Source organism: Coprobacillus cateniformis, from assembly GCF_009767585.1.
Taxonomy (GTDB): Bacteria; Bacillota_I; Bacilli_A; order Erysipelotrichales; family Coprobacillaceae; genus Coprobacillus; species Coprobacillus cateniformis.
This window is the reverse complement of record NZ_WSNW01000001.1, coordinates 1874174-1931844: the sequence shown is the minus strand read 5'-3', so window position 1 is coordinate 1931844 and position 57671 is coordinate 1874174. Positions and strand designations below refer to the sequence as shown.

58 protein-coding genes and 3 rRNA genes (2 of these 61 running past the window's edge) are annotated in these 57671 nt (G+C 32.2%); 13 read left to right on the top strand and 48 right to left on the bottom strand.

The genetic code is table 11. From position 1 onward, the window contains the following. The 13 genes from GQF29_RS09655 to murQ form a co-directional block, all read right to left on the bottom strand. Positions 1–140, bottom strand: partial view of a hypothetical protein gene (locus tag GQF29_RS09655; RefSeq protein ID WP_008790839.1) — the beginning only. The gene continues 766 nt to the left of window position 1, outside the view; only the first 140 of its 906 coding nucleotides appear in the window; it begins with the start codon at positions 138–140; the stop codon falls past the left edge of the window. Positions 141–209: 69 nt separating this feature from the next. Continuing rightward, positions 210–2030 carry a translational GTPase TypA gene (gene typA / locus GQF29_RS09650; RefSeq protein WP_008790838.1) on the bottom strand — a complete coding sequence of 607 codons (1821 nt, stop codon included), beginning with the start codon at positions 2028–2030 and terminating at the stop codon, positions 210–212. A 149-nt stretch (positions 2031–2179) separates the two neighbouring features. Further along, positions 2180–2917, bottom strand: a complete 738-nt coding sequence (locus GQF29_RS09645) for an alpha/beta hydrolase (RefSeq protein ID WP_008790837.1) — start codon at positions 2915–2917, stop codon at positions 2180–2182. A gap of 12 nt (positions 2918–2929) precedes the next feature. After that, positions 2930–3487 (bottom strand): hypothetical protein, encoded by a 558-nt coding sequence (locus tag GQF29_RS09640; protein WP_008790836.1) that lies wholly within the window; start codon positions 3485–3487, stop codon positions 2930–2932. Next, positions 3484–4122, bottom strand: coding sequence for a GDSL-type esterase/lipase family protein (locus tag GQF29_RS09635; protein WP_236916413.1), 639 nt, complete (start codon positions 4120–4122; stop codon positions 3484–3486). Before GQF29_RS09635 ends, GQF29_RS09640 begins: the two co-directional genes overlap by 4 nt. A gap of 65 nt (positions 4123–4187) precedes the next feature. Then, on the bottom strand, positions 4188–4502 hold the full coding sequence (locus tag GQF29_RS09630) for a branched-chain amino acid transporter permease (protein WP_008790834.1): 315 nt from the start codon (positions 4500–4502) through the stop codon (positions 4188–4190). Further along, positions 4495–5184 (bottom strand): AzlC family ABC transporter permease, encoded by a 690-nt coding sequence (locus tag GQF29_RS09625; protein WP_008790833.1) that lies wholly within the window; start codon positions 5182–5184, stop codon positions 4495–4497. The genes GQF29_RS09630 and GQF29_RS09625 overlap by 8 nt, the downstream gene beginning before the upstream one ends. After that, entirely contained in the window at positions 5177–5821 is a 645-nt protein-coding gene (locus GQF29_RS09620) for an HAD family hydrolase (protein WP_008790832.1), read from the bottom strand. Before GQF29_RS09620 ends, GQF29_RS09625 begins: the two co-directional genes overlap by 8 nt. Positions 5822–5899: 78 nt before the next feature. Continuing rightward, entirely contained in the window at positions 5900–6787 is an 888-nt protein-coding gene (locus tag GQF29_RS09615; RefSeq protein ID WP_160340799.1) for an N-acetylglucosamine kinase, read from the bottom strand. Beyond that, complete coding sequence (locus tag GQF29_RS09610; protein WP_117598969.1) at positions 6788–7882, bottom strand: DUF871 domain-containing protein; 1095 nt, start codon at positions 7880–7882, stop codon at positions 6788–6790. A gap of 610 nt (positions 7883–8492) precedes the next feature. Then, positions 8493–9791, bottom strand: coding sequence for a PTS sugar transporter subunit IIC (locus GQF29_RS09605; protein ID WP_008790829.1), 1299 nt, complete (start codon positions 9789–9791; stop codon positions 8493–8495). 19 nt (positions 9792–9810) lie between these two features. Then, positions 9811–10164: a hypothetical protein gene (locus GQF29_RS09600; RefSeq protein ID WP_008790828.1), complete on the bottom strand. Its 354-nt coding sequence runs from the start codon at positions 10162–10164 to the stop codon at positions 9811–9813. Positions 10165–10180: 16 nt separating this feature from the next. After that, positions 10181–11089, bottom strand: a complete 909-nt coding sequence (murQ, locus tag GQF29_RS09595) for an N-acetylmuramic acid 6-phosphate etherase (protein ID WP_008790827.1) — start codon at positions 11087–11089, stop codon at positions 10181–10183. Positions 11090–11306: 217 nt separating this feature from the next. Between murQ and anmK the strand changes: the two genes are divergently transcribed. After that, positions 11307–12449 (top strand): anhydro-N-acetylmuramic acid kinase AnmK, encoded by a 1143-nt coding sequence (gene anmK, locus GQF29_RS09590; protein ID WP_054688941.1) that lies wholly within the window; start codon positions 11307–11309, stop codon positions 12447–12449. Positions 12450–12487: 38 nt separating this feature from the next. Here the strand turns inward: anmK and GQF29_RS09585 are convergent, their stop codons facing one another. The 3 genes from GQF29_RS09585 to GQF29_RS09575 all read right to left on the bottom strand — a co-directional run bounded on the left by GQF29_RS09585 (position 12488) and on the right by GQF29_RS09575 (position 14720). Further along, entirely contained in the window at positions 12488–13327 is an 840-nt protein-coding gene (locus GQF29_RS09585; protein WP_008790825.1) for a MurR/RpiR family transcriptional regulator, read from the bottom strand. A gap of 239 nt (positions 13328–13566) precedes the next feature. Continuing rightward, positions 13567–13947, bottom strand: a complete 381-nt coding sequence (locus tag GQF29_RS09580) for a TIGR02328 family protein (RefSeq protein WP_054688943.1) — start codon at positions 13945–13947, stop codon at positions 13567–13569. Between the two features lie 182 nt (positions 13948–14129). Beyond that, the gene (locus GQF29_RS09575; RefSeq protein ID WP_008790823.1) at positions 14130–14720 is read right to left on the bottom strand and encodes a thymidine kinase; all 591 of its coding nucleotides are present in this window, start codon (positions 14718–14720) and stop codon (positions 14130–14132) included. 102 nt (positions 14721–14822) lie between these two features. Here GQF29_RS09575 and GQF29_RS09570 point away from each other — a divergent pair, with 102 nt between their 5' ends. Further along, positions 14823–15209, top strand: a complete 387-nt coding sequence (locus GQF29_RS09570) for a 6TM ABC transporter family protein (protein ID WP_008790822.1) — start codon at positions 14823–14825, stop codon at positions 15207–15209. Positions 15210–15369: 160 nt separating this feature from the next. Here the strand turns inward: GQF29_RS09570 and abc-f are convergent, their stop codons facing one another. From abc-f to GQF29_RS09500, 14 genes are all read right to left on the bottom strand, one after another. Further along, entirely contained in the window at positions 15370–16953 is a 1584-nt protein-coding gene (gene abc-f / locus GQF29_RS09565) for a ribosomal protection-like ABC-F family protein (RefSeq protein ID WP_008790821.1), read from the bottom strand. A 307-nt stretch (positions 16954–17260) separates the two neighbouring features. Then, a 5S ribosomal RNA gene (rrf, locus tag GQF29_RS09560) occupies positions 17261–17369 on the bottom strand. Positions 17370–17443: 74 nt separating this feature from the next. Further along, positions 17444–20355, bottom strand: a 23S ribosomal RNA gene (locus tag GQF29_RS09555). A gap of 261 nt (positions 20356–20616) precedes the next feature. After that, positions 20617–22141: ribosomal RNA gene (locus GQF29_RS09550) — 16S ribosomal RNA — on the bottom strand. Together the 16S, 23S and 5S rRNA genes form the textbook arrangement of a ribosomal RNA operon. A gap of 329 nt (positions 22142–22470) precedes the next feature. Then, positions 22471–22881: an ester cyclase gene (locus GQF29_RS09545; protein WP_008790635.1), complete on the bottom strand. Its 411-nt coding sequence runs from the start codon at positions 22879–22881 to the stop codon at positions 22471–22473. A gap of 93 nt (positions 22882–22974) precedes the next feature. Then, positions 22975–23181 carry a YbaK/EbsC family protein gene (locus GQF29_RS09540; protein ID WP_017143970.1) on the bottom strand — a complete coding sequence of 69 codons (207 nt, stop codon included), beginning with the start codon at positions 23179–23181 and terminating at the stop codon, positions 22975–22977. A gap of 93 nt (positions 23182–23274) precedes the next feature. After that, positions 23275–24645, bottom strand: a complete 1371-nt coding sequence (gene dnaB / locus GQF29_RS09535) for a replicative DNA helicase (RefSeq protein ID WP_008790636.1) — start codon at positions 24643–24645, stop codon at positions 23275–23277. A 12-nt stretch (positions 24646–24657) separates the two neighbouring features. After that, on the bottom strand, positions 24658–25104 hold the full coding sequence (gene rplI / locus GQF29_RS09530; protein ID WP_008790637.1) for a 50S ribosomal protein L9: 447 nt from the start codon (positions 25102–25104) through the stop codon (positions 24658–24660). After that, complete coding sequence (locus GQF29_RS09525) at positions 25104–27065, bottom strand: GGDEF domain-containing protein (RefSeq protein WP_117598958.1); 1962 nt, start codon at positions 27063–27065, stop codon at positions 25104–25106. Before GQF29_RS09525 ends, rplI begins: the two co-directional genes overlap by 1 nt. 12 nt (positions 27066–27077) lie before the next feature. Next, positions 27078–27989: a DUF2232 domain-containing protein gene (locus tag GQF29_RS09520; RefSeq protein ID WP_008790639.1), complete on the bottom strand. Its 912-nt coding sequence runs from the start codon at positions 27987–27989 to the stop codon at positions 27078–27080. Between the two features lie 151 nt (positions 27990–28140). Beyond that, positions 28141–28371: a 30S ribosomal protein S18 gene (gene rpsR, locus GQF29_RS09515; RefSeq protein ID WP_008790640.1), complete on the bottom strand. Its 231-nt coding sequence runs from the start codon at positions 28369–28371 to the stop codon at positions 28141–28143. Between the two features lie 14 nt (positions 28372–28385). Beyond that, a complete protein-coding gene (ssb, locus tag GQF29_RS09510) occupies positions 28386–28841 on the bottom strand; it encodes a single-stranded DNA-binding protein (RefSeq protein WP_008790641.1) in 456 nt (151 codons plus the stop codon). 13 nt (positions 28842–28854) lie between these two features. Continuing rightward, positions 28855–29139: a 30S ribosomal protein S6 gene (gene rpsF / locus GQF29_RS09505; protein ID WP_008790642.1), complete on the bottom strand. Its 285-nt coding sequence runs from the start codon at positions 29137–29139 to the stop codon at positions 28855–28857. Positions 29140–29286: 147 nt separating this feature from the next. Further along, a complete protein-coding gene (locus GQF29_RS09500; RefSeq protein WP_008790643.1) occupies positions 29287–29712 on the bottom strand; it encodes a metallophosphoesterase family protein in 426 nt (141 codons plus the stop codon). A gap of 63 nt (positions 29713–29775) precedes the next feature. Here GQF29_RS09500 and GQF29_RS09495 point away from each other — a divergent pair, with 63 nt between their 5' ends. Together GQF29_RS09495 and GQF29_RS09490 are read left to right on the top strand one after the other, a co-directional pair. Beyond that, the gene (locus GQF29_RS09495; protein WP_008790644.1) at positions 29776–30345 is read left to right on the top strand and encodes a DUF305 domain-containing protein; all 570 of its coding nucleotides are present in this window, start codon (positions 29776–29778) and stop codon (positions 30343–30345) included. A 113-nt stretch (positions 30346–30458) separates the two neighbouring features. Then, the gene (locus GQF29_RS09490; protein ID WP_008790645.1) at positions 30459–31067 is read left to right on the top strand and encodes a peptidoglycan recognition protein family protein; all 609 of its coding nucleotides are present in this window, start codon (positions 30459–30461) and stop codon (positions 31065–31067) included. Positions 31068–31190: 123 nt separating this feature from the next. On the opposite strand, the gene GQF29_RS09485 is transcribed toward GQF29_RS09490, so the two are convergent. The 4 genes from GQF29_RS09485 to GQF29_RS09470 all read right to left on the bottom strand — a co-directional run bounded on the left by GQF29_RS09485 (position 31191) and on the right by GQF29_RS09470 (position 35106). After that, on the bottom strand, positions 31191–32327 hold the full coding sequence (locus GQF29_RS09485) for a glycoside hydrolase family 10-like protein (RefSeq protein ID WP_117598960.1): 1137 nt from the start codon (positions 32325–32327) through the stop codon (positions 31191–31193). A 25-nt stretch (positions 32328–32352) separates the two neighbouring features. Then, positions 32353–32994, bottom strand: coding sequence for a 2-C-methyl-D-erythritol 4-phosphate cytidylyltransferase (gene ispD, locus GQF29_RS09480; RefSeq protein WP_008790647.1), 642 nt, complete (start codon positions 32992–32994; stop codon positions 32353–32355). Positions 32995–33077: 83 nt separating this feature from the next. Continuing rightward, positions 33078–34334 carry an FtsX-like permease family protein gene (locus GQF29_RS09475; RefSeq protein WP_054690351.1) on the bottom strand — a complete coding sequence of 419 codons (1257 nt, stop codon included), beginning with the start codon at positions 34332–34334 and terminating at the stop codon, positions 33078–33080. Then, positions 34327–35106, bottom strand: a complete 780-nt coding sequence (locus tag GQF29_RS09470; protein ID WP_017143972.1) for an ABC transporter ATP-binding protein — start codon at positions 35104–35106, stop codon at positions 34327–34329. The genes GQF29_RS09475 and GQF29_RS09470 overlap by 8 nt, the downstream gene beginning before the upstream one ends. Before the next feature lie 142 nt (positions 35107–35248). Here GQF29_RS09470 and GQF29_RS09465 point away from each other — a divergent pair, with 142 nt between their 5' ends. Then, positions 35249–35869 carry a helix-turn-helix domain-containing protein gene (locus GQF29_RS09465; RefSeq protein WP_008790650.1) on the top strand — a complete coding sequence of 207 codons (621 nt, stop codon included), beginning with the start codon at positions 35249–35251 and terminating at the stop codon, positions 35867–35869. Here the strand turns inward: GQF29_RS09465 and GQF29_RS09460 are convergent. Further along, entirely contained in the window at positions 35855–37858 is a 2004-nt protein-coding gene (locus GQF29_RS09460) for an AAA family ATPase (RefSeq protein WP_054690356.1), read from the bottom strand. The genes GQF29_RS09465 and GQF29_RS09460 overlap by 15 nt on opposite strands. 1542 nt (positions 37859–39400) lie before the next feature. On the opposite strand from GQF29_RS09460, the gene GQF29_RS09455 reads away from it, so the two are divergent. The 5 genes from GQF29_RS09455 (at position 39401) to GQF29_RS09435 (ending at position 42301) form a co-directional block, all read left to right on the top strand. Then, positions 39401–40075: a hypothetical protein gene (locus GQF29_RS09455; RefSeq protein WP_008790654.1), complete on the top strand. Its 675-nt coding sequence runs from the start codon at positions 39401–39403 to the stop codon at positions 40073–40075. A gap of 8 nt (positions 40076–40083) precedes the next feature. After that, on the top strand, positions 40084–40386 hold the full coding sequence (locus tag GQF29_RS09450) for a transcriptional regulator (RefSeq protein WP_008790655.1): 303 nt from the start codon (positions 40084–40086) through the stop codon (positions 40384–40386). Beyond that, entirely contained in the window at positions 40383–40985 is a 603-nt protein-coding gene (locus GQF29_RS09445) for a hypothetical protein (RefSeq protein WP_008790656.1), read from the top strand. The genes GQF29_RS09450 and GQF29_RS09445 overlap by 4 nt, the downstream gene beginning before the upstream one ends. A 215-nt stretch (positions 40986–41200) precedes the next feature. After that, positions 41201–42106 carry a hypothetical protein gene (locus GQF29_RS09440; protein ID WP_008790657.1) on the top strand — a complete coding sequence of 302 codons (906 nt, stop codon included), beginning with the start codon at positions 41201–41203 and terminating at the stop codon, positions 42104–42106. A 3-nt stretch (positions 42107–42109) separates the two neighbouring features. Further along, entirely contained in the window at positions 42110–42301 is a 192-nt protein-coding gene (locus GQF29_RS09435; protein ID WP_017143975.1) for a hypothetical protein, read from the top strand. A gap of 536 nt (positions 42302–42837) precedes the next feature. On the opposite strand, the gene GQF29_RS09430 is transcribed toward GQF29_RS09435, so the two are convergent. The 4 genes from GQF29_RS09430 to ychF all read right to left on the bottom strand — a co-directional run bounded on the left by GQF29_RS09430 (position 42838) and on the right by ychF (position 46358). Beyond that, positions 42838–43332: an ATP-binding protein gene (locus tag GQF29_RS09430; protein ID WP_008790658.1), complete on the bottom strand. Its 495-nt coding sequence runs from the start codon at positions 43330–43332 to the stop codon at positions 42838–42840. A 52-nt stretch (positions 43333–43384) separates the two neighbouring features. Continuing rightward, positions 43385–44371, bottom strand: coding sequence for an ISL3 family transposase (locus tag GQF29_RS09425; protein ID WP_017143977.1), 987 nt, complete (start codon positions 44369–44371; stop codon positions 43385–43387). A 134-nt stretch (positions 44372–44505) separates the two neighbouring features. Beyond that, positions 44506–45258, bottom strand: a complete 753-nt coding sequence (srtB, locus tag GQF29_RS09420) for a class B sortase (protein WP_008790660.1) — start codon at positions 45256–45258, stop codon at positions 44506–44508. Then, the gene (gene ychF / locus GQF29_RS09415) at positions 45258–46358 is read right to left on the bottom strand and encodes a redox-regulated ATPase YchF (protein WP_008790661.1); all 1101 of its coding nucleotides are present in this window, start codon (positions 46356–46358) and stop codon (positions 45258–45260) included. Before ychF ends, srtB begins: the two co-directional genes overlap by 1 nt. A 116-nt stretch (positions 46359–46474) precedes the next feature. Here ychF and GQF29_RS09410 point away from each other — a divergent pair, with 116 nt between their 5' ends. The 3 genes from GQF29_RS09410 (at position 46475) to GQF29_RS09400 (ending at position 48299) form a co-directional block, all read left to right on the top strand. Further along, positions 46475–46948, top strand: coding sequence for a phosphatase PAP2 family protein (locus tag GQF29_RS09410; protein ID WP_054690067.1), 474 nt, complete (start codon positions 46475–46477; stop codon positions 46946–46948). A 90-nt stretch (positions 46949–47038) separates the two neighbouring features. Beyond that, positions 47039–47458, top strand: a complete 420-nt coding sequence (locus tag GQF29_RS09405; RefSeq protein ID WP_008790663.1) for a MarR family transcriptional regulator — start codon at positions 47039–47041, stop codon at positions 47456–47458. A 1-nt stretch (position 47459) separates the two neighbouring features. Further along, the gene (locus tag GQF29_RS09400) at positions 47460–48299 is read left to right on the top strand and encodes a DegV family protein (RefSeq protein WP_008790664.1); all 840 of its coding nucleotides are present in this window, start codon (positions 47460–47462) and stop codon (positions 48297–48299) included. Between the two features lie 430 nt (positions 48300–48729). Here GQF29_RS09400 and fsa read toward each other — a convergent pair whose 3' ends face one another. The 9 genes from fsa to GQF29_RS09355 form a co-directional block, all read right to left on the bottom strand. Further along, a complete protein-coding gene (fsa, locus tag GQF29_RS09395; RefSeq protein ID WP_008790665.1) occupies positions 48730–49383 on the bottom strand; it encodes a fructose-6-phosphate aldolase in 654 nt (217 codons plus the stop codon). A gap of 86 nt (positions 49384–49469) precedes the next feature. Then, positions 49470–49769 (bottom strand): PTS sugar transporter subunit IIB, encoded by a 300-nt coding sequence (locus GQF29_RS09390; protein WP_008790666.1) that lies wholly within the window; start codon positions 49767–49769, stop codon positions 49470–49472. Beyond that, a complete protein-coding gene (locus GQF29_RS09385; protein ID WP_008790667.1) occupies positions 49769–51049 on the bottom strand; it encodes a glycoside hydrolase family 140 protein in 1281 nt (426 codons plus the stop codon). The genes GQF29_RS09390 and GQF29_RS09385 overlap by 1 nt, the downstream gene beginning before the upstream one ends. Before the next feature lies 1 nt (position 51050). Beyond that, positions 51051–52463 (bottom strand): L-fucose/L-arabinose isomerase family protein, encoded by a 1413-nt coding sequence (locus tag GQF29_RS09380; RefSeq protein ID WP_008790668.1) that lies wholly within the window; start codon positions 52461–52463, stop codon positions 51051–51053. A 4-nt stretch (positions 52464–52467) separates the two neighbouring features. Beyond that, positions 52468–53919 carry an FGGY-family carbohydrate kinase gene (locus GQF29_RS09375; protein WP_008790669.1) on the bottom strand — a complete coding sequence of 484 codons (1452 nt, stop codon included), beginning with the start codon at positions 53917–53919 and terminating at the stop codon, positions 52468–52470. A gap of 3 nt (positions 53920–53922) precedes the next feature. After that, on the bottom strand, positions 53923–54858 hold the full coding sequence (locus GQF29_RS09370; RefSeq protein WP_008790670.1) for a transketolase family protein: 936 nt from the start codon (positions 54856–54858) through the stop codon (positions 53923–53925). Beyond that, positions 54842–55672, bottom strand: coding sequence for a transketolase (locus tag GQF29_RS09365; RefSeq protein ID WP_008790671.1), 831 nt, complete (start codon positions 55670–55672; stop codon positions 54842–54844). The genes GQF29_RS09370 and GQF29_RS09365 overlap by 17 nt, the downstream gene beginning before the upstream one ends. Positions 55673–55733: 61 nt before the next feature. After that, positions 55734–56588 carry an alpha/beta hydrolase gene (locus tag GQF29_RS09360; RefSeq protein WP_008790672.1) on the bottom strand — a complete coding sequence of 285 codons (855 nt, stop codon included), beginning with the start codon at positions 56586–56588 and terminating at the stop codon, positions 55734–55736. Positions 56589–56590: 2 nt separating this feature from the next. After that, positions 56591–57671: the 3' portion of a PTS sugar transporter subunit IIC gene (locus GQF29_RS09355; RefSeq protein ID WP_008790673.1), read on the bottom strand. It continues 191 nt past the right edge of the window; 1081 of the gene's 1272 nt are visible here — the last part of the coding sequence; its start codon lies off the right edge, out of view; it ends in the stop codon at positions 56591–56593.

Genomic DNA, 57671 nt, shown 5'->3' with positions numbered 1-57671 from the left:
ATTGTTGCAATTATAGAATATTGTCTTTGTTGTGGTAAAAAATTAATAATAAATTTATATTCTCCAACCGTTCCAAATGCAACATTATGTGCTTTATTGACTGTAAAGCCAATTTGTTCAATACCTTCAAATTTCTTCATAATTCCCCTCTCCCTTCTTGTTTATTATATCATATTTGTCAAATTTCGGAAAATAAAAAAAGAACGGAATTATCCATTCTTCTTATTATATGCTTTTCTTCTTTCATTTTCAGTTAATAAACGTTTTCTTAAACGAATATTCTCTGGTGTAACTTCAACAAGTTCATCATCATTGACATAATCTAAACATGCTTCAAGATTAAAGAATCTAGGCTTTTTTAAGACAACTGTTGAATCTTTTGAAGAAGAACGTGTATTTGTTAATTGTTTTCCTTTTGTGACGTTAACAACCAAATCATTATCACGACTATGTTCACCAACAATCATACCTTCATAAACTTCAACACCTGGACCAATAAACATAACCCCACGATCTTCTACACCACCTAAAGCATAAGCTGTCGTTTGTCCAGCGTCAATTGAAACAAGAACACCAAGTTGTCTCTCTCCAACTGCATCGCCTTCCATAGGTCTATATTCTAAATAGGAATGATTGATAATTCCATATCCTTTTGTCATTGTTAAGAAGTTTGTCATGAAACCAATTAATCCACGTGAAGGAATAACATAATGGACTTTTGTCATTCCATTATCAGATTCCATATTTTCTAATGTTCCACGTCTAAATCCTAATGATTCAATAACACTACCAATACACTCATCTGGCGCTTCAATGAAGACTTCTTCATATGGTTCACATTGAACCCCATCAATTTCTTTAATGATAACTTTAGGCTTTGAAACTTGTAATTCATAACCTTCTCTACGCATATTCTCAATCAAAATTGATAAATGTAATTCTCCACGTCCAGAAACAATCCATTCCTCACTATTAGGAATTCTTTCGATTTTCAAAGAAACATCACGATTTGTTTCTTTAAACAATCTTTCTTCAATTTTACTTGCAGTTACAAATTTACCATCTTTACCTGCAAATGGTGATGTATTTGTACCAAATACCATCTGTATCGTTGGTTCATCAACTCTTAATAATGGTAATGGCTCTTCTTGTCCCATTGTACATACTGTTTCACCAACACCAATATCAGCTAAACCAGCAATTGCAACAATATCTCCAGCACTTGCTTCTTCGATTTCAATTCTATGTAATCCAATAAAACCAAATAATTTTTGAATTCTAAATTGTGTCTTTGTTCCATCTCCACGTATACAAGAGACAGTTTCATTGACTTTGATTTTTCCTCTTTGAATACGTCCAATCCCAATACGTCCTACATAATCATTATAATCCAATAATGCTGGCTGGAATTGTAATGCACCTTCTTCATCAACCAAAGGGGCAGGTATTTCATTAATTATCATATCAAACAAGCAATCCATATTAGGAACCTGAGTAGCAAGATCAGTATCTAAACTTGATGTTCCCATTAAGGCTGAAACAAATACAGTTGGGAAATCTAATTGATTGTCATCTGCACCTAATTCCATAAATAATTCAAGAACTTCATCCATGACTTCATTAATACGAACAACTGGTCTATCCACTTTGTTAATAACAACAATTGGTTTAACCTTTGCTTCTAATGCTTTCTTTAATACAAAACGTGTTTGTGGCATTGTTCCTTCATAAGCATCAACAACCAATAAAACACCATCTACCATGTTCATGATACGTTCTACTTCACCACCAAAGTCTGCATGGCCTGGTGTATCCATAATATTAATTCTGTAATCTTTATAATTAATTGCTGTATTTTTTGCTAAGATTGTAATACCTCTTTCTCTTTCAATTGCATTACTATCCATTGCTCTTTCAGCAATTTGTTCATTATCTTTTAATGTACCAGATAATTTTAATAATTGATCCACAAGAGTTGTTTTTCCGTGGTCAACGTGTGCTATAATAGCTATATTTCTAATGTTATTCATGTATTGAGCACTCCTTTTCGCCTTTATGATTATAACACAATTATGTCAAAACACAATAAAATATGGCGATGAAATCAATAAAAATTATACACAGTGACATTCCTTTCTTATGTGTAGCGGTTTCATCTTCCTAGAACCAAAAAAAGATGCTAAAGTGCATCTGTTAGAAATTCATATGTATATTTAAGAACCTCTTGGATATGTTGTAAACAATCATAATTATGAGAGCCATTTTCAATAGGTTTAAAAATAGCATTATGAAAACCTTGAAGATATTTTTCTGATATAGCAAATGGTACTGTTTGATCATTTGTTCCATGAATAATCATTAATTGGTTCTTATAAATCTCTATACCTTTATAAAAGTCTCTTGAAAGCATATCTTTGACAAACTCATCTGATATTTGAAAACCATTGTGATCATAGAAATCTGCTTGAGGAACATGACCTTTCAAATATTCAACTGCACTTGGCAAATTGAATGCTGGTGCCCACAAACATAATTTAGAAATATCATTAGGATAAAGTTTCGCAAGTTCACTTGCGACAGCACCACCCATAGAATGCCCCAATACATAGATTTTCGTTGTTGATGGCATTTTTTTAACTTCTTCTAAAATAATCCTAGCACATGATAATTCATCATCAAATGTCATATCACTAAAATTCAAATCTGATTCTCCACTCCCCAAAAAATCCATACGTATCGTTCCAATCCCTTGAGTTACTAGCATCCTTGAGAGTTGAACATATGAAAACTTGGTTCCTGTATTACATCCTGTAAATCCATGGAAGATGATACAGACAGGAAACTCTTTGTTTTGTGGTGTATGAAAGAACCCTCTCATTACACCTTTTGGAGTTGATATTTCACAATAGTTTTGCATAAATGTCTCCTTTTATCGAATTGTCTCTTGTGCAAAAGAAAAGTTCTCAATAATATCTCCATTCTCATCCACAAGATTTATAAACATTGCTTCATCAATTATATTATAACATTCAATAATATATTTTCCTGAAGTCATTATAGGCTTTGTACCGCTAACATCTGTTTCACTAATAACTGATATTCCAGCAATTTGACGAAACTCATTATTACAAATCACATATGTTGATTTATGACGTGAATCAGTAAGCATAAGCACTGTCTTATCATCTAGTATATAATTATAATATTCTTCATACCTTTGATACTCATTCTCTTGAAATATTTGTAATATTTTCATTCCTTGCGAACGCACAACAACGAGCATTAATTGATTATCCTCATTTTTATATATACGCTTTTGCAGTATTTCAACTGCATCAGGTATGTTATTTACAATTTTTCCCATCACCTCAATGATCTCTTTATCCGTTGAAAGTGTATACCCTTCTTTCATTTTTAAAGAAACACCCAAACCAATTATAAAAAAAGCACTTATGATTGATATAATTATAATAAGTTTCTTTTTCATAATTGATCTTGAATTGCTTTAGATAAAGCAAGATATCCTTCATCATTAATATGTAAACCATCAACATAATAGTTTTTAATTGGTTCACCTTTTTTATTACATAAAGCTGGATACACATTTATAAAATGAACATATTCATAGGGAATCATTCTCTTGTATTCTTTAAAAATCATCTTTAGGATATCATTACTTCTCATTCCCTGTTTTGTTGATTTATAACCATGTTGATCTTCAATACATGGTATACAGCTTAACAAATGAATTTTACAATGAGGTAAATTATAATGAATAATTTCAATCAATTCTTTAACGTTTAAAGCAATATCTCTAGGACTTAACATCAGTGTATTTCCTAAATCATTTGTACCAATCATTAAAAAAACTTGTTCCGGTTCATATTTTAATACCCCCTCATCTACAAAGTGAAGCAGCATATTTGAAGTTATACCTCCTATACCACAATTATATTTATGATCTATTGCAGGCATAAATCTCTCTAAATCAAAATATTCTGTAATAGAATCTCCATAGAAAACTGTTCCAGCAGGACCCTTATATTTTTGATGAGATATAATTTGTAACATTCTTTTTAAAACAGATTCTCTTAATTGATACTTATTTGTATCATACTTCATATTTTCCCTCATAGAATCACCTCTGTTTTTATTATAACAAAAAAATGTTCTTGAATGAACATTTATTAAACAAACAAAACTTGCACACATAACATATAAACAAGCGTTCCTCCAAATATAGATAACAATGTATTCCTTTTTATCATGTGGAGAATAATAACACTGCCAACTCCAATCATTTCACATATACCATGGTTTCCACTTAATAAATGAACACTTTTTAAACAATAAACCACTAACATTGCCATAATAGCATAAGGCAAAACGTCACCTAAATATTCAATAAAAGCATTCTTATGATTCTTAAATAAGAGAAAAGGAATTGTTCTTGTGAAAAGCGTAACTATAGCTATAACAACAATTAACAATAACTCATGCATCTTTCATTCCTCCCTTATTATACATAAATAACAGGCTTAAAATAATACCAATCATGGACGGAATAATAAAGGACTCACTACCAAATATCAATAAACAGATGACACTCACACCAAACCCAATATATGTATAAATATGTCTCTCACTTGTTAAGAACTGCTCTAAGACAATAACAACAAATAAAGCTGTCATAGCAAAATCTAAACCTGTTGTATTTATTGTCATTAATGATCCAACAAATGCACCAATAATGCTCCCAATGATCCAATAACATTGATCAAAAAAAGAAATAAGAAATAAATAATACCTTTGATTACAATCTTCTGGCACTTGAGAACCAACGAGCAATGAATATGTTTCATCTGTAAGTGAGAAGATCATATAGAGCTTAAACTTTCCCATATCATCAAATTTCTTAATCATTGATAACCCATAAACCATATGTCTTGCATTAATTAAAAGAGTCATAATGGCTGCACTTATTAAACTTGCTCCGCTTGTTAAAAGATTAATAGCCACAAATTGCATACTTCCAGCATAGATAAAAACACTCATTAACAGTGCATAAACAACACCATATCCTTTGTTTTCCAGCAACATTCCAAAAGCGATTCCTAATACGATATATCCCATCATAACTGGAATAGAAGATAGAAAAGCTTCTCTTATAACTCTTTTATACATTTTCAATAACACCTTTTAATTCATTTAAATCTTGTACAATATAATCACATTGATAATTTTCAAATTCTTCTCTATTTCCATAACCATATAAAACACCAATACAAGGAATATGATTTGCATGAGCACCTATAATATCATGTTGACGATCCCCTACCATTATACAAGTCTCTGAATTAAGTTTCTCTTTTTCAAGACAATAAGCAATAACATCGCCTTTATTCTTTCTTGTTCCATCTAACTCTGCACCATAAATCCCATGAAAAAAATGCTCTAAATGAAAATGTTCTAATATTTTTTGTGCAAAGACAAGCGGTTTACTTGTACATATATAAAGTCTTTTTTGATTATCTAGCAAAGATTGTAAAAAATCTTCCATTCCTTCATAAACTTTATTTTCATATAATCCTTTATCAGAAAAATATTCACGATATTTATCAACTGCTTTTAAACTATCCTTTTCACTCATTTGATAATATTCTCTAAATGATACATCCAATGGTGGACCAATGAACACTTTTAAATCATCCAAACTCTTCACTGTAATTCCAAAACTTTTTAAACTATAAGCAACTGATTGTGTAATCCCTAAAAATGGATCAGTAATTGTTCCATCTAAATCAAATAAGATATTCTCCATTTTGCCCCTCCTTATTTTGTTCATTATAACATAATCTGATGACAAACTAAATATTGTCTTTATAGTAAAAAAAGAGTCTTAAAGACTCAATCTTGCAAACATATATGCTCCTACAAGAGCATTATGAATTGGTTCTATGAATTCACAATCTGGTAACTGGGAACAAAATGATTGTTTAAAAATAGCATTTTGAAAAACACCACCATAATAAGTCACTCGTTTTTCTTTTTCAAAGTGGGGTAACAATCCTTTGACCAGTTGTGAAATATGATAACCAGCCTGTTTTAGAATATCTTGGCATACTGAATGGCCTTTATCTGCAAAGTCACTACATATCTTAGCTAATGCCGCAATATCTGTTCTTTCATTCTTCATATCATGAATAACAGATATGATTTCATAGGGGTTTTCAATTGTAAAATAATCTAAGAGATAATTATATAACTCATCTCTTGGTTGTCGGTTATCTGCCTGTTTACAAAATTCATTTAATACTTGTTTACCTATCCAATAAGCTGAACCTTCATCACCAAGTTGATAACCCCAGCCACCACTTTGATAAATTTGTGAATGAACATGCGCCATTGCGATCGATCCTGTTCCTGCCACTACAGCAATTCCATCTTGCCCATTAAGTGCTCCAATTAATGCAATATGCATATCATTCGTTAAAACATAGTGATATCCCTTCAATTCTTTTTCAATATGAGATTCCAACTGTTCACGGATAACCTTATCATTGCCATATCCAGCAATACCAATACCAATTAGTAATTGCTGATAAGAATCAGGAAAATGCTTTACAACATCTTCTATACCTTTTTTTAAAAGTTTGGCACATCCATCAAAACCTACCTGTAAAAAATGACAAGTTGGATAATCCACTTGGTATAAACATTTTCCATAATCATCAAATAACCCAAATGCAGTTTTTGTTCCACCACCATCAATTCCTATATAATACATTTACTTCACCTCATTAAATGTAAATTTTTGCCATGGCTTTATATATGTTAATAAAAATCTTTCAGTTTCAACGATATGTCCAACAATATTACTTTTCCCACTATTCCTCATTTGTGTTTTCGCAATCTGTAATTCACCTGCATAATGTCCATATTCAGAACTTTCAATAATAATATCACCAGGATTAATATAATCAGGCACATTGAAAAGTTTAAATTCATGGCCTTTGTATTTCACACGACTTTGTGTAGAACGAATCATATTATCATTATAATCTCCTCGATTAAAATGCAATTCTTCTAAAACAATCTTTCTTTCAACTTCAGGTATAGAATTAACAAGTTCAACATTAAATGTCACAAGATCCAATCGCATATGTGAAATCTTTTTAAGTTCTTCATCGCTTGGATAACAATTAGAAATAATAATATTGTCAATGACATCTAGTGCTATCATATGTTTGATTTGAACCTCTAAAGGTAATTCACGGTGCAATTCCAATGTTGGCAAGCCCTCTTTTGTAGGCCATGGACCATATGCATTGGTCTGATTCGTTGAAACAAATGCTGCTGTTGTTAAACCATACTTCTTAAAGTTTTGAGTACATTTTAAGAAATGTTCTAAAGATAACCCACTATAACGATGGGGATAAAAATTATGACATCCCACCAATTGACTGCGATTAGGGCAATAATCCATAATTGTGTCAATGTAATGTGTATCATTGCTCATATTGATTTCAATCTTTAATCCTTGTGGATTAAAAGTCATTAAGGCTTCTTCATTTCCACTAAATCCTGCATCCAAACGGATGCCATCAGCACCAATGTCTTTAAAAAATGTTAAATCCTGATAACTAATGCTTAATTTATCAAATACCTTGGGACTCACATCTACAAAGATTTCAAATCCTTTTTCATGAGCATACTGATTGATCATAGAAAAATCTGATTTTATCTTATCAATACTTTCATTCACTGATAATAAACATGAAAAGATGCGCGAAAAACCTGCTTGATGAGCCTTATCTATATATGCTTTCATTTCCTCTAGATTAGATTTTTCTACATAGAGTGAAATTCCTAATTTCTTCATATCTGTTTCCTCCTATTAATAATACTTTTTAATAAGTTGCTGATACCAATAAAAACTATCTTTTCTGTATCGACAATACCTTACTCTTCCTTCATTGTCAGTATCAACTCATTCTTTTTAAGCTTCTCGAATCCCATGAAAATGTTCTTTCAGATATGTCATTTGATATGGAGCATGAATAGTCCTCTCTCATTCTAACATATCTTGATTGCCTAATCCATTTTCTGCAATAATAATTGGCTTTTGATGACAATAATAGAATTGATTGAATGTGACTCTTATTCCAATTGGATTCATTGACTATCGCCATTTTGTAACAGTTAAATATGAATTTTGATTGCTTAATAATCTGATTATAATATTGTAAAACGTTCTCATTAGAATAATATCCAACGCTCTCACTTTTGTTTAATCATTTGCTTATTTAATAAACGTATCTGTGTCGTTCATTGTAAAGTCCTAGAAAAATAAACAACAATCTTAAATATCTAAACCTTTATGCTCAAGGTCATACCCTCTCATATTGAATAGACAAAAGTGCTTCACCCCATCATATTTTTTCATATGTTTTCTATAAGAAAAGCCCAGCATTCGCTAGGCTATTCATTTTTTACTCTTCAGTTAGTTCTCCTTGTTCTTCTTTTAATAAGTTTTTATCATAAATTTTAAAGAACGGATAATAAAGAATAACTGATAAGGCAATCAAGAAAATATTCAAGACTGCTGCTCGCCAATCCCCACCAGTTGCGAGATATGCTCCTACTGGTCCTGGTAATGTCCACGGTGCTGTCATGACGACTTTATCTACAAAATTAAGTGAAGTGAATATCCACGCAATCGTTGCACAAACCATTGGAACAACAATAAATGGAATGATTAAGATAGGATTTAAAACAATTGGTGTTCCAAAAATGACAGGTTCATTAATGTTAAACAAAGATGGAACAATACATGTTTTTCCTAAAGAACTCGCATATTTAGATTTAGCACGGAATGCCATTAAAATAGCAAGTCCAATTGTACATCCTGAACCACCAATCCAGATAAACCATTGGAAAAATGGTTCTGCGGCTATTGCTGTAGGTGCTTGACCAGCTGCTGCCATTGCTGTATTTGTATCAATTAATTGTAACCATAAAGGTCTTGCTAAAGAACCAATGATGGAAACACCATGAATACCAAAAGACCAAAATCCTGTAATCAAGAAAATCAATAATAAAACACTTGGCAAGCTGTCCGCTGCTTTAACAAGTGGTGATACGACAGTTGCAACTGCACCATGCCAATCAAATCCTATAAAATAAGTAATACAAGCCATTCCCACAATGATAACAATTGTTGGTGTTAACGCTTCAAACGAACGTGCTACAGCTGGTGGAACTTGAGCAGGCATCGTGATTTTAAATTTAGATTTTGAAGTTAAACGATAAACTTCCACTGCTAAACATGAGACGATGATGGAAACAAACAATCCACCCCCACCTAAATTAGCCATTGGCATAACCCAACCTGAAACACCAGCCACTTCTGCTGCTTCTGCCGCTACAGATATAGGTGTAATTGTGCATAAGAATGCAATCATTGCTAAAATTCCACCAGTTAATCTATCTAACTTGTAAGATTCTGCTAAACTATATCCAATTCCAAAAGTCGCATAAATTGTCATAATAAACATTGTCATACGATATGGAAGCATAATTGTTGCTGCATTCCCATTTAAGAATTGATAAATCTCCCAATCTTGTGGAAGAGGTGGCATTGCAATAATCAAGAAAAATGAACCTACAATAATTAATGGTAAAGTTGCCACAATACCATCTCGAATTGCACGCAAATGTCTTTGTTGTGCTAGTTTTTCCATAGGTCCAGATAATTTTTGATCAAAAAACATTGTTAATTTATCTATCATGAACTAAATCCCCTTTCTTTTACATATAAAGTCCAATATACAACCAGAAATAACTAATAATTCCGATTGCTATAAAAAATCCCAAATACATTCCAATAAAGTTTTTATGAAAACCTTTATCAGTTTCTATAAAATAATGACAATAACAAACTGCAAAACTAATGATAACAGCGTTTCCTATCATTGTTGTGATTCTTGTGTCTACTCCAAAAATTGCAAGCATGTTAGGGAGGAAAAAGCAAGAGAGTGCAGCACTTATAACAATAATAAAAGCACTTTTATAACTGAACTTTGGTATTGGAGATGTATTGACATCTTCTTTTTTAATTCTCTTCACTTTTTTATAATTGGGTGTTACAACTTTTGTCGCCATTTGAATCACTCCTTCATTATTTTTTATACTGTCTTATAACTTTTGCAACATTGTTCTGATATTTTAATAATAAATCTCGGCACGATTCAAAATCTAATCCTGTTTTTTCTATTAAGATTGCACATTTGACATCATACCTTGTTGTCTCTAATAATTTTTTTGCTTCTATTGATGAAAGTTCTGTACAATTTTCAACAATACCAATTGCTCTATCTTTTAATTTCTCATTTGTAGGTTGAACATCAATCATTAAATTACCATAGACTTTCCCAAGTTTGATCATGACTGAAGTAGATAACATATTGAGCACCATCTTCTGTGCAGTTCCTGCCTTCATTCTTGTTGATCCAGTGATGACTTCAGGCCCTACTTTCACTTCAATTGGATATTGAGCATAATCTGAAATCACTCCATTATTAACACAACAGATTGATAGAGTTGTAGCTCCAATGAGATTAGCATATTCAAGTCCTCCTATAACATATGGTGTACGTCCTGAAGCTGCCAAACCACAAACAACATCATGTTCAGTTAATCCAATTTTTTCTAAATCTTCTTTAGCAAGTTCTTGAGAATCTTCTGCTCCCTCTATTGCATTTTGTAATGCATTTGGACCTCCAGCAATAATACCTTGTACCAGTGTTGATGAAACCCCATAAGTTGGTGGACATTCTGAAGCATCTAACACTCCTAAACGTCCAGAAGTTCCCGCACCGATATAAATAAGTCTTCCACCACATGCAACCTTTTGATAAATTGCATCTACAGCTCTAGAAATAGCAGCAAGTTCATTTTTTACAGCCAGTGCAACATTTTGGTCCTCATGATTAATCGTGTTTAAAATGTCGATGGTATCCATTTCATCTATGTGTAATGTATTTATATTCTGTTGTTCTGTCATCAGCAAACTTAAATCCTTTGGCATCCACTTCCCCCTCCTTTCATCTTTATTCTACATTATCTGAAATAATATTTCAATATATTTATTAATTAATCGTTAATTTATTTTAATAAATTAGTATATTATTAAGAAATTTTATTCCTAACAACCTAATATATAACTATTTAAAAGAATATATTCATATAATTATTGAAATTTTATTTCATAAATTATACAATGTTTATAAATAGGAGGTATATTTATGTATGGTATAGGTATTATGTCAGGGACATCATTAGATGGAATTGATACAGTTCTTGTTAAAATAACTGGATATAGTACAGAGACACAATTGGAGGTTATCGCTTATAACGAATATCCTCTCCATAAAGAACTTGTTTCAAAAATAAAAAAAGCATGTTCCTTAGAACATTCTCATAGTGATCTCATTTGTAGCTTGAACTTTGAGTTGGGTTATTCTTTTTGTGATGCAGTCAAAGCACTACTTCAAAAAGCTAATTTCCCATTAGAAAAAATTGATTACATCGCAAGTCATGGACAAACAATTTTTCATATTCCAGAGAATAAAGAATCTTTATATCGTTCAACTCTACAAATTGGTGAAGCAGCAATTCTTGCTTATCAGTTTCAAACAACTGTTATATCTAATTTTAGAGTTATGGATATGGCCGCTGGTGGTCAGGGTGCCCCATTAGTCCCTTATAGCGAATATATTCTTTATAGTCAATCACATAAAAATAGAATTCTTCAAAATATTGGCGGTATTGGTAATTTAACATTTTTAAATGGTTCTTTAAATATTGATGATATTTTTGCTTTTGATACTGGACCTGGTAATATGATGATTAATGAAGCTTGTCAAATCCTTTATAATCTGCCTTTTGATGATCATGGACAAATTGCAAAACAAGGCAAAGTTATTCCTGTATTACTTGATGAATTAATGAATCATCCTTTTATGCAAAAACTTCCACCTAAATCAACTGGTCGAGAGGATTTTGGAGAGTTCTTTGTTAAAGATATTCTATCAAGATATTCTCAGCATGAAAAGGCAGATATCATCACAACTTTCACAATGTTCACTGCCAAAAGCATTGCATTTCATTATCAGAGAGATATACTTACAAAGTACCCTTTGGATGATGTTATTATTGGTGGTGGAGGGAGTCATAATGATACACTAATGCAATTTATAAAAGATGAACTCTATCCAATCCCTGTTTATACTCAAGATGAGATTGGTTATTCAAGCGATGCTAAAGAAGCTATTGCTTTTGCTATATTAGGAAATGAAACATTGAATCACCATTATTCTAATGTTAAATCTTCAACAGGAGCAAATCGTTATGTCATTCTAGGACAAATCACTCCTAAGCCATTTTAATGAATGGCTTTTTTTATAAAAAAATACAGAAATCATTTCTACTTCTGTATTTCATCAATAATCTTTCTTGTATCTACTATACGTTTATGAGTTTCTTCTTTATCATGTCTAGCAATTGCATAATATAATAAATCAATAACAATCAAAGAGGATAATCTTGATGATGTTGCTCCAATTCTTAATTCTTTTTCTTCAATTGGAATTGTAATAACCATATCAGCTAATTTTCCCAAATCATTATAAGCAGATTGCGTTATTGCAACAGATTTCATTCCCATATGTTTAGCCCATTTTGCTGCAGTCACTATTTCCTTTGTTTTTCCACTATAACTGATAAAAAATGCTAAATCATCTTTTTGCATGTTTGGTACTACAGTTAATTGAAGATGTGTATCAGCATAATAAATTGATGTTTTACCTATTCTTAAAAGTTTATGTTGAAAATCCTCACACACTGTTCCTGAACCACCAATTCCAAATAAATAGATGTTACGACAAGAAATAATCTCCTGAACTACTCTTTCAATAACCCTTGAATCAATTAATCCATAAGTCTTTTCAATTGTTTGAATATTTGACTGATATGCTTTTTTTAATAGTGAATCCATACTTTCATTAGGATCTAATAAATTATCAAATTCCATAGAATCATTCGATAAATCTTTAGCCAATTCTATTTTTAATTGTGAAAATCCTGAAAATCCTATTTTTTTTGAAAAACGGATAATAGCTGCTGGTGATGTCATTGTTTTTTGTGCTAATGTCTGCGTTGAATCATTAATAACATCAGATTTATTTTCTAATATAAAATCTGCAATTTCAATTTCTGTATCTGTTAATATAGGTCTTGCCTCATTTATCCTAATTATACAACTCATTTTATCACTTCCTTATATTCTTTAGTATAACATTTTCTATAAGAAAAAAAACACTTTTCCATTATTTTCATAGTATCTTAATCCTTTATACAAAAAAAAGAATCGAATGACTCGATTCTTTTTTATACTGCATATTTTAAAGGGAGTTTTTATGAATTTTTATTCTTCACAAGTATAATATACCTATTCTATATGAACGATATATGAACATCTGATGTATTTATTGTGTATTTCCATTTTCAATAATCGACATTTATGCCTTTTCCTTTAAGATTATCAATACACTCTTGATAATAAGTTTCATTATGTTCCTGATAAATAGGATGTGTAATACATTTTTCCTTTTTAACAGTCATCTCTGATATTTCAATACCTATTCTTTGACCTCGATAATATCGATTTTTCCATAATGGATTAATAGAATAACCACGATTTTCCATTTCTTTCATCACAATAACATGAAATTCAAAAAGATCTTGATACGGGTGTTCAAAAACATAATTAACAACACTATGTGGTTTCTTCCAACTCAATCCTCTTAAAGCACATATTTCTCTATGTTGTCCTAATAATTGTTGAGTTGGTAACAATGGTATTAAATCTTCATGCCATAATCTCATATTTTCACCTTCACCATTATTTTAAACTTTTTTTACTTTTATAAACAAAAAAATGAAAGAGATGCTTTGGGGAAACATCTCTTTCTTAGGGATATATGATAGATTTGAGGGGAATCAATACTATCGTATTTGTCTTTCGACACAAATAATATAAAACATAAATATGTCTTGAAGATGAACTTTTAAAATTTATTTGGCTTATTTAAAATTTCATGACAGTGTCTACATCTTGGCTCATAATGATCAACAGCACCAACCAAGACAATTGGATCTTCAAAAGATGCTGGTTTACCATCAACAAGTCTTTGTGTACGAGTTGCAGGTGCTCCACATTTTGCACAAACAGCAGTTAACTTTGTTACAAACTCAGCACGTGTTAAGAGTTCTGGCAAAACACCAAATGGCTCTCCTCTAAAGTCTTTATCTAATCCAGCAACCATAACGCGCAATCCTCTATCTGCCAAATACTCACAAACATCTACTATATCTCTATCAAAAAATTGAACTTCATCTATTGCTACAACATCTGTATCAGGTTTTATATATCTTAATATATCTTTTGAATTTTCAACAACAATGCATTGCACTTTTGTTCCAGCATGAGAGACAATTTCAGTCTCAGAATAACGATTATCAACTTTTGGCTTGAATACAATAATGTTTTTCTTAGCAAAAGAAAGGACATTGATACGTCTTATTAACTCTTCAGTCTTTCCCGCAAACATACACCCACAAATAACTTCTAACCAACCTTCTCGATATTGATTATACATAATGATATCAACCTCCACAAATATTTATTATACTATAGAATTAGATAAATTTGTACATATTTCATTCATAATTCATCTATATAATAGAGATAGGTGATAAAAATGAAATGGTTTAGAAATTTTATGTATGGTAGATATGGTGCTGACCAATTAGGAAACTTCTTATTTGTATTTTACATTATTTTAGCAATACTTTCTTTTGTTTATCCGCCAATTATGATTCTATGCTATGCTACAATCATTTATAGTCTGTTTAGAATGTTTTCTAAACAATATTATAAGCGTAGAGCTGAGAATGAATGGTATTTGAACAAAACTGAAGGAATAAGAAAGTTTTTTAATAGACAAAAAAATCAGTGGAAGTATAGAAAAACTCATAAATATTTAAAATGTCCTCACTGTAAACAGTATTTACGTGTTCCTAAAGGAAAAGGTGATATTACTGTAACTTGTCCTAAATGTCATCAACAATTTGATCAAAGAACATAAAAATATATTTTGATATGTTGTCTTTTTAATAGGTAATTCAGTCATGAAAAACTGAGTTTCTATTCTTGAGAGAACATTTTTTTATTATTCTTTGCAATAAAGCCTTTATAAAAGTTAAAAAAAGACCAAAAGACTTTATGAGTTTTGGTCTTCTACTATATTAGTACTCAGTATAAAAACTAGAAATTTTACCATCCTTTATAACTAAATATCTTTTAGCTAGTTTATCTATGAAATATCGGTCATGTGATACAAACAATAAAGTACCTTCGTATTCTAATAAAGCTTGTTCAAGAATTTCTCTCGTTTCTATATCAATATGATTAGTAGGCTCATCTAATATCAAAAAATTAATCTCATTTTGCATTAATATAGCCAATTTTAACAATACTTTTTCTCCACCAGATAAATTGCCTACCCGTTTAAAGACTTGATCTTTATAAAAGTCATATTTAGCAAGAATTCTTCTGGCCTCCCCCTCTAAACAGGGAACTTCCCTACGAAAGGCTTGTAATATAGAATCACTATTATCTTTAAAGCGAATCTCTTGTGGAATATATCCAATCTTAGTTGTTTCAGCCACTTCTAATTCACCAGTATATGAAGTTAAATGCCCTAATAATGCTTTTATGAAAGACGTCTTTCCCGATCCATTATTTCCTAATAATACTATTTTTTCTTGGTAATAGAGTGTAAAACTTGCATTTGAAAATAATAATAAATGATCATATGATATTCCTAGATTTTTTGCTTTTAAAACTTCATGACTACTACGTTCCCCTATAAAATGTACAGGAATTTTTTTCTTTTCTAATTGAGGCTTGTCTAATACTTCTATCTTCTTTAAACGTTTCTCTAATTCCTTAGCCTTTTTAAAGAATTTTTCATTATCAGCCTGATTGCCCCAATCACGATAGCGTTTAATAGAAGCTTTCATTGCTTCTATTTTTTTCTGTTGAGTTTTATATTGCTCAAACTCTTGCAACAATAACTTTTCTTGTTCTTTTAAACTATATGAATAATTACCATGAAATAAGCGACATTCTCCACTTTCTAAAAGAATAGTTTTATTGGTAACTTTATCTAGAAAATAGCGGTCATGTGATATAATTACAACTGTTCCCTGATACTTATTTAAATAATTCTCTAACCATTCCAACATAACAATATCCAAATGATTTGTTGGCTCATCTAATAAGAGTATATCAGGTTCAGTTAATATTAATCTTGCCAAATTCACAACAGTTTTCTGGCCACCACTTAATATAGAAAATTGTTTGTCTATAATATTTTCTAATTTAAACCCCTTCACCACTTTACTCAATTTTTCCTCAACTTCATATCCACCTTGAGATATATATTGATTCTGAATTCTTGCATATCTATCTAATAATGCTTCATTTGTACTATCCTGCATCATTTTCAGTTCTAATGTACGCAATCTTTCTTCTGTTTTTTGAATTTCTGTAAATGAAGTCATTAAAATACTTCTTGTAGTGATATCTTCATTAAGAATTGCTGGTATTTGTTCTAAATATCCAATAGTAGCATCTTTACGAATCGTAATAGTTCCAGTATCTGGATACTCATCTTTTACAATCATTTTAAAGAGTGTTGATTTACCACTACCATTCTTGCCTACAATTCCTACTCTATCACCAGTGAGTATTTCAAAACTCACATTTTGTATAACTTGTTTATATCCAAAATTCTTACAAATTTTATGCATTCCTATTTCAATCATTTTATTTGCTCCTTTATTTTATATAAAAATTAAAATAAACAGAGCCTAAGATTCATAAGATTAGGCGATTGATTATAATCGCTTCGCACAGCTAGAGTATCCCTCTATCGCCTAGTCTATCTATTAATAGACTCTGTACGAAGCTCAGTGCCTTCGACTCTACGGCAAATATAACCTAGAATCATCTTGACCACCTCCCTATTATATTTATACTTCTTTATTCTAACATATATAAACAAAAATGAACACTTTATCAAAAAATTAGCTAAAACAAAAAAAAGGATATCCAGTGTGGATATCCGAAGTGAACTGGCAGCTTGCTATTGTCGCGATTGCTCACTATCGTCGCCGTTATGATGCTTAACTTCTGTGTTCGGGATGGGTACAGGTGTTTCCATCATGCTATCGCTACCAGATCTCTCCTGGTGCCTTCCTCTCGGAGCACTCAAAACTGAACAGTAATCTCGCCTTCTTCTTGAACAACCTTCTTCTGGTTAAGTCCTCGACCTATTAGTATCAGTCAGCTTCGCACATCGCTGCGCTTACACCTCTGACCTATCAACCTCATCGTCTTTGAGGGGTCTTACTTCCGAAGAATGGGAAGTCTCATCTTGGAGGGGGCTTCACACTTAGATGCCTTCAGCGTTTATCCCTTCCAGACTTAGCTACCCAGCTGTGCCACTGGCGTGACAACTGGTGCACCATTGGTCTGTCCACCCCGGTCCTCTCGTACTGAGGGCAGCTCTCCTCAAACTTCCTACGCCCACGACAGATAGGGACCGAACTGTCTCACGACGTTCTGAACCCAGCTCGCGTACCGCTTTAATGGGCGAACAGCCCAACCCTTGGAACCGACTTCAGCTCCAGGATGCGATGAGCCGACATCGAGGTGCCAAACCTCCCCGTCGATGTGAACTCTTGGGGGAGATCAGCCTGTTATCCCCAGGGTAGCTTTTATCCGTTGAGCGACGGCCCTTCCATTCGGCACCGCCGGATCACTAAGCCCGACTTTCGTCCCTGCTCGACTTGTTGGTCTCGCAGTCAAACACCCTTTTGCCTTTGCACTCTACGCATGATTTCCAACCATGCTGAGGGTATCTTTGGGCGCCTCCGTTACTCTTTGGGAGGCGACCGCCCCAGTCAAACTGCCCACCTGACACTGTCCCGTCGCCAGCTTATGGCGTCCGGTTAGAACTTCAATACATGAAGGGTAGTATCCCAACGGCGACTCCTCGAATACTGGCGTATCCGTCTCTTCGTCTCCTACCTATCCTGTACATCATGCATCAAAATCCAATATCAAGCTACAGTAAAGCTCCATGGGGTCTTTCCGTCTAGTCGCGGGTAACCTGCATCTTCACAGGTACTAAGACTTCACCGAGTCTACAGCTGAGACAGCGCCCAAATCGTTACGCCTTTCGTGCGGGTCAGAACTTACCTGACAAGGAATTTCGCTACCTTAGGACCGTTATAGTTACGGCCGCCGTTTACTGGGGCTTCAATTCATGGCTTCGCTTGCGCTGACCACTCCTCTTAACCTTCCAGCACCGGGCAGGCGTCACCCCCTATACTTCGACTTGCGTCTTGGCAGAGAGCTGTGTTTTTGGTAAACAGTCGCTTGGGCCGTTTTACTGCGGCTCATCTCTCAATGAGCACTCCTTCTCCCGAAGTTACGGAGTCATTTTGCAGAGTTCCTTAGCTATAGTTCTCTCGCTCACCTTAGGATTCTCTCCTCACCCATGTGTGTCCATTTTCGGTACGGGCTGACAAAGAGTTGATTGCTAGAAGCTTTTCTTGGAAGCTTGCTTCGGCGACTTCTGTACTTATCGTAATGTTCCATACGCGTCACGCCTTCGGGTTTCAACATCCGGATTTGCCTGGATGTCCCCTACCTCGCTTGCACCAGCTATTCCAGCAGCTGGATCGCCTAGCCTGCTCCGTCACTCCATTGCCTCTTCATCAGGTACGGGAATCTCCACCCGTTGTCCATCGACTACGCCTTTCGGCCTCGCCTTAGGTCCCGACTTACCCAGAGCGGACGAACCTTCCTCTGGAAACCTTGGGTATTCGGTGCGTGGGATTCTCACCCACGTTCCGCTACTCACACCGGCATTCTCTCTTCCTGCCGCTCCACATGTCCTTGCGGTCATGCTTCCTCGCTGACAGGAACGCTCCCCTACCACTTATACTTGTCGTATAAATCCATAGCTTCGGTATTATGCTTAGCCCCGGTAAATTTTCGGCGCAGAGTCATTCGACCAGTGAGCTGTTACGCACTCTTTAAAGGGTGGCTGCTTCTGAGCCAACCTCCTGGTTGTCTGGACATCTCCACATCCTTTTCCACTTAGCATATATTTTGGGACCTTAGCTGATGGTCTGGGCTGTTTCCCTTTTGACTACGGACCTTATCACCCGCAGTCTGACTGCCAGATATGTTCCTGTGACATTCGGAGTTTGATTATATTCAGTACCTCGGGATGAGGCCATCACATATTCAGTGCTCTACCTTCACATAACTTTCACTCTGACGCTAGCCCTAAAGCTATTTCGGGGAGAACCAGCTATCTCCGAGTTCGTTTGGAATTTCACCCCTAGCCACAATTCATCCGCCAACGTTTCAACGGGGGTCGGTTCGGTCCTCCATCGGGTTTTACCCCAACTTCAACCTGATCATGGCTAGATCACTCGGTTTCGGGTCTATGACATACAACTCTCGCCCTATTCAGACTCGCTTTCGCTTCGGCTCCGCATCTCCTGCTTAACCTCGCTGCATATCATAACTCGCCGGCTCATTCTACAAAAGGCACGCCATCACCCCTTAACGGGCTCTGACTTCTTGTAAGCATATGGTTTCAGGTTCTCTTTCACTCCCCTCCCGGGGTTCTTTTCACCTTTCCCTCACGGTACTGGTTCACTATCGGTCACAAAGGAGTATTTAGCCTTTCGAGATGGTCCTCGATAATTCCGTCAGGATTCCACGTGCCCCGACGTACTCAGGTACTGTCTCGCATCACTTCACGATTTCGGATACGGGAATGTCACCCTCTTCGTCGCTCCTTCCCAGAAGCTTCTCCTATCATGTCATGTCTGCTTCGCTGACAGCCCTATAACCCCATCTTTGCGATGGTTTGGGCTCCTCCGCTTTCGCTCGCCGCTACTTACGGAATCGTTCTTTACTTTCTTCTCCTGCAGGTACTGAGATGTTTCAGTTCCCTGCGTCTCGCCACGCATCACTATTTATTCATCATGCGCTGACATCCCATTACGGATGCCGGGTTCCCCCATTCGGACATCGACGGGTCCTTGCCTGCTTACTGCTCGCCGTCGCGTTTCGCCGTTTGCTGCGTCCTTCTTCGCCTCTTTGTGCCTAGGCATTCGCCATACGCTCTTTCTTACTTAACCTAAAGTGTTCAAGTTCTACTTGTTTTTTTGTTTCGTGATCTCTCGATCACTCAGCTTGTTATCTTAGTTTTTTTACCACTTTGACTAGATGATTCAACCTTCTCATGAATTTCTATTCCTGATCTCGTTTCTTTCATCTTATCTTTTCGTTTGTAAAAAGTTTTGTTTTTACTAGATTACTATTCAGTTTTCAATGTTCCCTGAGTTCGCCCTCTTCAAGCTCACTCAAAACTAAACAGAAACTCACGCTCTTCTCCCTAGAAAGGAGGTGATCCATCCCCACGTTCCCGTAGGGATACCTTGTTACGACTTCACCCTAATCATCAGTCCCACCTTAGACAGCTCTCTCCTTGCGGTTAAGCCACCGGCTTCGGGTGTTACCAACTCTCATGGTGTGACGGGCGGTGTGTACAAGGCCCGAGAACGTATTCACCGCGACATTCTGATTCGCGATTACTAGCGATTCCAACTTCGTGCAGTCGAGTTGCAGACTGCAGTCCGAACTGAGAACGGGTTTTTGGGTTTCGCTCCACCTCGCGGCTTCGCTTCCCTTTGATCCGTCCATTGTAGCACGTGTGTAGCCCAGGTCATAAGGGGCATGATGATTTGACGTCATCCCCGCCTTCCTCCTCCTTGCAGAGGCAGTCTCGCTAGAGTCCCCAACTTAATGATGGTAACTAGCGACAAGGGTTGCGCTCGTTGCGGGACTTAACCCAACATCTCACGACACGAGCTGACGACAACCATGCACCACCTGTATCCCCTATAGCTATCTCTCTATCTCTAGAGCCTTTAGAGGTATGTCAAGACCTGGTAAGGTTCTTCGCGTTGCTTCGAATTAAACCACATGCTCCACCGCTTGTGCGGGCCCCCGTCAATTCCTTTGAGTTTCATTCTTGCGAACGTACTACTCAGGCGGAGTACTTATTGCGTTAACTGCAGCACTGAGGTTTGACCCCCAACACTTAGTACTCATCGTTTACGGCGTGGACTACTAGGGTATCTAATCCTATTTGCTCCCCACGCTTTCGGGACTGAGCGTCAGTTGCAGCCCAGATCGTCGCCTTCGCCACTGGTGTTCCTCCATATATCTACGCATTTCACCGCTACACATGGAATTCCACGATCCTCTACTGCACTCTAGCTATTTGGTTTCCACGGCTTACTGAAGTTTAGCTTCAGGCTTTCACCGCAGACCTCTATTGCCGCCTGCTCCCTCTTTACGCCCAATGATTCCGGATAACGCTCGCCACCTACGTATTACCGCGGCTGCTGGCACGTAGTTAGCCGTGGCTTTCTCATAAAGTACCGTCACTTATGAATCATTTCCTATTCATACCGTTCTTCCTTTATAACAGAGGTTTACATACCGAAATACTTCTTCCCTCACGCGGCGTTGCTCGGTCAGGGTTTCCCCCATTGCCGAAAATTCCCTACTGCTGCCTCCCGTAGGAGTCTGGGCCGTGTCTCAGTCCCAGTGTGGCCGTCCACCCTCTCAGGTCGGCTACGCATCGTCGCCTTGGTGAGCCGTTACCTCACCAACCAGCTAATGCGCCATAAGTCCATCCTCCTGCTATCCATACGGATATTTAATGAAGCGGTCATGCGACCCCTTCACCTATGCGGTCTTAGCTATCATTTCTAATAGTTATCCCCCTCATGAGGGCAGGTTACTTATGTATTACTCACCCGTTCGCCACTCACTGATAAAATCAGTGCGTTCGACTTGCATGTATTAGGCACGCCGCCAGCGTTCATCCTGAGCCAGGATCAAACTCTCCATTGTTTATCTCAAACAATAACTTGTTCTCTTGACTCTTTTTTCTTACTACTTTCTTTGACGTGTTTTCTGTTTAGTTTTCAATGTCCTTGACCCGTTTTCGGCACCTCTCTGGCGCCTCTCTCGTCGAGTGCTCACTTATAATATCATTTCTCCTCTCCCTTGTAAAGTCTTTTTTTCGTTTTTTTTCAAAAAAAAAATAGACTATATTTAAAAACGCTGATTTTATCGTATGTTTTTATATGTCTATTTTTGATGATTATTTTCCTTTTTTGTCATATCCTGTTTATCACTTCAATTCATATTTTCTATTACTCTTTTATTTTCATACTTAATTATGCTGCTTTAATAAGATGATGCTCATATAAAGTATCAAATGTATTCACAGCACCACCATGCTCAACAATTTTTCCATCAACAACCTTATCAATATCAACACCTGTAAATGATAATTTTTTATACGTTGGTTTTATTCCAATCCATTCACCCTCATGTGTCCCCTCCATTATAAATTCAGAAATAATACAATCTCCATCCTCATATTGCCTTATTATTTTCATTGTATAATCCGGATATGTCTTTTTTACATCGATAAGATGTTGTTTCATGCCATTTACGCCTAATGGAATTGTTTCTTCACCAACTTTCAAAACGCAATCTTCTGATATATATTGTGAAAGTTCTTCGATTAGATTCTTAGAAACAACAACTTCATATAGATATCTTACAATTTCTTTATTATTCATTTTCTTCCTCCTAAACCTTTAACTATCTTATAAATCAAATAAGTCATCAAGAATAATTATATATTATTAAATAAAAAGAATAACACATACATGTTATTCAATATGTATACTTTCAAAACTGTTCCCATGCTCTTTTATCATTCTTATCAATTCATTTGTTTTCATAAAGAGAGTTTTATCATTCCTTAACAGATGAATTCCAATGATTTCAAAAAGATCATTATCAAAAACAACATTCACAGACAATTCATTATCATTCAATATTCCAAATGGAATAACCTCTCCTGCTTTTAATCTCATATATTTGTCTCTTTTCATTCATCAATTGTAACAATATGACCATGCTCAATAACTTCATAAGTCATCTGCATTGAATCTAACAAATTATAAACATCAAGTTCTGACATCTTTAATTGCCTCTAGCGGATTCACTTGTTGGTCCCCTCTAGCCGGATTAGCAAACTTACTATACTGTTTCAAGAATACCAAACGAATATCCGCCAATGCCCCATTACGGTGTTTAGCAATAATTATATCAGTAGCCCCTTGTGTCTCAGCCTCTTTCTTAGGATCTTGATAATCTTCACGGTGAATAAACGAAACAATATCAGCATCTTGTTCAATTGCTCCAGACTCTCTTAAGTCAGATAAAACAGGTCGCTTATTGTCACGTTTTTCAACTGAACGTGATAACTGACTTAAAGCAATAACTGGTACACTCAATTCTCTGGCAATCATTTTTAATTGACGAGAAATATCTGAGACCTCCTGCTGGCGTGACTCCTTGCTGTTTGCAGGTCCAGAAATTAATTGTAGGTAATCAATAATAATCATCTTTAATCCATGTTCACGATGAAGTCGACGGCACTTAGCTGCAATTTCACCCACTCTAATTCCCGGTGTATCATCTATATAAAGATTGCACTTAGAAACTTTGTCGGCAGCAGCATAATATCTTTCATTGCTTTCTTTCAAAATAGCACCCGAACGTAACGACTCCGCTTTTAGGCTCCCTGCTGAACAGATAACACGTTGTATTAACTGTTCAGCGGGCATTTCCAATGAAAAGACCGCAACAGCCTCATCAGCTTTATAAGCAACATTATAAGCAACATTTAACGCAAAGGCAGTCTTTCCTACAGAGGGACGAGCAGCAAGAATAATCAAGTCACCCTTTTGAAATCCAGAAGTTAATTTATCCAAGTCATAATAACCTGTCTTCACACCAGAAATCTCCCCATCTGCTTTTTGCAACATAACCAAGCGATCAGTAACATTTTGAATAACAGTCTTAACATCTTTAAATTCACCCGCATTACGATCTCGTGTTACACTTAAGAAATTCTTTTCTGATTCTCCAATAAAATCATTAATATTCTCAACTTCACCATATGCGTTTTCAATAATCTGTGTAGATTGTTGAATAAGTTTTCTGAGTAATGATTTTTCATTTAATATCTTTAAATAATATTGACTATGTGCTGTTGTTGGAACTGATTCACTTAATTGTAATAAATACTCTACGCCTCCAATTTTATCTAATAACTTTTTATCCATCAAATATGATGTTAAAGTTGTCACATCAACTGGATTATTTTGATGATCAATGGATTGCATAGCATCAAAAAGGATACGATGGCTGTCTAAATAAAAATCTTCTTTTGTCGCCAAACTTAATATTTCATGACATGCATCTATAGAAATAAGCATAGATCCAAGCAATGATCTTTCAGCTTCTATATCATGTGGATATTCTCTTGCCATCTGTTTACCTCCTTATTTTTCTTTTAAGTGTACTTTGATTGTCGCAATGACATCTTTATAAAGTTCAATCTTAAGATTTGTATATCCCAAAGCTTGAATAGGTCTTGCATTAATAAACTTTCTTTTATCAATTTTAATATCATGTGTTTTCAATAATTCTTCTGCAACATTTTTTGTAGACACACTTCCAAATGTTTTTCCATCTTTCCCTGAAGACAAAGCAAATTCTAAAGTAATGTTTTCTAATGTTTCCTTTAATTCTTCAGCTTTCTTCTTATTTTCTAAATCTTGCAAACGTTCTTGTTCCTTATTGTGAGCAACAATCTCTTTCCCATGCTCTGTAGCCAAAACTGCAAGTTTATTCTTAATTAAAAAGTTTTGACCATATCCATCAGCAACATTAACAATATCACCTTTCTTTCCCACTTTCTTTACATCTTGAGTTAAAATAACTTTCATCACACTTCACCTCTATCATCTAAATATTCTTTAATTTTTTCTTCTAATAAAAGACGAACATCTTCTATACTTCGATTTTCAAACTGAGCTGCAGCCATACTAAAATGGCCACCACCACCCATATTTTCCATAATAATCTGGACGTTAATATCACGTGTACTTCTCGCACTTATTGCAACCATTGTTTTAGATATTCGTCCAATTGTAAATGTCGCCTTAATCGTACTCACTTCTAACAATGAATTACTTGCTTTTGCTAACATTGTACGCGTATACTCTTCATTCTCATGGGCACAAGCAATCAATATATATGGATTATACCGATAAGCAGTTTGAGTAATTGATAATCTTTGCAACGTTTCTTCATAAGAATCTTCTAAGAATTCATAAGCCAATGTCATATTTGCCTGTAATTCCTTTAAATAAGCAGCTGACTGAAATGTACGCACACCCACTCTTTGTTTAAAGTTATTTGTATCAACTAGCATACCTGCATACATTATTGTTGCATCCAATTCATTGATATTTAATTCTACATTTTGATAATCACACAATTCAACAACAAGTTCAACTGTACTAGATGCGGCTGGCTCCAGATAAGTAAGAACCGGTGCTTCAATGAATTCTTCACCACGTCGATGATGATCAATAATCACCTTATTTCTCACACGTTCTAATAGTGCATTTGAGATAGCCAAACTTGGTTTATGATTATCTACTACAATTAATAATGTATTCTTATTAATATGCTCCATTGCCTCTGTATAGGAAATAATCATTCCTTTATATTTATCATGATTCTTAATCATTGTTGCAACATCTTTTGTTTTCTTCTCAATAGATTCAAAATCGACCACAATGTTCGCTTTCTTTCCATATGCAATAGCAATCTTAGCGACCCCCAATGATGCTCCAAACGAATCCAAATCTGAATTCTTATGCCCCATTACCAGTACATGACTCGAATTTTTAATTAAACCAGCCAATGATTGCGCAATAACTCTAGCACGTACCTTACTGCTTTTTTCAAAAGTATCACTATTACCGCCAAAGAATTTAACATTATCATCTCCTGATTTCACAGCAACTTGATCTCCTCCACGAGAATAAGTCAAATTCAAAGCATTTGAGGCCATATCATCAAGTTCCCTTAAAACTCTAGAATCACGACCAATTCCAATACTTAAAGTCATAACTTCATCTAATTCTTTTGACATCTCTTTAAATGTATCTAAAATAGCAAATTTATTTTCAACTTGTTTACGATAAATTCTTTCATTAAAAAATGCCAAATATCCTCCAGACTTAAATCTACGGATAATAATCCCATTGGAATAAGCCCAATCAACAATAACTTGTCTTGACTTTGATTGTATCAAAGCCATTTTTGGTTCATCAGCATTTTCTAACGTTTCCTCATAATTATCAATAGTAATATAAGCCATACAAACCTGCTGATCAAGATAATCTTGTTGCAATGACAAAAACTGAGTCACATCTTTTAAATAAATTAACTTTGTTTCTTGACTATTATATGCTTCAAACTTCTTACCTTTAATATCAACAATCTTAATATCCTCATCTTCAAACAATGAAGCAAGATGTGGCTGCCATTCTAAAAGTTTTACACCAACAATATTAATATTCATTTCTTTAAACAAATCACTTGTCCATACAACATTTCTTGTTTCATCATATTGAATCAAACCTAAACCACCAAATATAAAAGCATTTTTAGCATCAACATCCAACGCCTCAGATACACTCATACTATTTGTATCAACCAAATAAGTTATATAAGATAACACAAAGAACAAAATAATATTTTTAATCAATGCATAGACTGAAAAAGCAAATAATAAAGAACTATCAAGCAAAAGATATAACCCAAATAATAAAATACATTCAGCTACGAGAAGTATTATAATAAGATTTCTCAACTGTGCAATCTTTCTTATCATAAATATCCCTCCTTAATTATTATCATGACCATTATACAATAAATTCCCTCTTAAATCACTAAATATATCTACGATTCCCACAATAACATAGAATGTATTTACCAATGGGATAAAAATCCCTATAAATACCAATATCATTAACTTTGGCTTTTTCTTTAAAATTGTTAGCCATGTAAAAAAAGCCAATCCCTCTACCGCAAAAGCCAGTGTTGTTAATGTATATGCATATGATAAATACACACTTTCTATATCAGTAAAACTTTTGAGCAGATAAGAGCCAAACATAATAATAGCTAAAAAAACTCCTGTTTTATAACCAAAATGTAGCATAGCAATATGAAACGAACCTGGAAATTTTATCTTAAATCTAGATAAAACAATCTGACACAGCAAGATAATTACATACATTTCTAAAACTGACATGATAATTAAAACAATAGGAATCATTAATATCACAGTTTCAACAGTCAACTGGCTTGCTAATGATGGCATTATTTCTATTAACATCTGATACATCTCTCTCATCTCAGCTACTAGATTCATACCTAGAAGACCTGAAAAAACTTCATAGAGTAAAATATTATTAAGGAAAGTCACTAACAATGTTCCCATTAAAATTGTTTCTTTCTTTACTTTTCTTTTCAGTGCTTCGCCTATAAATAAACCAGCCAAGCAAGAAGAAATAGATGAAATCACAAAAAATGGTAACCCTACCATTGCAATAACAACCATTGCAACAAAAGAAACCACAATATTATCTTTTAAAGTATAAGTATAACCATACCAAACCAGTGGAATAACCATAACATAACATATAAAAACATCAAACATACTTCCAGTATATGTATTTAAGAGTGATAACACTCCAAACATAGCTGCTATCATGGCTCCTTGAACCATCTTTTTCGTATTTGTCTTTCCCATAGTAACTCCTTTCCATCCTAAAAAATATAGCCTATTATATCATATTTATAAGGAATAAAATGAAATATTTTATCCTTCATGTCCATCTTTAAAATATTAATTATGATAAGAAAAGAAAAAACTCCTGATTTCTCAAGAGTTTAAGTCCTAATTATTCACCAACGTATGGTAATAATGCCATTTGTCTAGCACGTTTAATAGCTGCAGCTAATTGTCTTTGGTATTTAGCGCTTGTTCCAGTTACACGTCTAGGAATGATTTTTCCATTTGCAGAAACGAATCTTTTTAATAATTCAACATCTTTATAATCGATGTAATCAATCTTATTTTTTGTAAAAAAGCAAACTTTCTTTCTACCCATTCTTTGTCTTTTGAATGCCATAAGTCTATTCCTCCTTAAAATTGAATATCATCTTCCATAATATCAAATGAATTAAATGAATTATCGAAATCTTTTTCTAAATCCACTGTTTTCATATCATAGAAGTTATCTTGTTCTACTTGAGGTTGCTGTTGCTGAGCTTTTTCTCTGGCAGCTTTTGTTTCTAAAAACTGTACACTGTCACAGACAACTTCAACAACATAAACCTTTTGCCCTTGTGCATTGTCATAACTACGAGAACGTAGTCGACCTTCAACACCAACTAATGATCCTTTTGAACAATATCTTTCAACATTTTCAGCGCCTTTATTCCAAACAACACAATTGATATAATCAGCTTGCTGTCCATCAGCTGAATTGTAATTACGGTTTAATGCTAATGTGAAACTTGTCACTGCTGCTCCCGTATTTGTTCTTCTTAACTCAGGATCCCTTGTCATTCTTCCAACGAGTACGACACGATTAATCATATATTACACCTTCTTAATCTCTTCTAAGAGTTAAATGACGTAACATGTTTGCATTAATACGTGATAAACGTTCGAACTCAGCAATATTTGCAGGAGTTGTTGTTGTATCTAAAACAACATAATATCCTTTTGTATAATCTTTGATTTCGTAAGCTAAGTCACGTAATCCCCATTCGTTTACATTATCTACAGTTCCTTCAGTATTTGTTAATACTTTTTTGAAGTTTTCAATAATAGCGTTTCTTGCATCTTCTTCAACGTCTGGTTTTACAATAAACATAATTTCATATTTGTTCATCTTTTTACCTCCTCCTATGGTCTAATGGTCTGCACACTTTCATACAGACAGGCAGTAAATATTTTTACATGCTCATGCATTATAGCACAATAGAATTAAAAATACAACGATTTTATCACTGAAATTCAAGTTTTTATTGAACCGTTTTTATTGAACATCTTTTTGAATAATTTCATAACCATTCGGATTTAATATTAATATTATATATGTTAAAGGTAAAGAAAAACGTTTACGTCCACAACTCCCAGGATTTAAGTATTGAACACCATTTTGAATATAACATTCATATCGATGAGAATGACCATAGATATAAAAGTCCACATCTTTCTTTTCACCAATCTGATGAACCATATAGAAACGATAACCTGCTAATGTAAAGTACTCTTCCTCATTGAGCATAAGATAATCATTATTACCTTTAACAACAATGAGAGGAGCAGTTTTCTTTAACTTTTCTAAAATCTCTTCCTTCATAATATCACCTGCATGCAAAATATAATCACATGTCTGCAATTCTTCTAAGACATCATTTCTTAGAACATTGTGTGTATCAGATATAATTCCAATTTTCATTCATTTACATCTCCTTTCACACTCTTGAACCTTTTTCATATTTTATCATGAAAGGAGGTCTTTATGAACTGTCAACAATATAGCGATAATACCCAACAATATCTTATCTGCTTTTATGAAATACTCAATCAAATGATTGCTGACATGACCAATGCATCTCTTTCATGTAGTCTCTCATCAGATTTTATTAATCAAATGATACCCCACCATAGAGCTGCTATTCATATGTCAAGAAACCTTTTGATGTACACAACAAATATTCCTCTTCAAAACATTGCACAAAATATCATAAAAGAACAAACTCAAAGTATCAGAAATATGCAAGATATTCAAAATTGCTGTTTATCACTACACAATTCTCAAGACCAGATTAATTCATACTTTAATAAGTATAATAGTATCACATGGACAATGTTTGAAAGCATGCAAAATGCACCAACAAACAATGATATTAACATAAGTTTTATGAATGAAATGATTCCTCATCATGAGGGGGCTGTGAGATTATCAAAGAATGCTTTAGAGCATTGTATCTGTCCACAACTCATCCCCATTCTTGAAGCAATTATTACCAGTCAGGAAAAAGGTATTTCTGAAATGAAAAAACAACTCAGTGAATTGAAATCATGTTAAATTGCCATTATTCTACAAAATATTAATAATTTCTTAAAAACTTATTACACATTTGTTAATACATTTATTTGATATTATGTCATAATAAGAATACAACAAATGGGGTGAAATCAATGGCAAGAAAGAGAAAACGTTTAAAAAAGGGTGTTATTTTTTGTATAGTTCTTATCTTATTCTGTGGATTAGGATTTGGCTATTATAAATTCATATACAATCATAATGATATAGAAACATATACTGCAGATGGATTATCTATTCAACATGATTTCTTAACAGTCAACCCTTATTCAAGAAGTGGAAAATCATTAGGAAGAGTTAAAGGAATTGTTATTCATTATACAGGGAATCCTGGATCAACTGCAAAAGGAAATAGAAATTATTTTGAAGCTCTCAAAGACAAACATACAACATCTGTTTCAAGTCACTTTATTGTTGGTTTAAAAGGAGAAATTATTCAATGTATTCCATTAAATGAAATTGCATATGCTTCTAATAATCGCAATAAAGATACAATTTCAATTGAGACTTGCCACCCTGATGAATCTGGAAAGTTCAACCAAGAAACATATCAGTCACTTCAAAAACTTGTGAGATCATTAATGGATACTTATGATTTAGATAAAGAAGACGTCATTAGGCATTATGATGTTACAGGAAAAATATGCCCAAAATATTTTGTAGATCATGAAGATGCGTGGCAAATATTTTTAAACTCATTGTAAAAGAAAAGAAGACGAATCGTCTTCTTTTCAAACATCCACTTATTTCTCGACACCCAATTTGGGCGAAATAAGTTTTATGTCGGCTCTACGTAATCATAACAGAAATCAAATAATTGTCAATCTTTAATTATATGGATGAGCCCTTAAAAGTTCTCTCATTTCTTTTTCCCCATCTTCTTTTAATAAAGATGAATAATTAAACAAACTATAACCTTTATATCCATTATTAGACAATATTTGAACTTGTTCAGATATATTTGATGATGACAAAGTCCAGCCTTTATCCAAATCCAATTCTTCTCCAGATTGATAGAGTGCCAATCCTGCATATAACATAACCGTCTTTTGACGTTTTAATCCAGCATACAGTTCAATACGATCTGTAAACATCCTTGTTTTTCCATCTGGTCCATACTGATCACTCCAGTAAACCTGAGGCATTATATAATCAACATATCCATCTTCCTTGAGCCATGTATCTACATCTGCCCCTTCATTAACACAATTCTCATAATTTCCTTGTGGGCTAATACCAAAAACAATATTTGAATTAATAGACTTAATACTTTGATAGACATCTTGTATAAGCATGTTTACGTTATCCATACGTTGCCCTTGTGTCGTTTCACCATGTGTACCTTCAATATAAAAGTAATCATCAAAATGAATACCATCTACTTCATAGTTTTCAACAATCTCTTTCACACCAGCAACTATATAATCTCTAACGTCCTGACTTTCAGGATTAAATATATATTTATACGTTGCATACCCAATACTTTGTTTGGTATCTTCTAACCATGATTTTTTTGATGACAATTCCATGAAATTTTGATAAGTATTTTTATTTAAAGATATACGATAGGGATTTATCCAAGCTTCAATTGATATCCCTTTTTTATGTGCTAATTTAATCATTTCTTCTAGAGGGTCAAAAGACAATGAAGAGCGATGACAAATGACTTTTGATATTGGATAAATTTTAGATTGATATAATGCATCAGCAAATGGCCTGACCTGAACAATAATTGTATTATTTTTATAGTTATCTACAACCCTTAATGCTTCTGAGAAATCTTCTATAAAAGCATCTCTTGATTCATATGAAAACTTAGCTAGATCAGAATAAGAAAACCAAACTGCTCGTTTATCTAAAGAGGATAATGAACATGTTGGTCTAGGAAACAAAAAGTAAACAATAAAACATACACATAGCAAAACAACAATGACTAAAAAACTATGTTTTGTATTTTTCTTCACAACATCACCCCTTTAATCATATTCATTAAATATCTCTTAAGTCCTCAGGAGTGGTAATTTTTATATTTTCATAATCACTAACAATGGCATATACCTTAACATCACTAAATTTTTCAACCATTTGAGCATCATCAGTTGCTTGATATTCTTCTAGAATTCCTTGTGAATATGCATCAACAATCACATCTCTATGAAAAGCTTGAGGCGTTTGCGCCTGCATTAATTCAGAACGCTTTAAAGTCTCAACAACTTTCCCATTGACAACTTTTTTAATTGTATCTTTACAAGGAACCATAAGTAAACAGGCACTGTGCACTTTTAAACATTCTAATAAAGCATCAATATGTTTTCTTTTTACAAATGGTCTTGCCCCATCATGTATAAGAACATAATCACCTTTTGTCTTCTTCAATCCTTCATACACACTATCTTGTCTTTCCTGTCCTCCATCAGCAAATTCAATACGTGAATCTTTTGATAGTCTCTCAAACAGTTTTCTTTCAAAAGGCTGTGTAACAACAATAATTTGACCACATTTTGAATCATGAATAAAATTCTCCAAAGTCATTTCATAAACTGTTTTTCCATTAAACTCATAAAGCATTTTATTATAATCTAAACCTGTTCTTGTGCCTTTTCCAGCACATAAAATAATGACACTATACATATATTCCACCCACCTTTTTTATATTATACAATCCCATTTCTTAAAAAGATAGCCAAAATAATAAATATTACCTTATCTAAATTCTAAAGAATATTTTTTTGATATGTAAAAAAGACAATACATCCACATATCAATAATGGTCCAACAAAAAAAGTTATCAACATTATAATAAAATCAAATTTCATCAGATTATGAATATATAGTGAAAACAATATATTTCCAATATAAATCAAACAAACAGCCATCAATATTCCAAAAAAAACAATAACTTCTTTTCTAATAATAGAAAGAAGAGGTTTTCGTTCATAACCAATCCGAGATAATGTTAAAAAAACATTCTTTCTTCCAAGTATTTCTACTAAAAATCTAAAAACTACTGTTAATGATAATAAACAATGAATAACAACATAAGATACAAAACATAAAACAACAGTCATAGAATCAGATAAATTGGAAACGAGCAATGTAATTATAAGAATTGTACTCATGATAAAAAGAATCAAATTCTTCTTCATGAAAACAAGATCTCTTCTCATAAAACCAATGTAAACTGTTTTTTCTGAATAATCAATATGATTCATAATGTATTGATCTAAAAATGGAACCAGCATTTTACTCCACAAACCATAAAGACCAATCATTCCTATAACAGAGAAAAGAATCATTGCTGTTGGTTCATTTCCATAGATATAAAACAAACAAATAGGTAATAAAAACATGATTGAATAGAGATATTTTGTAAATTTGATATCAAAATGAAAAGGAAAGGCAGGTTTTAAGCCATCGACCATAACATCTCCTACCAAGAGATTTCGTATTGAACTTCGATATGCATATCCAACATTGAGAATTGTACACCATATCACAACAAATAAAAGAATAACAATCGTCACAAGAATACCCTGTTGATTAAAACTCAAAATTGTTGTGATTTGTAACATATCTAATATAAAATTATTAATAAACATCATAGATAATATTGCCAAAGCAATACCAATTGGTACAGCACAGAAAAAAATAAACAATGTTGATGAAAGTAAATATCCTGTAATTTGTAAAAATGTTGCGCCACTAACCAAACGTATAGCCATTTGTTTCGACTTTTTCTTCACATAGAAATCATTTGCAAAAAAGATAACAATCATACATATTGTCATGACAAAGACACATAAATACGTAATGACATCATTTCTACTATTGATAAAAGTCATTCCAACTGCTTCAGAACAAGCGACATTAAAAAAAATAAAAATAAACATTGTCGTTAAAACAAAAGTTATCCAATAAAATAATGACCTTGAAAAATTCTCATGAATACCACGCCATGCAAGTTTAATCATGATGCTTCTCAAATAACTTTCTTGATTCTAATGAATTGATATCTACAATTTTCTGGAAGTATTCATCTTGAGATAATTCTTGGCGTTGAAGCGTTTCAGCAATATGTCCATCTTTAATGTAAACAAATCGCGAAGAATAAGAAGCAATCATAGGATCATGTGAAACCATAATAATAGTCACTCCATCTTGTTCATTTAAACTTTTCAATGTCATTAAAAGCTCATGAGAGTTGACACTATCTAAGTTTCCTGTTGGTTCATCAGCAATAATTATTTTTGGCTGCGCAATTAATGCTCTACATATAGCTGCACGTTGTCTTTGTCCTCCTGAACATTCATAAGGATACTTCTTTAATAAATGTTCTATCCCCATATTCTTAGCCATATCATGGACACGCTCAAAAATATCTTCTTTAGATATCTTGGCAAGTGATAATGGCATTGAGATATTTTCAAACAGTGTATGAGTATCTAGCAGATTAAAATCCTGAAAAACAAATCCTAAATTTTGATATCGGAAACGTCCTATTTCTTGAGCGGACATTTCTCTTACGTCTACCCCTTGGATACGAACACTCCCTTTGGTTGGAATATCAATAGTTGAAATATTATTAATAAATGTTGACTTTCCGCTCCCACTCGGTCCCATGATACATATAAACTCACCTGGTTCTACCTGAAAATCAAGTGCATGTAATGCCTCAAATTCATTTTGACTATGTATCCCATATATCTTAGTCAGTTTTTTGGCTTCTAGTATATATTGGCTCATCGTCATCCCTCCGTTTCATTTTTGTTTATAATTCAATACATTTTTGTAACACATTTTCAGTTTATCACTTGTGTTTCATTTTTGCAACTCATTCATTGCAAAAAAGTAAAATATATCATATAATTGAAAAGAAGGTGAAAATATGAGTCTAGACCAATACATGAAGAATATCAGAAAACAACATAATCTTTCCAAACGTGAATTTGCAAAACAACTGGGTATTTCAGCAGCCACAATTGTGAGAATTGAAAATGGTATAACAGTTTCACCATCAAAAAATTTAATTTCTAAACTCGCTTATTATCTTCAAAAAAGTGAAGTTGAAATCTTACAAGATATCCAAAGTCAACCTTTCTTTGAAAATCAGACTGCTTTTCTTTATGGAAATTATTTATATATACAGGGATGGTTTATCCAAAATCTATATAGTCACATAAATCCCAATGGTGAAAAATTACAATTTGCTATCAAAGCAACAAAAAAAAGAGAACCTCAAAATATCATGGTTGTTGACCAGATAGATTCTCTTTTAACCAAACAGGAAGACATTCAGGATACTCTTGCGAAAGCTATTTTCAAAATCACAAAACTCCAAGATGTCTCTATTAAAACTTATACTATTGTTTTTAAAACTAGCCAAAGAGACATTTACTATAAAATGGCTTCCCTTCAACTTCAACATTTATCATTTAAAATTTATTTAATCTTAATAGACACACAACGTTTTCAAATCATAGAAGAGTATTGTTTAACGACTATTTGATACAAGATACTTCTTCATCTTTGAAAGCAGATGTCTGGCACCTAAAGTTGTATCATAATCAAGCAAGATATCATGAATCATTTCATCAGATAACTCAACAGGTGCATTCTTTTTTAAGATTTCTTTTAAATCTTTTTTCTTTAACATCTGATAAGGAACAATCTCATCAATACGATTCATAAATTCTTGAGAAAAGACATCTTTAAGACTTTCTTGTGAGAATGTCTTCTTCTTAAACCCTACACTTGGTTGATTATGAGAGGAAACATTTGATGTCATTATAATTAAACTATCTTTAAATGAAATCTTATGATGATGATTGTCTTTTATTACACCCTCATCAAAGACCTGTAAAAATAAGTTCATCACAGTAGGATGAGCTTTTTCTATTTCATCTAATAACAAAATTGTATTAGGTTTTAAGATGATTTCGTGCAAAACTGATGAATGGTCATCATATCCTACATATCCAGGTGGAGACCCAATGATTTTAGAGACACTACTTGGTTCACTATATTCAGACATATCTAATTTTACAAAATTACGATTTAATAATTTTGCTAAAGACTTAGCAGTTTGTGTTTTACCAATTCCACTTCCGCCTACCAACAAATATATTCCACTTGGTTTTTGAGGATGAGGATATTGAAATAATGATTCTAATGATTCAACAATTGTATGAATCGCTTTATCCTGTCCAATAATTTCTTGTTTCATTTGTTCTTCAAGATTTTGGTATGAAAAAGAAGTTGTCAGTGACATTCCTGTCATCTCTTCTATAACTTTTTCAATATGTTTTTTCTGTAAACTTTTTTCTTTTAAGAAAAGAGCTTTGACACATGACAAGTCTAATACATCTAAAGCTTTATCAGGAAAAACACGTTGAATTAAATATTGATCACATAACTCAATAACATCATCTATATTTTGTTCACTGATTTGAACTTGATGATAATTTTCATACTGAGCTTTTAATCCTAATAAGATACGTCTTGTTTCCTCTTTAGAATTTTCATTTAATTTAATAACTGCAAATCTCCGATTCATGGCCTGATCTTTTTCAAAATACTTGTAGTATTCTTCAATCGTTGTTGCTCCAATAATCGTTAAATCTTTTCTTGCTAAGTACGGCTTGAGAATATTAGAAGCATCAATAGCTCCTTCAGCTCCACCTGCACCAATCAAATTATGAATCTCATCAATAAATAAGATAGCATCCTTAGCCTGTATTACTTTATCAATAATCTTCTTGAATTTTTCTTCAAATTCACCACGATATTTTGTGCCTGCAACAATACTTGATAAACTTAATTCATAAATAACTTTATCCTTTAAAATAGCAGGAACTTCATGACTATTAATCTTTAATGCAAGTTTTTCAACTAAAGCTGTTTTACCAACACCCGCTTTACCAATAAGTAAAGCATTATTTTTTTCTTTCTTACAAAGAGTTAAAAAAAGTTGTTCTAACTCCTTGTCTCTTCCAATCATTAATCTTTCTTGTTTTTGAACAAGATGATTAAAATTCGTTAATTCATGAATGAGATCTAATTCATGGAGTAAAGATTTTTCTTCACTAAGTTCCTTTTTGATTTCATCAAAGGGAACATGATATTTGTTGAGTAATTCTACTGCTACACTTTCTTTTTGTAGTAACATAGCAATTGATAAAGTATTCAAAGAAACTTTACTTTCTTTTTTCGCTTCACTCATACTCATAGCATCTTCTAAAATCTTCTTTACGACTTCACTGTACTCCATATAAAAAGGTTGAATATCTTTTTCACCAAACAACCTTACAACATCCTCATATATCATTTCATCATCAACATGATACGTCTTTAATATCTTAGAAAAAGGACAATCTTTTATCTTCAAAAGAGATAAGAGAAGATGTTCACTTCCTACACTACTATGTCCTAAATCAAAAGCAATACTCTCTGCAATGACAATTGCTTTTTGCGCTTTCTCATGAAATTGTGTGAGCATACTACACCTCTTTTCCTTTCTATCATATGAACTCTCTTTGAAATTATTAACACCATTTCTTATATTTAATCAATTTCATAACGATTTGTCTCTTCCGAAAATTTTCTTCAACAAAGAATGTTTCTATTCCTCAATGAACAAAACATCTTTTTATTTTATATGATTTTTTCTAAATACATGAAAAATCCTATAATTATAAACATAAAACTCACCTTAAATGCAAACATTGCACTTATACTTGATATACAATGAAATTTCTCTAAGATTACTAATACACATTGAATCATAATAATGGAATCACAAGTATCTAAAAAATTAATAATCTTCGCTGTTGAACATAAAATTTTTATATTTTCTTATCTAACCTAATGCATAGATAGCAATACCTATTTTATAACACTACTCATTAGCAAAACATGTTATCTTCAATCTCTATGTTTCATGTAATCACATTTTTATGTTAAGTGTAACTTGCAAGAATACTACATAGACTGTTTCCTACCCCATTGTTTTTTTATGATATTATTATATTAGTTACTTTTTTGATATTTATTACTACATTAATATCACAATTATGCAATATTTCGTATTTTGGCTCACTCTCTTATGTTTAGGTCTTTGATTCCCTCATTAATTTATCCACATATATGACATTTCTGTGAATTCGTTCCACCTATTAACTCTAATGGACTTCTTTTCTGAATGTAAATCTGTTTTAAATTACACCTCTAAATCAAGATAAACACTGCCTTGTAAATACGGAGACAAGTGTAGGAACATTGCTATATCAAACTCATTCAGGTATAAAATACCATCTTAATCAAAAAGAATAAGTCGTTGTGAATATAAATATGGAGTAATCACAAGGAGAAAGAATGAACACTTGATTCAAAACAAACTATATTATCTGAAAATGAGAATATGCAATCATGAGTAAATGAATAAATTCTTTACTTTCTAATTACGTACATACTATGTGTGAAGAATAAAATGATTAAAAGAATAATTACAAAGGCAGTTATTGTATCAATATTTCTTATAAACGTTAATGACATTTTTGCTAAAAAAGAGAAATTTAAAACATTTAACTATAATTTAAATAGTGAAAACAAAAAAAATATTCTACTTATATAATAATGGTGAATTAGTGATAACACTTATCAAGAAGAAAATAACTGGTTTTGATAGAATCATCAAAAATAGTATATGAAGAGAAGGATGGTGGAACACTATTTTTGTAACAAATATAACTAATTGTAAATCTACTTCTACAGGTAATTCCCAAGCTTCTATATTATTTTATTTATAAGTAAAAAACTAACTATTGATGGTTTATATTATTCGCAGTACACTCATAACAAGCGTTTATTTAAGAGCACAAATGGTGGATTCTAATTTATAAGTAATAGTAAAAAATATATAAACTTAATATTTCATATACATAATGATATCAAGATTCTTATTTTATTATAGAAAAATAAGAATTATTATATTATAATATTTACAATAAAAAGTTTACTAAAAAAGGAGTAATGTTAATCTATGGATGAATATAAAAAATATTTAAATATCATTGAACAAACTATGAATGATACAAAATATATTAAAGATTCATATCAGCCTACTTTTGGTATTATAAAAATACTAAAATATTGGTTTATACTATATTTTTTAAGTATTCTATCTTTTTTTTGTATTGATAAAATAAATATGTATTATGAACTATACAATTATTCCTCATTTTACACCATATATAATGTGTATAGGATAATAATTTGTATTGCTATTCCTACTCTATTATTATTTTGTGTGTTAAAATCTGAAATTTCAGTAAAAGAAAGAAGGTATTTGAAAATATGGCTAATCTTTCCTATATTTTTTTGTTTGGATAATTGCCTTTCAAGTTTTTCCTCTCTTTTGAATGCTGAAACAATGATTTCTTTTTATCAATCATTTCCAATATCTGGAATTATTAATATAGTATTTTTATTGTATTTATATTCTTATTTCAAATATAAAGGTATTTCAGTATTGATTATAATGTATATAATATATTGTGGCTTTTCGTTTTATTATTTATCAATTTATTTGAATTTAATAGATGCTAGTTTGATTCAAACAAACCTTTTTATGATATTAAATAATATTCAATCATATAGAATCATTGAAATTCTCTCTTTATTAATATCAATTATTGTTATAAAAAAGAAAGAGTAATATTAATAATGAAAAATAAAATCATAAATTATTCTAAAGTATTTGAATCAATAATTAGAGTGCAAATGATATCTAGTTTATATATTTCAAGCCTTACCTATAATGAATTAAAAGAAGTATGCAACTGTAGTGATGGTAATATGGCAACGCATACAAAAAAATTATTGAGTGAAGGCTTTATATTAACAAATAAGGAATTTGTCAATAACAAACCTCAAACCACTTACAGTTTAACTGAAAAAGGGAGAGAAGAATTTGTAAATTATATAAAATTATTAAATAATGTAGTCAACCAGGAGGATAAGATATGAAAAAAATTATTACTATAGCTTTTCTATTTATTTCCATTTTATTTAATCTCAATTATGTAAGTGCATACTCAAGAGAATACAAATGTGAACTTAATCTCTATACTCAAGAAATTGAAAAAATCAATCAAAAATATAATACAAACTACTATATTTTAGATGAAAATGATTTTCTCAATAGTGAACTAAAAGAAAAATTTAGCTCAAATTATAAACAGTATATTAAGTTTATTACTACACAAGATATTGGATCATTTAAAAAATCATTGATTGATGAATTAGTATATACATCAGAGAATGTTATTAATACAAAAATATGGATTAATTCACGTTCTACTATTGGATCAAAAACAATGTTGTTCTTTAATGGAAATAATAAAATGACATTAAAATATAAATATAGTGGTTCTAAATTCGATACAAGTTATAAACCAATCGTTACTGTATCACGAGTAAGTAGTATAATGTTTTTTGAAATGAGTAGTTATTCTGGGCAATTTTTGAATTCTAACAAGACATATAGGGTTATTGCAAAAGGACGAGTAATTACAACAACAGGTATTGCTAATAATAAATCATATACAGTAAACTTTAATCTTTAATTTTTTAATAAATTTCTCTATACAGATAGAGAAATTATATTTTTAAAAGTACTTTTTAATAAAAAGTACTTTTAAAAAACAAGAAAATTTGATATAGTTTATATATAGAGATAAATGATGTATGGAGAGGAGCTGAAATACAATTTAATACTATCTTCTAATAGTTAGGGAAAGGTATTATATCAATATTTCATATTGATATATAGGGATCACAAATGAAAAAATTAGGAAAATATTTAAGTATTGTTTGTACTATTTGTTTAATGATAAGTCCTATCTCATCAGTAAATGCAAAAACCAATGAAGAGTTACTAGAGTATGAAATATCAGAATTAGAATATTTCAAGGAATTAAAATCTCAAACAAATGAGGAATTAATTTCAAAAGGAATGACTCCTGATCAAATAAAATATATTAAAAATTTTGATTTAATTAGCGAACTACAAGAAAGAGCAAAACTTAGTAATGAACAATTAAAAGATATGGGTTATAGTGATAACGATATTAAACAATTAAGAGTTAGTTTAAGCAAAAAAAATATAAACGAAGATGAAATAATTAAAGAAATCCGTGGAGCGACCCTTAATCTAGTATTAGGAAGTGCAATAGCATCTAAATCTAAATACACATTTAATTATTCATTTAGATGGTCATCATGTCCAATTTTTATCCAAGATGATCTTTTAGCAGCAACTTGGTCAGCAACTGGTTCTAATGGAAGTCCTGTAAATGTCGCAATCAATAAATCATCATCATTTCTTACTGTAAAATATAAATCCACAGGTGGAGCACCAAATATGAAAGACACTACTTATAAATGGAATCCTATTCACGAATATAGAGCTGCAAAAATCCAATTCGATATGGGGTATAATATGGGAAGTGGTATGTCATATTGGACATATTATGGATCTGGAAAGCTAGTATTAGATGCAGTTGTATCCAATACAATTTATGAAGTTTACCTTAAATTTGGATATGGTCATAGTGTAGTAACTGGAACTCCATCTGTTTCTTTTTCTGGATCAGGACCAAGTATTGGTATGAGTTTTGGATGGACAACCCAAAATGAGGAAACATACTCTGTACGATACAGATATGACGGACACAAGGTGAGCTAAATTATGGAACAAATAAAAATATTGCTTTTAGGGATTGGAATTTTACTCTTCTCTATTTGCAACTATATAGTTGGTTATACAACCGATGCAAATATGTATATGTTTTTAGGACTTTTTATGGAAATTGTTGGTATAATTATTCTGTTAATAGGTTTTTTTAAAAAAAATTCTAGTGAACCTACTAAAACGAAATAAAAATGAATTAAATAAGAATAATTCACCAGTCTTTGTTCTATACTAAAACTGGATAGGAAAATAATTGGTTCTTACTCGTTTTTGGGTAAAAGGAATATCTGAACAGTACAAGCAATTGTACTGTTTTTATCTTTTTAATAAATCTGATAAATTAAAATCAATATTATTCATTAAAAATGGGACATAACATTTCCTATGAATATTTCAGTCTATTGCATGCACTATGTTAATCAAATGATGATAGTGTGTTAATTAAAGTGACAAAATTATATTTCATTGAAAAAGAATGTTTAAATTTGTTTTCAAGTATATAAAAGTGAGGATTCAAATTTCATTAGTTAATACAATGATTTTGAATTCTCTTTTTTTGTAATTAGTTTAAATCATGGGCGAATATGCACTATGATTATCTTTAAATATTCTAATTACTCATTTTCTCTTACTCTCATCGATTTAGAGCCTTTTATATGAATCAGATAGGAGTTTGCAATTATTCTATCGAGAATGACATCGGCTACTGCACCACCACCTAAATTCTAATGCCATCCCTGTGGCAGAAACTGTGATGCAAATATTGTTGAATGAGTATTATATCTCAATTCAAGTAATTCCAGTATATCTGACTGCTGAGCAGTCGTTGTTGGTGTCAATAAAAATTCATCAATGATAAGCAGTTCAATTCTTGACAATGCTCTTAGCTTCTTTTTATAGTTATCTTTATTTCTTGCCTGATCTAAATCATACAGCAGATCAGGAAGTCTTATATATCTAACATTGATTGCTTTCTTGTATGCTTCATTGCCCAGGGCAGAGACGTAAAATGTTTTTCCGGCACCTGTTGCTCCAATCACAATAATATTAAGATGATCATGAATATAATCACACGATGCTAGTTTCGCTGTCATAACTTTATCTATTTCTCTATCAGGATAGAATCTAATATCGCTGACTGTGGCATTTGACATCTTAACATTTGATCTCCTTTGAATATATTTCTTGACAGTTAGCTGCGACACTTCAAATTCAACCATTATTGTCTTGTATCTCTTTTTATTCAGGTCGGTTCATCTTCTCTGTATATCTCTAATTAATCTTTGTTTTTTTATGGCTTTCTGCATGTCTTTGATGGGACTTATCATTCTTGTCAGTACAGCTTTTATCAAAGTCTATGATATTTCCGCTTTCATCAACTGGTTCACTGTTATCATAATTCAATTTATTCAGTTCATCAGAACTAGGAGCAATTTTCAGTACTGCTTCTTTTTTTGGCATCTCATCCATGATTTTTCCATCTTTTATGAATATCATTTCTGGTATTTCTTCCTTGAATATTTCTTTCATTCTATCAATAAGGTTCTGAAGAAGATGAAAACGGTTAGCTATCTGTATACATTCTGGCAGAATCTCATTAATTGCAGAAGCGTAGGCACTGGCTCTGTCACGAGTCGCTATTTTTATCTTCTTATGACTTTCTAGCCATTTTGTTACCGTTTCCTTGTCTCTTCCATCAAGAAGTGCAATCAGATGATGTTCCTCCATATCATAGACTGCAGTTGCATATGTTTGTCCCTTTCTTATAGCCACATCATCAATACCTACCTGCTCAACATCATAATGATCTTCAATGACAATCTTATCCAGTACTCTTTTGATGGAATCATTACTGATTGTTACCCCTAGCAGTCCTAATACTTTGCTTGCACCTTCATTGCTCACAAACATGGAAACAGCCAATATCAGGCAGTTAAGTTCATCGGTTCTTCTTTGATAGGAAGTCACGAATGGGAGATTCTGCATAATGACCTTCCTATCACATTCAATATTCGTACAGTTGTACTTATAGGTAATGACATCCAAACAAGTTTTTTTGCCTCGAATAGGGTAAGTCTGTATGACTCTGTGATAAGTATTATGAAGTGTATATGTAGGAGCACCACAAACAGGACATACATCATCATGAGAAGTCGCCTTGACATAGATAATTATTTTATCGGTATCTTCTTTCCAGTCATAGACAATAAAGTCATCACCAAACAACTTTTCATTTAAATCAATTTCATTATATTTCATGAATAACACCATCCTATATATCTATTATATCAAAATACCCAAATATAAGAAATAGATATCCAGAAAAAAACAGTACAGTTTTTTGTACTGTTCAGATATTCCTTTTACCCAAAAGTGAGTAAAAACCAATTTAATTACTTGCCTCCCACTCTTGACACAGAAACATCAGTCTTTACATTTTCTTTTAATCTTCCATAGACAACATAACGATTGTCAGTGCCATTATAGCATGTACTTAGCATTGCTAAAGGAGCTTCTTTATCACTCACTTCTTTATACACTTTAGCAACATCCTGAATACTTTCTATATATTTTTTATAATTGATTCCTTTAGCATATAAATCACTATTTGCATCAATAATTGTAGAAGCAAATGCATCATAAATATTAACAGTTCCATCAGGTAAGTATATATAGATCAATGAATGTTCCTGAAAATAATCATTCTCTACAAAATATCTTAAATCATGAAAACGAGAACCATTTTTCATATTATGGCCATAAATAATTGTATTATCATCTTTAAAATCTTTTTCATTGATTTTATCTATAAAAATAGCCCCAGCTTTATTGCTTTTCTTATATATATCAGTATAAAGATAACTGTCATTATCTTTTCCTTTTAAAATAGGTTCATCTATCTTTGTATCAGGAATATATAACCAGCCAATAACATCACTATTGTTTTTTTGTAATTCTTTAAAATGAATAACTCTATGAAGGGGATCTTTATCATCTTGAGGTTCTTCTACATAAGTATCAACAATATCATTTGTTTCTTTTTCTATCATATAATAATCATAGAAAATCTTACCTAATTGAAAAGCAGAAAAAACAAAGACACAAACACTAATAACAAGAATAACTTTTCGTATTTTTTCTTTCATTAAACATTAAACTTGAAGAACATAATGTCTCCATCTTTCCCTACATATTGTTTACCTTCTTGACGAATTTTTCCTGCTTCTCTTAAAGCTTGTTCACTACCATATTTTATCAAATCATCATAAGCATAAGTTTCAGCCTTAATGAATCCTTTTTGGAAATCTGTATGAATAACACCAGCCATTTCAGGTGCTAACATGCCCTGTTTGAATGTCCATGCACGAACCTCATCTACACCTACAGTAAAGAATGTATTTAAACCTAACAATGCATAAGCTTCTTTAATTAACTTATCTAAACCACTTTCATCAATTCCAAGATCTTGTAAAAACATATCTTTTTCTTCTTTATCCAGCCCTACCAATTCACTTTCAATTTTTGCACAAATTGGAACAACATCGCATCCTTCTTTTGATGCATAATCTTTCAACTCTACATAATATGGATTGGCATCTGGATTTTCTAAATCTTCTTCACCTAAATTTGCAACATAGATTAAAGGTTTCATTGTTAACAATGTAAATTGCTTAACAATATCCATTTCATCTTTACTATATTCCATAGTGCGTGCCGGTTTTCCAGCTTCTAGAATGTCTTTAAGGGGAACTAAAATATCTAATTCTGCCTTTGATTCTTTATCTCCTGATTTTGCTTTCTTTTCAATCTTACCTATTCTTTTTTCAACAGTTTCTAAATCTGCAAAGATTAATTCTAAATTAATTGTTTCAACATCTCTAATTGGATCTACATCACCATCAACATGTGTAATGTCTTTATCTCGGAAACAACGAACAACTTCACAAATAGCATCTGTTTCTCTAATATTCGCTAAAAACTTATTTCCTAAACCTTCTCCTCGTGATGCTCCTTTAACAAGTCCAGCAATATCTGTAAATTCAAATGTTGTTGGAACTGTCTTTTTAGGCTTACAAATCTTTGTTAATTCTTCTAAACGATGATCAGGAACTTCAACAACACCTACATTTGGATCAATAGTTGCAAATGGATAGTTTGCAGCTTCCACTTGTGCGTTTGTAATTGCATTAAATAATGTTGATTTTCCTACGTTTGGTAATCCTACAATACCGGCTGTTAATGCCATAAATTATCACTCCTTAACTTCCTATACATTTTATCTAAAAACACTCTAAAATACAAGTGATTTCTATTTGTCATCATCTGTCGTTTTGGTTATAATAAGAAAGAAAGGGTGGGATTATGGAAAAATTCTATGTTGCAATGTTACAATATATACGTAAATCAGCTTTTTTACAAAGAACAATCATTGCGATTACTCGCTATTTTCCAATGATTACTTTTATTCTCTATCCTTGTGTTCTCTTGTATTTATTTATTTCAAAGAGTCCTTTCCTCTTTGAAACGATATGGAAACCCTTTGCTGCTTTTCTTGTTGTAACAGTATTCAGGAAAATTGTGAATCGTCCTCGTCCTTATGAGACAATGGATATTAAACCTTTAGTAAGGCATAAACATGGTGAGTCTTTTCCTAGTCGTCATACTGTAAGTGCAGTGATTATTGCTTTGGTATGCTTTCATGTGAATATCTATTTAGGTATATTTGCGCTTATTGTGGCTATGATAATGAGTATATGCCGCATTCTTGCAGGTGTTCACTTTATTAGTGATGTTTTGGTTTCTGTGATTATTGCTACACTTTTTTATTTTATTTAATTCAAATATTTTAATTATTTTATTGACAATCATAAAAAATCTATTATACTGTACTTAAAATATTTTAAGTATCATCAAAGGAGGTGTACTATGTTAAGTAAAGAATTCCAAGCAGTTTATAACATCTTCAAAATGAATTTCTATGCATCTATGTGTGCGAATTCAAAAGAATTAACTATGCAAGAAGCATTTAGTTTAGACATTATATATATGTTAGATAACCCTACTATTTTAGATTATGCAAAATATATGGGCATTTCTCAACCTAATGCAACTTATAAAATCAATCAAATGATTGATAAAGGTTATTTAACAAAAACAGTCTGCAAAGAAGATAAAAGAGCTTTTCGTTTAAAAGTCACAAAGAAATTCTTATCTTGTTATCGTGATAACGATCGCTATATTAAAAAGACCCTTGGTGATATTGAAAATATGTTTAGTCGCGAAGAAGTTGAACTTCTTGAAAAAATGTTAAGAACAGTTCAAGAGAATATGACACAAGGAGAATAAAATGATTAAAATTATAACTGATTCAACATCTGATATAGATGTTACTTATGCAAAAGAATTAAATATTGACATTGTTCCATTAAAAGTGATTATTGATGGTAAAGAATATAAAGACCGAGTTGATTTACAGCCTGATCAGTTCTATAGTTTATTAGAAAAAAGTGAAGTTCTGCCAACAACATCGCAACCTTCACCACAAGAATTCCTAAACTACTATGAAGAAGCCAAAGAAAAAGGTGATAGTGTCATTGTTATGACACTTTCTGGTACTATTAGCGGAACTTATCAAAGTGCTAATATAGCAAAAGATTTAGCTGAATATGAAAATATTTATGTTATTGATAGTTTAAATGCAACTCAAGCTTTAAGACTTTTGGTATTAAAAGCCGTTGCTTTACGTGAAGAAGGAAAAGACGCAGAAACTATTTTCAACGAATTACAAGCTTATAAAGAACGTGTACGTATTGTCGCATTTGTTGACACTTTAGAATATCTTTGTAAAGGTGGAAGAATGTCTAAGACAGTTGCCGCAGCTGGAACACTTCTAAAAGTAAAACCAATTATTGGATTACGTGATGGAAAACTAGAAATGTTCTCTAAAGCAAGAGGGGCTGTGAAAGCCACTGCAAAAATCATTGAATTAATACATGAAGATGGTGAAATTGATTTCAAAGAACCTATTTGTATAGGATATACAGGTAATGATGAGGGCTTAGAAAAATTTGAGCAAGCATTGCGTGATGAATTTAAGTTTGAGGATGTTCTTCATGGTTTTGTTGGTCCAGTCATTGGAACACATGCAGGTCCAGGAGCTCGTCTAATTGCATATGTAAAAAAATAGTGAAGGAATGTAACTGGAAGTAAGAGAATACAATAAGGATCTGCTTCTAGTTTTATTTTCTAAAAAACACAGTATTTAAACTGCATTTTTAATAAATTATAAAACGATTTTTAATTCAATTTTTCTTTTTTAGTTCTATTTGTCAAAGTACCAATTTAAATTAACCTATGAACCATTTGCAGGCAGATTTCTGCCTTTTTACTTTATGGAATTTCTTATGCTATCAAATACTTTTTTAAAATCAATCTAAAAATCATATCTTCTCATCTTTTATGGTATTTTATATCTCATATTGCTCTTCACATAGATTTATTATTAAATAAGTTTTCTTTGAATATAATGATGCAGTCAATCATCTTATTACATAGTAGAGAAAGTTTAACTCTATACAAATTAAAAGCAATACTCTTATATCTTCTATTACCTAATTTTATTCTCCAAATACAGCAATATAATCATTTTTGAACTTTTCTAATCCTTTGTCTGTCAAAGGATGTTTAACCATTTGTTCAATAATGCTATATGGAACAGTTGCTATATCAGCACCAGTTTTTGCACATCCAATAATATGATATGCATTTCTTATGCTAGCACAAATGATTTGCGTTGATAAATTGTAAATTTTAAATATTTGAGCAATATCTTTTATTAATTGTAACCCATCCATAGAAATATCATCTATTCTACCAATAAATGGTGAAACATAAGTAGCTCCTGCTCTGGCAGCAAGTAAGGCTTGAGGGACTGAGAAAACAAGTGTTAAATTTGTTTTAATACCTTCCTTCGATAATACATGACAGGCTTTTAATCCTTCTGGTGTTGTTGGCAATTTAACAACCATATTGGGATGTAAACTAGCAATACTACGACCTTCTCTGATCATATCTTTGGCCTCTTCTGTTGTCGGCTTGACTTCTCCACTTATTGGACCATCAATAATTTGTGTCATTTGTTGAATCATTTCTTTAAAATCTTTTCCTTCTTTTGCAATTATAGATGGATTTGTTGTCACTCCGCAAATAATTCCAAATTCATTAGCCCTTTTTATTTCCTCTATATTTGCACTATCTAAAAATAATTTCATATGAACCTCCAAAAATAGGATTATGCGTTCTCTTTGCTTTAAGGGAAGAAAATCATATAGAAGAAAACTTATAATCCTTTTTTATACTAGTATATTTGATTTTTAATCATCTCAAGAATATTATCAATATTTAATTGTTTATAATCTTTATTATCTATTTTTAAAACATGTTTATCTGAATACATTTGTTGTATTTTATCATAATTAAATCTCACCTGTGGTGTGAGTAACATAATTGATGTATCATCTGCATACCTTGCCACATCACAAATTGAACAAGTTATTAAATTATAGCCATTCAAATCATTTTCAACTATTCTATTTAACTTTTGTGCTAATAATGATGATGTTACTCCACTAGCACATAACAATAAAATATTACTCATTATTTTCTCCTAATAATATAAAGCACATCATGTTCAAAAACGTGCATATCCAAATAACAAATATCCTTGTGATTGTATATTCTTCCACATTCTCTATGTAGTGTATTTAAATCAATGATTGTGCATTCATCATCTTCTGAAAAATGATAATTCAATTTAATTGTTGTATTTTCTGGAAGGTAGATCATCATCAATTTTTCATCTGGAGTACAAGCTACCCTAATTTCTTCTGTATTATTCAACAAAACCTTCTGCTTTGAAATTAATTCAGTAACCTGGAATTCATTAAAAATATGTTTAATATCCCCATATTCCCATGCCCCTGGGTAATGAATTGCCTGTTGCCATGGATTAGGCATATCAAATCCCTCACCTATTGCTGAACCAAAGTTCTTACCATAAATATGCCAACTATAGATACCAGCTGCGCCATATGTTATACCTGAACAAGCTCCTGAAAGTAAACTTTGCCAAGCTGCACGTCTAATATTGAAACGATGATGTCTACCATAAATTCTTCCTGAAGAACCCATTTGTTCATAACAAGGTTCTGAATTAATTAATGGTTTTCCTGGATAATTTTCAACAAAATATTCAGGTAAACGATATGTCATACATAAATTTTCTGTTTTTGCATTATGGCCAGATTGAAACATATAGAAATCCATTCTATTAATCATTTCTTCAGGTATTTCCATTAAGCGTCCTCTTACATGTAATGTCTGTATACATTGAGGAGCAGCTTCCCTTAATAGGTCACTTGCTTTATTATAATAGTTTCTTGTTATTTCTTCATTTAAATCAGTATCTCCACTAATAATATAGATGGGATTAAATTGTGTAAATGTTTCATCAACTTTTTCAATATATCTATCAACACAATCAAATGGCATTGTATTTAATGGTAACATATTGTTTGCCCATGTTTTTGGTACATAGTTACACCATAATGCAACTAATGCTAATTCAAAATTATACTCTTTAGCAATTTCACACATTCTTTTCGCATGTTGAAAATAATCATCATTAATTTTTGTAAAGTCATACCCTCCATCTTCTTTTAATACATATGGTACATAATTTAAATCTGTGCCACTAGCATCCCATTGGGGAAGTATGTTAATTTGTAATACATTATATCCCTGTCTTTTACGATATTGTAAATAGTAATGCCAATCATTTTCAGGAATGTTCGTAAAAGCCGACCAACATGTATCTGCTAGGTAAAAGAATGGTTTTCCATCTTTAATAAAATTTTTCTTATGAATTGTTAATGTCATATTATTCACCCCTTATAATTGCTGCTAATGATTCTTCATCTCGATCATAAAGATCAGGAATTAATCCATCTATATAATGACATGCATCATAGATTTGTGGCAATATATTTTCATAAATACCTACACAATGATGTACATATGGTCCTTTTACAAGTTTATCTTCAAGTTTCTTTAAATTGTTTACTTCAATCCATACATATGTTCCTTGATTAAATGGTCCTTCTACAGTATGAGCTTCTCCCATAAGCATAGAATATTCTCCATTATCACCATCAAATCTTAAGATACTCACTTGACCTTCTTTCATTTCACCATGTAATGATCCAGGATGAGAATGATGAAAAGCAAATGGAGCTCCTAATTTTGGTTTTTCTTTCATTAATGAAATTGGCCAAGGTCCACAATGTTGTAATAATTCAGCATTATCATTTGTTGGATGTGGAACTGTCCAATCAGCAAAGAATGTCACGTTATTCTCTAATGATGCTGCTTGTGCCATGATTGCCGTAATAGCCCCATGGATATCTGTTTCACAAGTCACTGGAAATCTTTCATCTGTTAACAAAGCATTTGCTGCACATGGGAAAATTCCTAAAACACCTTGCATGGCATTCCAGCATTGAATAGCCGCCGCTTTACAATGATATCTATCTGCTAAATTTTTAATTGCACATTTTAATGCGGAAACATCTTTAACCGCTTGATCATTAATTCCTACAACTGTATTTTCTTTCAAATATACCATAGTTTTATGCAAAGCATCTCCATCTTCTTTTTTTATACGATCCATTTCCTCTTTGATTTCAGATAAATCTATTGGATGAATTTTAACATTAAATCTTTCTAATAATTCACCTTCATTAACCATCATCGTCCAGAATCCTGCTGGTCTTGTAGAGATTTGTAAGATAGTCAGATCTCTCATTTCTTTAACAATATTAGCAGTTGCTAGAAATCTAAATACCCCCTCTTTAAATTGTTTATCTTTTAAACGACACATTGTTAAATAAGTAAATTTGACCGAAAACCTCCTTAGAACTTTACCAGTTGCAAACAAACCACATTGAGAATCTCTTAAACGTGCACCATCAGATAATGGTTCTTCATCTCTTGGACCCCATATTAAAGTCGGTAAATTCAGTCTTTTCGCAACCATAGCTACCAAATATTCTGTACCAAAATTACAATGTGGGAAGAATAACGCATCTACTTTATTCTCTACCATTTTATCAACAATTTTATCTATATCATTATCATCAAATAATAGACCTTCTTCATTGATATCTTCAATATCAACAATATCAATATTCCAACTTTTTAGTTTTTCAAGAATTAACTCTTTATATTTAATAGCATCTTCTTTACTAAAAATATCTCTCCTTGTAGGAATATACCCTAATCTTACTTTATTCATTTTGTCACCTTTCTTTCTCACTCATAGCAAGAACACCTTCAACAGCATAATGCCACCCTTCAATATTTTTAATTCTATCTTCTTTAGACATATTTGGATAATATGTTTTTTGAACATTTATCAATTTCTCTTTACTTAATAAACGGGTTCTGGCAATTTCATAAGCTCCCATTGCTGATAAATCACAATGAAGACTTACACCAACTTCCATATTTAAAATATCAGATAAAAATTGTAATAATCCTTCATTAAATACTGCCCCACCATCAACATTTAATTTTTGTTGGGAATCATACATTAATGTCGCAGCAGCATCAAAAATCTGATAAACAATTGACTCCAATCCCGCTCTGAGTACATGATTATAAGTGTGGCTTCTAGATAATCCGCTGATACTTGCTTTAGCATGATTAGACCACCAAGGAACTGATAAACCAACAAAGGCTGGAACTAAATAAACGCCATCATTATTTGGAACTTTATCCCAAATATCATTTAATTCATCCTCTTTTTTAAACAAATGCATTTGATCTTTTAACCAGTTTAAAGTATCACAACTACAATTAATAATGGCTTCTCTAGCATAAGTCACTTCTTTATCTAAACACCAGGCTATAGCTGAAACAATACCTATCATTTTCTCTGGTTTTTCATGCCCGCTATTCATTAACAAACTTGAACCCGTACCTAATGTAACTTTCATTGCCCCACTTTCAAAACAATGTTGGGCATACAATGATGCTTGAGAATCGCCAATAATACCGCATATTGGAACTCTATATGGCAATAACCCTTCAATATCTGAATAACCAAATATATCGTCATTATTTAATATTTCTGGTAATAGATATTGGGGAATATCAAATATTTGGCACAACTCATCATCCCATTTTAACGTTTCAATATTCATCAATAAAGTTCTTGAAGCATTTGTAACATCGCTAACATGTTTTTTGCCATGAGTTAATTTATAAATTAACCATGATTCTATTGTTCCAAAAGCATATGAACGATTTTTATCTGGATAATGCTCTAAAAGCCATTTTAATTTTGTTGCTGAAAAATATGGATTGATTTTTAAACCTGTTAACTCTTCTACTCTTTCATCATATTTTGATAATTCATCACATATTTTTAAAGTTCTTCGACATTGCCAGACAATAGCATTTGTAACAGGTTCTTGTGTGATTTTATCCCACAATACAGTTGTTTCTCTTTGATTTGTAATTGCAATACCTACTATGTCTTGAAATAATTTAGAATGTTGCTGCTTAATATTTTCTGTTGCTGTAACTAAGTTATGATAAATTTCACTAGCATCATGCTCTACCCAGTTATTTTCAGGGTAGTTTTGTTTATGTTTAATTGATTTTGAAGCATGGATCTGGCCCATTTCATCTATTAAAAATACTTTTGTTGAGAATGTGCTTTGATCAACAGTTAAGATATATTTCATGTTTTAACCCTCTAACATTTCCTTAGCCATACATGCTATATTTTCTTTTGTTAAATCATAATGATCAAACAATTCTTGTGCTTCGCCAGTTACTAATGTATCATCTGGTAATGCTACTGTTTTCACTGGACATGGATGATTTGCACAAACAATTTGGCTAACTAAGCTTCCTAAACCGTTATAAATACTATGTTCTTCAACAACTATGATTCCTTTTGTTTCATTAGCAGCCTTAATAATAACTTCTTTATCTAATGGCTTAATAGTATGCATATTAATAACTCTAGCATGTATTCCTTGAGTTTCTAAAATCTGGCCTGCTTTATCAATCACATTTACCATATCCCCATAGGCAATCAGAGTTATATCATCACCCTGTTTTAAAATATTCGCTTTCCCAATTTGATAATCAAAATCAGTATGACTATAAACATCATCAACTGGATTACGACTTACTCTTATATATACGGGTCCTTCAAATTTTTGTAATGCATCCATCATTTTTGCGGTCTCATATCTATCAGCAGGTGCTATAATTGTCATGTTTGGAATTGCTGCAAGGACTGCAATATCTTGCAATGAATGATGTGTCATTCCTAATGCTCCATAACTTACACCTGCACTAATTCCAATTAATTTAACATTTGTTTTTGAATAGGCAACATCAACCTTAATTTGTTCAATTGAACGCATTGTTAAAAAGCAAGCTGGCGAAGCTGCATATGGTTTCAATCCTGCATAAGCTAGTCCTGCACTAACACCAACTAAATTTTGTTCAGCAATTCCAACTTCAATAATTCTATCTGGATATTGATTAGCAAATGGAGTTAAAGAAGCTGACCCTCTTGAATCACTTGTCACTATACAGATTTGAGAATCTTTTTTTGCATATTCTAATAATTTTTCACAGATAACTGCTCTATTAGATATTCTGCTCATTTTTAGCTTCCTCCAATTCTTTTAAGCATGTTTGATATTGTTCATCAGTAATAACACCATGATGCCAACTTGCCTTGTTTTCCATAAAAGATATCCCTTTACCTTTTATTGTATTTGCTAGAATAAGAGTTGGTTTATTTTTAATCTCTTTTGCTTTTTCAAAAGAATCTATAATTTGGTGATAATTATTTCCATCAATCTCTAATACTTCAAAACCAAATGATTGCCATTTTTCTTTTAAATTCTCTAACGCCATTATATCTTCAGTATTACCACTAATTTGAAGCCGGTTTCTATCAACAATCGTACATAAATTATCTAATTGATAAAATGCTGCTGCCATTGCTGATTCCCAAACTGAACCCTCTGCCAATTCACCATCGCCCATTAATACATATGTGCGATAATCTCTATTCATTTTTTTGGCTGCAATGGCTATCCCAACACCTAAAGCCAAACCATGTCCTAATGCCCCACTGTTCAGTTCAACTCCCTTTACTTTAGAAGAGGGATGCCCAAAATATTTTGAACCATATTTACAATATTGATTTAATTCATTAAAGTCAAAATATCCTTTTTTAGCAAGTACGACATATAATGCTTCAGCAATATGACCTTTACTCAATATAAAACGATCTCTATTTTCTTCATTAAAATGAACTGGGCTAACATTCATAACATGGAAATACAAAACATTTAAAAGATCTATTGAAGATAAAGAGCCACCAACATGTCCTGATTGTGATTGATAACATAAATCAATAATATCTTTTCGTAAATCATAAGATTGATTTTTTAGAATCTGCAAATCCATTTTACCCTCCTTACTAAGAAAGTCTAAGAATTCAAACTATTCCTAGACTATATTCTTATACCTAATCTATATAATCAGATAACCATTCCTCACATAGTTCAAACCAATGAATAACATGGTTATTATGATGACTGGCTTTTCGTGAAGTTGTTCTATCACATAATGCTAAACCATGTTCTCCTTTTTCAAATATATGTAATTCAAATGGAACATTTTTTTCTTTTAATTTTGCTGCTAATTCAATAGATGCTGATACATCAACCAACACATCTTCAAATGTATGCCAAATAAACATAGGTGGTGTATGCTTATCAATATAATTTAATATATTATATGCTTCAACCTCTTCATCCGTAGGGTCCTCCACTCCAAAGAAACGAACATTTGCAGTATTAGGATTTTCAATCAACTGATGTGCAAACCCTAAATCATCTACTGCAAACTTTTTACTTTTAGCAGCCGCATAACAAGGAATAGCCAAATTAACCTTTAACATATCACTTGTCGTATTTAATTCTTTAGCCAACCATTCTTGATGCCATCTTGTTGCCAACTGAACAGTAAGATGTCCACCAGCAGAAAATCCACATACAATAATATTATCTGTATCAATCAACCATTCTTCTCCATGTTCTCTTATATATTTAATAGCCATAGCCCCCTCTATTAAAGCATTATGGGGAACATTTGTAACTTGGTCCATGACTGTATACCATAAAACTCCACTATTGAATCCAATACTATTAAATTTTAGGGCAATTGGTTCTGCTTCCCGATCACTCGTAAAGGCATAACCACCACCAGGTATAACTAGAACAAATGGTCGCTTTTTACCAACGTTATATTCTTGGGAATTATTTAATAAATAAGTCTCTAAATAAGCTGTTTTATTCAATTGTATTTTTTCACTTATCATACTTATTCTCCCGTAACTTCTCCAGAGAGCTCTAGTTCATAATCTTTTTTATCAGATAACTTAAAGAATGGGAACCAAATAGCTACTCCTATTGCAATACATATAATTTGCAATATAGCGTGTTGCCATCCACCAGCCATGAATCCATTAAGTAATATTGGCATGCCAAATGGAACCTGAATACCTGTTAATCTTGGAACAAGACCAACTGCAATGGCTGCATATGCCACTAAAATTTGAACTAATGGTGTTATAATAAATGGAATAGCCATAATTGGATTTAATATCAATGGATAACCAAATACTACTGGTTCATTAATTGTAAAACAGCCTGGTACAATAGCCAATTTACCTAATGTTTTATTCTTTTTCGCTTTAGCAAATATTAAGATAACAATTAATAATGATAAAGTTCCACCTGCTCCACCAATACCTGCATATAAACCATAGAATGTCTTACCTAGAATATGTGGCAATTCGCTATTTGATAAACCTGCTGCCAATGCATCCATATTTGCAGTATCCATTGGTAAATATAATGCTGTAATAAAACTTCCAACTACTAAAGAACCATGGATACCAAAGAACCATAAAATCATCTGAATAAATACTATAAATACTAATGACCAGACATTTCCACTTAAACCTTGTAAAGGTATTGCGACAACTGAGTAAATCATTTGTGCAAATGAACCATAGCTAGTTAAACCAAATAAGAAACTGGCAACCATAGCAACTGCTCCTGAAATAATTGCAGGAAATAATGTTTGAAAACTTCTTTGAACAAACCCAGGAACACCTTCAGGCATTTTAATTGTTAAATTTTTCTCAATACATAAAACATAAATTCTTGTACACACTAATGAAGCAATCATTGCTGCAAATAAGCCTTGAGCAGATAACCATGAAGTATCTAGAGCCCCCTCATTTAATGGCGTTAAAACCAAGAATGAAAATACAGAAATCAATCCTGCTGCAATTCCATCTTGCTTATATTGAATTGCTAATTGATATCCAATACAGAAACATGAATATAAAGCAATTAAACTCGTTGTTAATGTTGAACCCGCTAATAGCTTTGCT

Excerpts from the sequence above, each read along its gene's own strand:
- typA (WP_008790838.1), bottom strand. The coding sequence starts at position 2,030 with ATGAATAACATTAGAAATATAGCTATTATAGCACACGTTGACCACGGA.
- GQF29_RS09645 (WP_008790837.1), bottom strand. The coding sequence starts at position 2,917 with ATGCAAAACTATTGTGAAATATCAACTCCAAAAGGTGTAATGAGAGGG.
- GQF29_RS09640 (WP_008790836.1), bottom strand. The coding sequence starts at position 3,487 with ATGAAAAAGAAACTTATTATAATTATATCAATCATAAGTGCTTTTTTT.
- GQF29_RS09635 (WP_236916413.1), bottom strand. The coding sequence starts at position 4,122 with ATGAAGTATGATACAAATAAGTATCAATTAAGAGAATCTGTTTTAAAA.
- GQF29_RS09630 (WP_008790834.1), bottom strand. The coding sequence starts at position 4,502 with ATGCATGAGTTATTGTTAATTGTTGTTATAGCTATAGTTACGCTTTTC.
- GQF29_RS09625 (WP_008790833.1), bottom strand. The coding sequence starts at position 5,184 with ATGTATAAAAGAGTTATAAGAGAAGCTTTTCTATCTTCTATTCCAGTT.
- GQF29_RS09620 (WP_008790832.1), bottom strand. The coding sequence starts at position 5,821 with ATGGAGAATATCTTATTTGATTTAGATGGAACAATTACTGATCCATTT.
- GQF29_RS09615 (WP_160340799.1), bottom strand. The coding sequence starts at position 6,787 with ATGTATTATATAGGAATTGATGGTGGTGGAACAAAAACTGCATTTGGG.
- GQF29_RS09610 (WP_117598969.1), bottom strand. The coding sequence starts at position 7,882 with ATGAAGAAATTAGGAATTTCACTCTATGTAGAAAAATCTAATCTAGAG.
- GQF29_RS09605 (WP_008790829.1), bottom strand. The coding sequence starts at position 9,791 with ATGATAGATAAATTAACAATGTTTTTTGATCAAAAATTATCTGGACCT.
- GQF29_RS09600 (WP_008790828.1), bottom strand. The coding sequence starts at position 10,164 with ATGGCGACAAAAGTTGTAACACCCAATTATAAAAAAGTGAAGAGAATT.
- murQ (WP_008790827.1), bottom strand. The coding sequence starts at position 11,089 with ATGCCAAAGGATTTAAGTTTGCTGATGACAGAACAACAGAATATAAAT.
- anmK (WP_054688941.1), top strand. The coding sequence starts at position 11,307 with ATGTATGGTATAGGTATTATGTCAGGGACATCATTAGATGGAATTGAT.
- GQF29_RS09585 (WP_008790825.1), bottom strand. The coding sequence starts at position 13,327 with ATGAGTTGTATAATTAGGATAAATGAGGCAAGACCTATATTAACAGAT.
- GQF29_RS09580 (WP_054688943.1), bottom strand. The coding sequence starts at position 13,947 with ATGAGATTATGGCATGAAGATTTAATACCATTGTTACCAACTCAACAA.
- GQF29_RS09575 (WP_008790823.1), bottom strand. The coding sequence starts at position 14,720 with ATGTATAATCAATATCGAGAAGGTTGGTTAGAAGTTATTTGTGGGTGT.
- GQF29_RS09570 (WP_008790822.1), top strand. The coding sequence starts at position 14,823 with ATGAAATGGTTTAGAAATTTTATGTATGGTAGATATGGTGCTGACCAA.
- abc-f (WP_008790821.1), bottom strand. The coding sequence starts at position 16,953 with ATGATTGAAATAGGAATGCATAAAATTTGTAAGAATTTTGGATATAAA.
- GQF29_RS09545 (WP_008790635.1), bottom strand. The coding sequence starts at position 22,881 with ATGAATAATAAAGAAATTGTAAGATATCTATATGAAGTTGTTGTTTCT.
- GQF29_RS09540 (WP_017143970.1), bottom strand. The coding sequence starts at position 23,181 with ATGAGATTAAAAGCAGGAGAGGTTATTCCATTTGGAATATTGAATGAT.
- dnaB (WP_008790636.1), bottom strand. The coding sequence starts at position 24,645 with ATGGCAAGAGAATATCCACATGATATAGAAGCTGAAAGATCATTGCTT.
- rplI (WP_008790637.1), bottom strand. The coding sequence starts at position 25,104 with ATGAAAGTTATTTTAACTCAAGATGTAAAGAAAGTGGGAAAGAAAGGT.
- GQF29_RS09525 (WP_117598958.1), bottom strand. The coding sequence starts at position 27,065 with ATGATAAGAAAGATTGCACAGTTGAGAAATCTTATTATAATACTTCTC.
- GQF29_RS09520 (WP_008790639.1), bottom strand. The coding sequence starts at position 27,989 with ATGGGAAAGACAAATACGAAAAAGATGGTTCAAGGAGCCATGATAGCA.
- rpsR (WP_008790640.1), bottom strand. The coding sequence starts at position 28,371 with ATGGCATTCAAAAGACAAAGAATGGGTAGAAAGAAAGTTTGCTTTTTT.
- ssb (WP_008790641.1), bottom strand. The coding sequence starts at position 28,841 with ATGATTAATCGTGTCGTACTCGTTGGAAGAATGACAAGGGATCCTGAG.
- rpsF (WP_008790642.1), bottom strand. The coding sequence starts at position 29,139 with ATGAACAAATATGAAATTATGTTTATTGTAAAACCAGACGTTGAAGAA.
- GQF29_RS09500 (WP_008790643.1), bottom strand. The coding sequence starts at position 29,712 with ATGAAAATTGGAATTATATCTGATACACACAATGTTCTAAGAAATGAT.
- GQF29_RS09495 (WP_008790644.1), top strand. The coding sequence starts at position 29,776 with ATGAACTGTCAACAATATAGCGATAATACCCAACAATATCTTATCTGC.
- GQF29_RS09490 (WP_008790645.1), top strand. The coding sequence starts at position 30,459 with ATGGCAAGAAAGAGAAAACGTTTAAAAAAGGGTGTTATTTTTTGTATA.
- ispD (WP_008790647.1), bottom strand. The coding sequence starts at position 32,994 with ATGTATAGTGTCATTATTTTATGTGCTGGAAAAGGCACAAGAACAGGT.
- GQF29_RS09475 (WP_054690351.1), bottom strand. The coding sequence starts at position 34,334 with ATGATTAAACTTGCATGGCGTGGTATTCATGAGAATTTTTCAAGGTCA.
- GQF29_RS09470 (WP_017143972.1), bottom strand. The coding sequence starts at position 35,106 with ATGAGCCAATATATACTAGAAGCCAAAAAACTGACTAAGATATATGGG.
- GQF29_RS09465 (WP_008790650.1), top strand. The coding sequence starts at position 35,249 with ATGAGTCTAGACCAATACATGAAGAATATCAGAAAACAACATAATCTT.
- GQF29_RS09460 (WP_054690356.1), bottom strand. The coding sequence starts at position 37,858 with ATGCTCACACAATTTCATGAGAAAGCGCAAAAAGCAATTGTCATTGCA.
- GQF29_RS09455 (WP_008790654.1), top strand. The coding sequence starts at position 39,401 with ATGGATGAATATAAAAAATATTTAAATATCATTGAACAAACTATGAAT.
- GQF29_RS09450 (WP_008790655.1), top strand. The coding sequence starts at position 40,084 with ATGAAAAATAAAATCATAAATTATTCTAAAGTATTTGAATCAATAATT.
- GQF29_RS09445 (WP_008790656.1), top strand. The coding sequence starts at position 40,383 with ATGAAAAAAATTATTACTATAGCTTTTCTATTTATTTCCATTTTATTT.
- GQF29_RS09440 (WP_008790657.1), top strand. The coding sequence starts at position 41,201 with ATGAAAAAATTAGGAAAATATTTAAGTATTGTTTGTACTATTTGTTTA.
- GQF29_RS09435 (WP_017143975.1), top strand. The coding sequence starts at position 42,110 with ATGGAACAAATAAAAATATTGCTTTTAGGGATTGGAATTTTACTCTTC.
- GQF29_RS09430 (WP_008790658.1), bottom strand. The coding sequence starts at position 43,332 with ATGGTTGAATTTGAAGTGTCGCAGCTAACTGTCAAGAAATATATTCAA.
- GQF29_RS09425 (WP_017143977.1), bottom strand. The coding sequence starts at position 44,371 with ATGAAATATAATGAAATTGATTTAAATGAAAAGTTGTTTGGTGATGAC.
- srtB (WP_008790660.1), bottom strand. The coding sequence starts at position 45,258 with ATGAAAGAAAAAATACGAAAAGTTATTCTTGTTATTAGTGTTTGTGTC.
- ychF (WP_008790661.1), bottom strand. The coding sequence starts at position 46,358 with ATGGCATTAACAGCCGGTATTGTAGGATTACCAAACGTAGGAAAATCA.
- GQF29_RS09410 (WP_054690067.1), top strand. The coding sequence starts at position 46,475 with ATGGAAAAATTCTATGTTGCAATGTTACAATATATACGTAAATCAGCT.
- GQF29_RS09405 (WP_008790663.1), top strand. The coding sequence starts at position 47,039 with ATGTTAAGTAAAGAATTCCAAGCAGTTTATAACATCTTCAAAATGAAT.
- GQF29_RS09400 (WP_008790664.1), top strand. The coding sequence starts at position 47,460 with ATGATTAAAATTATAACTGATTCAACATCTGATATAGATGTTACTTAT.
- fsa (WP_008790665.1), bottom strand. The coding sequence starts at position 49,383 with ATGAAATTATTTTTAGATAGTGCAAATATAGAGGAAATAAAAAGGGCT.
- GQF29_RS09390 (WP_008790666.1), bottom strand. The coding sequence starts at position 49,769 with ATGAGTAATATTTTATTGTTATGTGCTAGTGGAGTAACATCATCATTA.
- GQF29_RS09385 (WP_008790667.1), bottom strand. The coding sequence starts at position 51,049 with ATGACATTAACAATTCATAAGAAAAATTTTATTAAAGATGGAAAACCA.
- GQF29_RS09380 (WP_008790668.1), bottom strand. The coding sequence starts at position 52,463 with ATGAATAAAGTAAGATTAGGGTATATTCCTACAAGGAGAGATATTTTT.
- GQF29_RS09375 (WP_008790669.1), bottom strand. The coding sequence starts at position 53,919 with ATGAAATATATCTTAACTGTTGATCAAAGCACATTCTCAACAAAAGTA.
- GQF29_RS09370 (WP_008790670.1), bottom strand. The coding sequence starts at position 54,858 with ATGAGCAGAATATCTAATAGAGCAGTTATCTGTGAAAAATTATTAGAA.
- GQF29_RS09365 (WP_008790671.1), bottom strand. The coding sequence starts at position 55,672 with ATGGATTTGCAGATTCTAAAAAATCAATCTTATGATTTACGAAAAGAT.
- GQF29_RS09360 (WP_008790672.1), bottom strand. The coding sequence starts at position 56,588 with ATGATAAGTGAAAAAATACAATTGAATAAAACAGCTTATTTAGAGACT.